The sequence below is a fragment of the Shewanella sp. MF05913 genome (genome assembly GCF_059758095.1).
Genome location: NZ_JCAYNT010000017.1, coordinates 57,672 through 103,062, shown reverse-complemented (window position 1 = coordinate 103,062; position 45,391 = coordinate 57,672). Strand labels below are relative to the sequence as shown.

Here is a 45,391-nt window from a genome sequence, read left to right as displayed (position 1 = left end):
AGTTTAAATTTTTTGATTGCCTACATTCCGAAGAACAAGAAGACAATTTCGAATAACTCAATACCTGTGAATGTCCACACAGATTTCTTGTTTAGATTGTTAAAGAGCGTACTAATACCAAAAGAATTAATCTTTCGCTTAGTGGCCGTTGACGCTAGGTCCTTGGCTTGGGCTGCGTATTCTACGCTTTCCCGTCTCGGCGTCAAGTGTTTTTTCAAACTTTCTTTTCGCCTTGAAGGTTTCAATTTGAATCCTTCAAACTGACTCGTCATTGGCGTGAGCCGCTTGCCGTGTCAGTGGTTGCGCATTATAGGGAGCTTAAAATATTGTGCAAGCGTAAAAAGCAGAAATATGACAAAAACATGACTGAGAGGTGTTTTTTCAATCGAAAAGAACAAAAAAAGGACTATTCGTCCCTTTTTTGGCTATTTTGCTCGGTTCTAGCCACCAAAGAATCGTGTTTCCTGTTTGATTTCTATTGGACTACCGTCTATTTGTGCATTGATCTTAATGTCTATCTTGGTAATGGTTCTTTTTAGCTCAATAGGATCAACCGCAATACTAATAGGTAGGGTTAACACTTCACCCGCTTCAATCGCAACATGTTGTGGGCCAATCCACTGAGCGTTTGCTAGACCTTCTACACTTAAGTCATATTCTTGTGGTTGTTCTGTCTTGTTAAGGATTTTAATGGTGAAGGTATTTTCAGTATTCCCTTGGCTGTTTTCACGGAATAATGAATTACGATCACGAATCACATCCATACGTACCGGTGCAATGGTCGCACTAGCATAAATAAAGACGAGAATCATGACGGTGAGTACCACGCCATAACCGACCAGTTTAGGTCTTAATACTTTCTCTTCTATATTGTCGAGTTTGTTTTCGGTGGTATAACTAATTAAGCCTTTGTCGTAGCCCATGCGCTCCATTGTGTTGTCGCACGCATCGATACACGCACCACAGTTAATACATTCGTATTGCAAACCATTACGAATATCAATACCTGTTGGGCATACCTGCACACACAAGTCACAGTCGATACAGTCACCTAAGCCCATCTCTTTAGGATCTTGCTTGCGTGTTCTTGGACCTCGAGTTTCACCGCGTTTTGTGTCGTAACCTACTATATAGGTATTTTTATCAAACATTGCAGCTTGGAAGCGAGCATACGGGCACATGTGAATACACATGATTTCACGCATCCAACCAGCATTACCGTATGTAGCGAAGGTAAAGAAGATTACCCAGAAATAGATGCCGCCACTGGCATTAAGGGTAATAAAGTCGATGTAGAGTTCTCGACTCGGAACAAAGTAGGATACGAATGTGGTGGCGGTGAGTAATGAAATTAATAACCACGATGTGTGCTTAGCGGCTTTGCGCCATAATTTATTAACACTCCATGGCATTTGATCGAGTTTGATGCGCTTATTACGTGCGCCTTCGAACTTCTCTTCAAACCAGATGAAGATAAATGTCCATACGGTTTGTGGACAGGTATAACCGCACCAAACTCGACCTAGGTAGGTTGTGACAAAAAACAGCCCAAATGCGGCGATAGTAAAGAGTGCTGCGAGCAAGGTAAGATCTTGTGGCCAAATCGTTAAGCCAAACACGTGAAACTTTTGCTCGGCTAGATTAAACCATACCGCTTGGCGATCTCCCCAAGGTAACCAAGGTAGTAATAAAAAGAATAACATGGCTATCCATCCCATCTGACGACGTAATGTCGTCCACATGCCATCAATAGCGCGTACGTAAATACGGTTGCGCGGATTGAAACGGTCTGCTTTACTGGCATCAGGTTGGTGGATTTTAATACGTTGTTGTTTAGAGAAATCCTTGGGGTTAGATTCTTTCGTCATTTTACAGCCTTACTGCTTTAATATTGAACGATAACTAGCTTATTATATAGGTAATAACACATTATTGGATAAAAAGATGAGAGGCTGGATAGGTTTAGCAATAATCGCGGGCGTTATTTATTATTTCGCGACAGAAACAGACAAACTTGATAAGCCAATTAATGACATCAAGAGTATGTTCACTAAGGCTGACAATAAGCTAGATTCGATGACAGGCACAAAAATCATCCGCGTCGACAAGCATATTCCACAAGTTAAAGCAGAAATTTACGAGCGATTATCGACGATAGAAATTCGCGAGCTAGATGGTATATTTGTGAGCAATGAAAGTATTGCTGAGTTTAAAAATCAATACTGCAATAGCAGTGCCCGTCACCCGGTTTTTAGCAAAGAGAATCTACAATTTATTTGCGATAAAATCTGAGTGAGTTAACGCTTTTACGGTAACAAATTGACCTAAGTATCAAATAAGCCTAGCCTTTGTGTAATATTTACAATAGGGGCTAGGTTTTTTTATGACACAATCACAACCTGAATCAGTATCAGACATCTTTGACCCAGCCTTATGGGATGTTGTCGAAGGATTCAACTTTGAAGACATCACTTATCATCGCGCAAAATCCCAGGGGACTGTGCGTATCGCAATCGACCGTCCAGATTGCCTTAACTCATTTCGTCCTAAAACCGTAGACGAACTCTTTTTGGCTTTAGACCATGCCAGGCAATGGTCTGATGTGGGTTGCGTACTCTTAACCGGTAATGGTCCTTCGGCAAAAGGGCAGTATTCATTTTGTGCGGGCGGAGATCAACGCATACGCGGAAAAGATGGCTATAAATACGAAGGCGCTGAAGAAGGTCAACCCGATGTTGCGCGTATGGGCCGCTTACATATATTAGAAGTGCAACGGATGATCCGCTTTATGCCTAAAGTGGTCATTGCGGTTGTGCCTGGTTGGGCTGTTGGCGGCGGCCACAGTTTGCATGTAGTGTGTGATTTAACGTTAGCATCTAAAGAACATGCTGTATTTAAGCAAACCGACCCTGATGTAGGCAGTTTTGACTCTGGATACGGCAGTGCTTACTTAGCCAAGATGATTGGTCAAAAACGCGCTCGTGAAATTTTCTTCCTTGGCTTTAATTACACCGCCGAAGAAGCCTTCAATATGGGCATGGTTAACCGAGCGATACCACATGCTGAACTGGAAACAGAAGCATTAGCTTGGGCCAAAGAGATTAACTCAAAATCGCCGACAGCAATGCGCATGCTTAAATATGGCTTTAACATGACGGACGATGGTTTAGTGGGCCAGCAACTGTTTGCAGGTGAGGCAACTCGTTTGGCTTATGCGAGCGAAGAGGCTCAGGAAGGTCGGGATGCATTTTTAGAAAAACGAGATCAGGATTTTTCGCGTTTTCCTTGGCACTACTAAGGCAGAGCTTATCTGCTAAGCGGGAAAATAGAACACTGCAACCTCATCGATAATAAAGGCCCTTTAAAGGGCTTTTATTTATTTTCGGTTAAAAGCCTTAACCCTAATCGAAATTACCACTTAAAACAATCGAATCAACCCTCTTTACATGATAATGAGAACTGTTATCATTAAATTAAATCAAACGGGGGTCTTCATCATGAAAAAAACAATCAGCTTTGCCATTTTACACTTCAGCGTTGCATTTACGATTACTTACTTATTAACAGGAAGTATTATTATTGGCGGTACGATTGCCCTACTTGAACCAGCGGTAAATACTGTTGTGTTTTATTTCCATGACAAAGTATGGAAGAACATTGAGTCCAAGCAAGCCAATGCGATAGAGATATCAGCTGAGCAGGCTCAGCTTGCGAGCTAGTAACACCATGGCAGCTCGAATAACCATGATGTTACCAAAGTAAAACTATACGCGTTTAACGATTGCGACGTCATAAGCCGCAAGGTTTGCACTGCCTAGCACATATTGACCTTGTAACTCACTCGGTACGGTTTGTGAGTAGCCTGCATAGTTAAATAAATAAGCATAATTACCACGTTGCACAAGACGCATGTCTTTTGGTAGTGCAATGGTTACTAGCCCTAATTCAGCCGCCAACACAGTAAAATACTCGAGTAAAAACGCATCACATGTCAGCGTTGCCACATAACTGGTATTTTGATGACGCGCGACCGCTGGGTTACCGTCATGATAAGTCGCGACAACACTAACACCCTCAGCAACCTCTAGCTCTTCACGCCAACACTGACTTTCAAATTTAGCCCCGTTAAAATGCAATACTTCACTGCAATCTGGACGAATGGTTTCGGTTGATAGCACTTTTACAGGCACTAATGCTTGCAACACGCCAGGCGCTAGCGTCGGTACTAATGACAATTCATCGGTTTTACTGCCTGAGCGCGGACCTATCACCAGGTGTACGTTAGCTTGCTGACATTTATCAACAAATGCTTGTGGCACGATGGGTAAACATGGTGCAACGACGAGAGCATACTGAGTTAAGTCGTGGTCTACTGATACAAAATCAACGGCTAACCCTAATTGGCGTAACGCTGAGTAATAAGCGAATTCAACCCGTTGATGATTATAACTGTCACCCTGACGTTCAATTTCGGTCACCCACTGGCTATTTGCCCCCGTTACAATCGCCACTTTAGCTTGTACAGGATCGCTAATGGTAAAATCAACTTTGGCCAATTCATCACGCATTTGTTCCACTTCAGACCAGGCTGCAGCTTTTGAATTGTCGTTACGCTTAATACCTGCATGCATCTGCTCTTGAGCAAAAGGCACTTGGCGCCAGCGGAAATAACATACGCAGTCAGCGCCATGAGCAAAGGCTTGCCACGACCATAGTCTGACCATGCCTTTTTCTGGACGCGGATTATGGTGCGCCCAGTTTACTGGACCAGGTTGCTGCTCCATCACCCAAAAGTTTTTATTGCTGACGCCACGGCTTTGGTCAAACGAATAGCTTGAAAAGTCAGGGTGACCGGTACGCATGTAGGGTTTAAATTGTTCCGCAGGCATGTGCTTAAAGAACATGTCTGAACGACCTAGCGGATAATTATCATAACTCACAAAATCAAGATTTTTGGCTAATGCAAAGTTATCTGCCTGCGTGTCTACCAGTGGAATAAAGTTGTGGGTGACAAAACGGTTAGGGGCATGGGCACGAATGATTTCAATCATCGCATCATGAAACTTAACCACTTGGTCAGAACTAAAACGACGATACGCCAATTGATGTGCAGGATTGGTTTCGGTCACGGCTAAGATAGGTAATTCGATTTGCTCAAAGTCTTGGTATTCCATCGACCAAAACACATTACCCCATGCTGTGTTAAGCTTTTCAACATCATGCTGGTAATAGCTTTTACACCACTGTTGAAACGCTAACTTAGCGACTAACGAACCGCTATGTGTTGTGTCATGACACGCTATTTCATTGTCGGTTTGCCAACCACAAACGCTTGGGTGCTTACCGTAACGCTCTGCTATCACCGTTGAAATACGCATGGCTTCACGGAAATAATTTTGGCTAGAAAAATCATAATGACGGCGCGAACCAAAACCACGAGTGGTGCCGGTATTAATGTCGACAGGTAAAATGTCTGGGTATTTATCGATTAGCCATTTAGGAGGCGTTGCCGTTGGGGTGCACATGATCACCTGCAGCCCTTCATTAGCAAGCGTTTCAATCGCACGGTCTAACCACTCAAAAGAATACTCTCCGTCGCGAGCCTCAATTCTAGACCACGCAAACTCACCAATTCGCACATACTGTAATCCGAGCTGACGCATTTCTTTCGCGTCTTGTTGCCACATAGATTCAGGCCAATGCTCTGGGTAATAGCAAACTCCTAACATGTTACTCTCCAATAAATTGTGCTTAAAACCTCAGGTGAACACTAGAATCACAGTTATTTTGTTCTAATGTTATAGCCCGAACAATGGTTATTTGACGAAATTTTAATGACAGATAATATACTAACTTAGTATTTATATGATATATAGTATTTTAAATAACGGGTTCTTTGTTGCCGCGAATATTAGTGGCTCAATCCATGGCATTACGCTTTAATTATGTAGCACAGAACCGTTAAACGAGACTCTCAATCAAGGAATGTTTACTCATGTCGGATCACCCACAATTCGTTTTGCTAAATGGCCAGCACACCAGCTTGGTTGTTGATTGCAGCAATAAAACCCCAGCAATCTTATATTTTGGCAAAAAGCTATCGTCAAAAACCACCTACGACATGATGAAACAACTTAGCACAAGGCAAGAAGCTAAGTGTTCTGTTGTGATTGAGGCACCGATTTCGCTGTCGCCTTTAATGGGTGAAGGCTTTACTGGTGCACCTGGTATTGAAGTGTTTGATAACAACATTGCTTGGTCTATTGGCGGCGCACTAACCTCGGTTATCCAACCCTCTGCCAACGAAGCGATTTTTGAGTCTATCGACAGTTTACGTCACTTAAGCGTAAAACATCATTTAACGCTAGACCCCCACTCTGACGTACTCAGTGCCACCACCGAATTAACCAACTTAGGTAATAGCACTGTTAATGTGAACTGGTGTGCAGCGCCTACTATTCCAATGCCATTGCATATCGACCAAATTATGTCTTTTGAAGGCCGTTGGTCTAATGAGTTTCAACGTAAATCGTTCGATATGTTCTTAGGCAGCTTTGTGCGTGAAAACCGTAAAGGTAAAACGTCGCACGACAACTTCCCAGGCATGGTAATGCACAACAAACTGACCCACGAACAAAGTGGTGAATGTTATGGCTTCCACTTAGGTTGGAGTGGTAACCACAAAATGCGCGCAGAACTATTGGCTGAAGGTCGCAGTTATGCGCAATTAGGCGAGTTATTAATGCCAGGAGAACTCGCCCTAGCACCTAATGAGTCTTACACCAGCCCGACACTTTATACCGCATACTCAAACCAAGGTTTTAGTGGGTTGTCGCATCATTTTCACCAGTTTGTACGTCAATCATTAATCACCGACAAAGTGCGCCAAAAACCACGCCCAGTGCATTACAACACCTGGGAAGGGATTTATTTTGACCATGATGTCGCGGTTTTACAGTCACTCGCCACTCAAGCGGCAGACATTGGTGCAGAGCGCTTTGTACTTGATGACGGTTGGTTTAAAGGGCGTCGTGGTGACTTTGCCGGTTTAGGTGATTGGACTGTTGACCGTGAAATCTACCCAGACGGTTTGCAGCCATTAATTGATCATGTCAATAACGTCGGCATGGAGTTTGGTTTATGGTTTGAACCAGAAATGGTTAACCCAGACAGTGACTTGTATCGTAACCATCCAGAATGGGCACTGCAAACTGCAGGCAACGATCAACTTCAATTTAGAAAACAGTTGGTGCTAGACATGACCAACCCTGCGGTAACAGATTATTTATTTAATGCGATTAACGACATTTTGGTTGAGTACCCGCAAATCGTTTACATAAAGTGGGACATGAACCGCGACTTAAACCACGCGGGTAACCTAGCTGGCAAGCCAGCAGTACACCAACAAACACTGGCGGCTTATGCCTTGATTGAACGCTTAAAACAAGCAAACGCGCATGTTGAAATAGAAAGCTGTTCGTCTGGTGGTGCTCGTGTTGATTATGGCGTACTGCGTTATACCGATCGAGTTTGGACGTCAGATTCAAATGACGCACTAGACCGACTTACCATTCAACGTGGTTGTTCATTCTTTTTCCCAGCAGAAGTGATGGGCGCTCACGTAGGTCCACGCGATTGTCATATTACAGGCCGCAATATTAGTATTGCCATGCGCGCCGCGGTAGCGTTCTTTGGTCACATGGGGATTGAAATGGACCCGCGTGAATTAACCGACGACGAACGTCAGCAATTACAACAAATCATTAAACTGCACAAAAAGCATCGTCAATTGATCCACAGCGGCAAGCTAGTACGCTTAAATTCCGATGGAGACTCAATTAATTTTGGTATTGTTAACGATAACCAGTCACAAGGCTTATTTGCTTATAACAGCGTAAAAGAAACCCAACGTACTAATCCGCCTAAGTATCATTTTGCCGGATTAGATGCAGACAAAGATTACACTTTGTCATTGGTGTGGCCGGCTGGGTTCTCGTTCTATTCGCAATCAATATTGAGCGTAATAGAAAACCAAACCTTTAGCGGTGAAGCATTGATGACCTTTGGTATGCAATTGCCGATTACCTTCCCGCAGACTTCATTGATTTTTGAGTTAAACCAAGTCAAATAAAAGGTTTTACCCATTCAACTTATCCCCATAAGCAAAAGAGCATCTAGATTAGATGCTCTTTTTATTATAGACAGATGCTCTTTTTATTATCGGCTTATCGACTTACGATTATAACTTCGACTCAATCAACTCAAGCGCTTCTTCTAAAATCATCGACACCGCTGCACGTGTTTGTTGTGGATTGCGTGCTTTTATCGCTTCAAAAATCTCAGCGTGTTTTTGTACGTCTGCGCCCGGTACACCTTTAATTTTATTGGTGTAGCGAATACTGACTCTAAGCGCAGTGCTGATAAACTCAGTCAACTGCACAAAAAACCGATTACCACTGGCAATCAAAATACTGGTATGAAAAGCAATGTCGGCTTCTAACGGATCATCTAATCCTTGCTCTGCTTCTACCATGCGTTCTAGGGCTTTTTCGATTGAGGCTATTTGCTCGTCAGACGCATTCATGGCGGCAAGTGCCGCAGCTTGTGGCTCTAACGCAACACGTACTTGAGTAAATTCTTTTAATAACGCTAATGACGGCTTGCTGCTCAAAATCCACTTTAATACGTCGGTATCAAACATGTTCCAATGGCTTTCTGGCAACACTCGAATACCTTGCTTAGGCCGCGATGATATCAACCCTTTAGCAGACAACATCTTAACCGCTTCACGAGTAGAACTGCGGCTTACATTATATTCAATACATAAATCAGCTTCTGACGGCAAACCTTCACCAACAGGGTAAACCCCTTTAACAATGGCGATACCTAAATCATGGGTGAGTTGGTGGGTTAAATTTTGACGCGGTGAAGTGCTCATGCCTTTTACTGTCCAATACTTAGTACATAAATCTGTTATATCATATTTAAATGCAATAACGATATAACTTTGTTTTACTCGTTGTTAATGTTAAAAATAACTAAAAATAAATAGTATTTATCGGATTAAGTTGTTAATCCAAAGTACCGCTAGTTAACCATAATCAAAAATAATAGGTTTGGAGCGTTATCTGTGAGTCAGTCCACTCAGTACCAAGACTTAACAAACAAAGTCATCTTTATTACCGGCGGAGCCAGTGGTATTGGTGCGGCAATGGTTGAAGCCTTTGCCCGCCAACATGCCAAAGTGGCCTTTATCGATATAGACCAGCAAGCGGCTGATGCGCTTAAACAAAAACTGGCACAAAATGAACTCACCTCTATTTGGTTTCGCGCTGTCGATGCCACCGATTCTGAGTCGCTGCAGTTAGCCATTAGAGACGTTGCTGAGCATTTTGGTCGCTTTGATGTGTTAATCAATAATGTCGCCAATGATGCACGCCAAGATGTTGAAACGATTTCGGCACACGACTGGCACAAATGCATGCAAATCAACCTAGACCCAGCCTTTTTTGCCTCCCAAGCAGCGTACACCCAAATGAAACTCCAGCATTCGGGCAGCATTATTAACTTCAGCTCAATTACGGCATTATTAGGTTCACAACAAATGACCGGCTATGTGACGGCAAAAGCGGGCTTAATTGGGATGACACGCTCATTGTCTCGTGAATTTGGTGAGGCTGGGATCCGCGTCAATGCCATTTTACCGGGATGGGTGGCCACAGAAAAACAACTCGCGAGTTGGCTTACTGAACAAGAAGAACAAAAATGGACCGATGCTATGGCATTAAAACGTCGTATCACCCCAGAGGACGTCGCTAAGTTAGCACTATTTTTAGCATCCGATAACAGTGAACTCATCACCGGACAGTGTATTAATATTGACGGTGGGAGAGCCTAGTTTGTTTACTGAACATCAACACTTTATTGCCGTAGATTGGGGAACAAGCCATTTACGCGCTTACCTGTGTTTGGCCGAAGCCAATAAACCGCTTACCGTACTTGAGCAAGGCAACAATGTCGGCGTAAAGAAAATCATTACCGATTTTCAAACAACGTTAATGGACAGTATCGCGCCTTGGGCTGCACACTTTGGTAAATTACCCATATTGATGATAGGTCAAATAGGTTCCAGTATCGGCTGGAAAGAAACCCAATACCTAGCCTGTCCGATTTCGCCGACAGAAGTCATTAGCGCAGGCACCCGCTTTAATTGCCAGGGCCACCAAGTGACTATTTATCCAGGTTTGCGCTGTCAATTACACAACCATCTGCATGATTCTATGCGCGGCGAAGAGTTCCATTTGCTTGGTTGGTTAGCCATGGCACCACAGCACTTACAAGGTAGACATTTAGTGTGCTTACCGGGTACTCATACTAAATGGGTATTAATTGAAGATGGTAAAGTGGTGTTATTCAAAACGGCACTAACGGGTGAGTTATATGACTTATTGTCTTCTAATAGTGTCCTTATTCAAGAAAGAGTCTCTGATTTAGAGTTTGATTTTGACGCCTTTATTCAAGGGGCAGACTTTAGCTTATCTTCTGCGACCGACAATTTTGCTCATGGATTATTCAGTGTCCGCAGCAAACAATTGTTTGAGGGATACACCACCAAACAAGCCCACGCGTATTTGTCTGGTTTATTAATTGGTGGTGATGTGCGCGCCGCAAAATATGCCACGGAGTGGCAATTAACCCAATTAAGCTCGGTGGCCATTATTGGCCCGGCCCATCTTAATCAATGCTTTGCTAAGACACTTAATTTTTGCAATATCAACACTACATTATGGGATGTCACCGAAGCCACACTCGCGGGGTTCAATGTGGTGTACCAGCAAGCGATAAAAGCCAGTAATGATTAGTCTCTCATCTTGTATTGGCGAGCTTATTCAGGTTATTCCCTCACAAAACCAATTGGGGGAAAATGCCTTATGGCACCCGCAGCATCGGGCAATTTATTGGATAGATATTATGGCGGGCGACATCCATAAATACACTATCGATGACCAAACTCACCAACAATATCATTTACCTTACCGTATCGGCAGTTTTGCATTTTTAGCAGACCAGGATGCACATCAAGTGATTGTGGCATTTGAGCAAGGTTTCGCGCTGTATCATCTTGAAACACACGCAATGACCTGGCTTAGCCAACCCGAAGTCACGCTACTTGGTAATCGTTTTAATGATGGTCGCACCGACCGATGCGGCCATTTTTGGGCTGGTACCATGGTTGAAACACGCCACACGCCTGAGCAACGAGGTAGCCTTTATCGAGTTGATAGCCAAGGGCAACACCATAAAACCTTTAGCGATATAATGATATCGAACGGCTTATGTTGGAGCCCTGATGGCAGTATCATGTATCACGCTGACTCTGAGCGCCATTGTATTTATCAGTACAATTATTGCCAGCAAAGCCATGCATTAAGCCAAAAGCAACTCTTTGCCACAACAAAAAATCATGTATTCCCTGATGGTTCTACCGTGGATACCGACGGTTTTATGTGGAATGCGCAATGGGGCGATCACAGCGTAGTGCGCTATAACCCTGATGGTGAAATAGTTGAAAAACTGGTTGTTCCTGCGGTGCAGCCATCAAGTGTGGCAATAGGTGGGCCTAACTTAGATTGGCTAATTGTCACCACATCTCGTATCGAATTATCACCACAACAATTACTAGACTTCCCGTTGTCTGGCAATGTGTTTATTTACCAATTACATAATGTCACAGGTATTGTCGACACCCCTTGTGGCCTGCTAAAAGCCTAAATTAAAACGCCAATATCAACAGTGATATTGGCGTGTAATATGATTTAACTTAACCTCAGCTCGGGCCAATACGGCTTACCTAGCCCGCCTGCTGCGAAGCCTCAACCACGTTAGCCTGAGCCGCCTGCATATAGTTGCTCAGTTGCTGTTGTTGCTCTGCAGAAAAATGTAATCCGAGTTTCGTTCGACGCCACAGCACATCATGGCTAGTGCAAGCCCATTCGTTTGCCATCACATAATCAACTTCAGCTTGATAAAGCCCATAGCCAAAATCGATGCCTAATACTTCAGCCGAACTTGCATCATTTAGAATATATTGGGTTCTCGAGCCGTATGTCCGTAATAAACGACCGAGGCTCTTAGGTGTTAGCCACTGATATTGCTGCTGATAAATACGGGTTAACTCGGCTAAATGACTAAAATCACCGCCGGGTAATACTTGCTGCGCAGTCCAAGCCTTGCCCATGTTAGGGTGAAACGGCTTAAGTCGATTCACTGCCGCTTCGGCCAGTTTACGATATGTGGTAATTTTACCGCCAAATACCGACAACAATGCCGCTTTGCCTTTAGGGGCATCAACAATAAAGGTGTAATCACGCGTAACAGATTGAGCCGATTCTGACTCATCATCCATCAAGGGTCTCACCCCAGAAAAGGTATGCACAATGTCTTGTTCACTAATCGTAGTTTTAAAATAATGATTAGTAATATTAACCAGATAATCAATTTCTTGCTGATCAATTTTCACATCTTTGGGATCACCAACAAAATCAACATCCGTGGTGCCAATCAATGAAAAATCATCTTCAAATGGGATCACAAACACAATTCGCTGATCTTCATTTTGTAAAATATAAGCGTGGGGTTGCTGGTGGATTTTAGGCACCACAATATGGCTACCTTTTACTAAACGAATTTTTTGCGGTGAAGGTTGCTTGATAACATGACTAAATAAACTCGACACCCAGGGACCAGAAGCATTCACCACGGTTTTAGCCAGCACATCGCGCACCGATTGATCAGCATGGTTTTGTAAGCTTAAACGCCAAAACTCGCCCTGACGCTCAGCATTAATACATCGCGTTTGGGTACAAATTTGCGCACCTAACTCTTTAGCCGCTAGCGCATTTAACACCACTAAGCGAGAGTCATCTACCCAGGCATCTGAATATTCAAAACCTTGAACAAAGCTTGGTTTTAAAGGACTATCAGCACTAAACGCAATTTTTCTTGAACCGCTTAACGTAGCGCGTGAGGCCAAATTATCATATAAAAATAATCCAAGGCGGATCATCCATGCTGGGCGTAAATGCGCTTGATGCGGGAGTCTGAACGTTAATGGGGTAATTAAATGCGGCGCTTTTTTCAATAGCACTTCTCGCTCAGCCAAGGCTTCTTTAACTAAGCGAAACTCATAATGTTCTAAATAACGTAATCCGCCATGAATTAACTTACTGCTATTAGACGAAGTCGCCGAGGCTAAATCGTTTTGTTCACAGAGCAATACACTCAGTCCACGCCCTACTGCATCGGCCGCTATTCCAACACCGTTAATGCCACCGCCAATCACGACAACATCGACTATTTCTATATCGGCTTCCATTTACTTACCCATCCGCTCAAATAAATATGATAAATAATATATATTAGCCACATCATAGAGTGACTCAAGGCTCATTGACAAGCAGAATTAGAAAGATCTTGTCGAAATTGATTACATCTTGTTAAATAAAATACTTAATAGTAGTATTTATCATATAAATTGAATTTGTATAATTTATCGTCGCATGAATGTTGCCCAACAAAACGGTAAAGCAACAGCATCAACATAGATAAAAGGATTGCCATGAGCCAGTTTGAATTTACCCACAGACGAAAAAACCCGTTAACGGGTAATTGGGTGCTAGTGTCGCCGCACAGAAATAACCGCCCATGGTTAGGTGCGACTGAGAAAAATGCCCCTTCAAACCTACCAGAACACGATGAGACATGCCCATTGTGCCCAGGTAATCAACGCGCTAATGATGTCCATAATCCTCAATATGAAAAAACATTTGTGTTCACCAATGACTTTGGTGCACTCACTCCACAGGTCGCGGAGCAAGCAGCACTACTTGAAACAAACCCATTATTTGAAATAGAAGCCGCTACGGGTGAGTGCCGGGTGATTTGCTTTTCACCTAAACACAATAAAACCTTACCCGAGCTGCCTGTTAATGAGATTAAAGACGTTGTCGACACCTGGAAGCAGCACTATATAGAATTGTCTGTTCAGTATGCTTGTGTGCATATTTTTGAAAATAAAGGCGCTGTAATGGGCTGTTCACAACCGCACCCACATGGGCAGGTTTGGGCGCACAACCATTTATCGACAGAAATCCAATTAGAACAAGCCAGCCAACATCAATATCAACAAACACACGGCAGCAATTTACTCGCCGATTATGTTAAGCGTGAAATAGCCGATGGTGAACGCGTGGTATACCAAAATGACCACTGGCTAGTTGTTGTACCATTTTGGGCGGCATGGCCATTTGAAACGTTATTAGTGAGTAAAGATGACGTACGTCATTTTGGCCAATTAACTGAAGCGCAATCAACCGCTCTCGCTGACGCCATAAAAGTGCTCACTACTCGTTATGACAACGTGTTTAATTGCAGTTTCCCATACTCAATGGGTTGGCACTGTGCCCCAAGTGACTTAGACGATGATAGCCACTGGCGCATGCATGCACACTTTTATCCACCGTTATTGCGCTCTGCTACGGTAAAAAAACACATGGTCGGCTATGAGATGTTAGCCGAAAGCCAACGCGACTTAAGCCCTGAAACCGCTGCGAAAATATTAAAAAATGCCAGCGACGTACACTACACCGAAGGAAATCAACATGACTAACAACGCGCTGCAGGCATTGTTTACCCAGCAATATGGATCAGATGCGCAAGGTGTGGTCAGCGCACCGGGTCGTGTTAATTTAATAGGTGAATTTACCGATTACAACCAGGGGTATGTTTTACCTTGCGCCTTAACATTTCGCACTCAAGTGCTTTTTCGTTTACGCGACGACAATAACGTTAGTGTTATCTCGACCATGTATCCTAATGAGCAAGAAGGCTTTGAGGTTAATCAAACGATTACTCAAGGTAGCTCGCAATGGGGTAACTACATTCGTGCAGTCGCTTTTGTACTAAACCGTGCGGGCCACCAGCTAAATGGCGTTGATTTACTGATTGAAAGCAACGTCCCTCAAGGCAGTGGTTTGTCATCATCTGCAGCCCTTGAAGTGGCAATTGCAGGTATGTTTAATCACGTGTGTGGTTTGAATCTTAGCGAAGAGCAAATTGCGTTATTTGGCCAAGAAGCCGAAAACGACTTTATGGATTGCCAATGCGGCATTATGGATCAGCTTATTTCAGCTAAAGGTCAACAAGACCAAGCCTTATTGATTGACTGCCAAAACCTACACACTCAAGCGGTAACCATTCCTACCGACTTATCGATTGTAATTGTTAATTCAAACTATCCACGTAAATTAGTCGACAGTGAATACAACCAACGCCGCATAGACTGTGAACAAGCCGCAAGCAAAATGGGCTTAACCACATTACGCGACGCTAATTTAACATTACTAGCACAAACAAAACCACAAATGAGCGCAGACGAATTTGCCCGCGCCCATCATGTTATTACTGAAAACGACCGCGTGATTGCCGCCACCAAAGCACTAGCCAACAACGACATTGATCAACTGCGAATATTGATGACCGCATCACATCAATCGCTTAAGCATGATTTTGAAGTCACGGTGCCAGCAACCGACGGTTTAGTGCAAATTTGCCAACAAGCTCTGGGCGATCGTGGTGCAGTACGCATGACAGGAGGTGGTTTTGGCGGTGCGATTGTTTGTTTATGTCGTCATGAAGATGTGGCGGTCATTCAGCAAGCGGTTGAACAGCATTACTTTGCCAAGTTTAACCTGCAAGCCGACATCTATGTGTGTACCGCAGGTAACGGACTGACAGTACAGCCATTCTAAATCGACCATCATTAATCAAACAGTCATCTATGCGGGCATGAACTAGCGCCCGCTATGCATCAGCCTTATTGATGCTTATGGAAATGAACTACCGAAAAGGACAGCATTGATATGTTCAAAAAAACACTCATTTGTGCAGCACTTATATGCCTAGGTACGACCTCAGTAGTGACCGCAAAAACACTTAGCACTGACGTAAAACCTGCACCGCAACCAGAACAGCTTTACCCAACACAGTTGCCCAAAGAAGCTTTACCAGAATTAGCTCAAGTTGGCCAATATCCAGTTGGCGTAAAAACGGTTCAGCTGGTGAATAAACAGCAATTTAACCCGAGCAGCCAAACCCTTGAAGACCGCAAGCTAACCGTAGAAGTCTGGTACCCAACCAATAAAACCCCAACGACCACAACCAAAGCAGTTTACCGTGACGAAACGCGCTTAGACTTACCCTTTGCATTACAAGGCAATGCCACTCGCGACGCTGAAGTGGTTAACTTAACAGGCCAGCCATTCCCATTAGTGGTGTTATCGCACGGCTATACCGGTTATCGCACCATTATGTTTTATTTGGCAGAGCATTTAGCCTCACACGGTTATGTGGTGGCAGCACTTGATCATACCGACTCGACCAATGCCGACGTCGACATGGTTAATGCACCGTTTAGTGGTTTTTTTAGTACGCTACTGAATCGCTCTCGCGATCAGCAATTTACTCTTGATTATTTTACTAACACAGACAATTTTGTTAGCAGCATAATCGACACTCAACGTGCTGGATTAATTGGTTATTCAATGGGCGGCTATGGTGCGGTAAATACCGTTGGTGGTTGTTATCAATTTAATCAACAAACTGCTGCCACGTTTACCGGCAGTAAAGATGTGAATGTGATTAATGGTGCGATTGCATTGCTCAATACCTGTGCTGGTGGTCAATCTGCACCAGCAAAAGTCGACCCTAAATGGAAAGCCATGATAGCCATGGCACCTTGGGGCGGTAACTATCAACTGTTTAATCCTGAGTCACTTGCCAAAATCACTACGCCAACGTTATATGTTTCTGGCGATCTTGATGATATTTCAGGATACAAAGGCATCCAATCGCTATACCAACAAACTGGTGGCGACAGCACTTATATGCTTACCTATCACAACGCACGCCACAACATAGCACCTCATCCTGCACCACAAGTTGCTTACCAAAATGAAATAGACCTTGGCCATTACTTTGAGCCAGCATGGAGCAACACTCAACTCAACACCATCAATAAACACTTCGCATTAGCCATGATGGATTGTCATGTTAAAAATCAACAAGATAAATGTACATTCTTACAACTCAATGGCCAATCAAACGAACAAGATGCCCAAGGCAACCCAACACCCGCATGGAAAGGATTTGCCCATCGCTACGCGACAGGCATGTCATGGGATATGAAAACGCCTAAGTCTTAGTCATTTTGCGATTACCATTCTGAAAATAAACTGTCGACATTTGACGGTTTATTTTTAAGGAATCACCGTTCTGAATTAACAAGCCATCAACATATATTGAACCTAGCTACGTTGAGCTCGCTAAAAACAGATCGCATCAAGCACTTGAAAGATAAGCAAAAATAACCAAATAAAATAAAGTGACCTGCAATACTGATGCAATTAACGCTCAACAATGAGTAAAAAAAGTCAAAAAATGCTAAGAGATCAGCATCACATTGTTAAGAAAAGGTTGATATTTAACCTCAATTACTATATTTATAAGATAAATAAGCTTTAATTAAAAAATCAAGATTTATAAAAAAGCAATAACATCAACTGGGGGAAGAAAAATGTCTACAAAAGGAATCGCTACTTTTGGCAAGAGAACGACGTTAGCACTTGCTATTGCTGGGGCAATAGGCAGTGTTCACGGAGTAACAGCAGCAGAAGCTGACACTCAAGCCAATGAGCAAATTGAAGTCATTGCTGTAAAAGGGATCCGCAGCAGTTTAAAAAACTCTATGGCCGACAAGAAATCCGCATCCGTGGTTTCAGATGGTATTTCGGCAGAAGATCTGGGTAAATTTCCAGACTTAAACGTTGCTGAGTCATTACAACGTATTACAGGTGTCTCTATTGACCGTAGCGGCGGCGAAGGTCAAGCCGTTACCGTTCGTGGTTTTGGCCCACAATTTAACACGGTACTGGTTAACGGCCGCCAAATGGCAACCGACAGTGCGGGTCGTGAGTTTAACTTCGACATCTTAGCGGCTGAGCAAATCACCGGCGCCAACGTATACAAAACCACTAATGCTAGCATGCAAGAAGGCGGTATTGGCGGTACTATCGACCTAACAACTGCACGTCCATTTGATTACAGCGGCTTGCAAATTGTAGGGTCAGTAAAAGGCATGTACGAAAGCCTTTCAGAAGACGTATCGCCTGCGTTTTCAGGCTTAATCAGTAACACCTTTAATGACGAAACCATGGGTGTGTTATTGGCAGTAAGCCACCAAGAACGCAGTGTTCAAGTTAACCAAATCAATACAGCTGGCTGGCGCGGTGGTCAAACGATTTCTAACGCACGTGATGGCGTATTATTCACTAATGCCTATATCCCACGTAACTGGGACCAAATCGTTGATGAGCAAGACCGTACTCGTACCAACGCCAGTTTAGTTTTTCAATATGCACCCTCTGACGATGTCAGCATTACTTTAGACGGCTTTATCTCTAAGTTTGAAGTCGACTCACAAGTGACCGATTTAGCCTCATGGTTTGAACCCGATCGTGTCGGCAGTGCCACGATTGACCCTTCTACTGGGACGCTATTAACCTTTAGCCAGGATGTTGGCTTACATCAAGGCAGTGGCGATCCTGCAACCGACTTTGTATCGCACACACGTAACTCTCGCGATGTCACTAACAGCGGTGTTGGCTTAAATGTTAAATGGGATGTTACTGAGCAGTTAGTCGCTAAATTTGACGTATCAAACTCAAATGCAGAAAACGATCGCGCTGGCCGTGACCGCTTTAACGTTGTGGGGATGACCAACAGCTATTCATTTGACGGTACTGGCGGCGTGCCAACGGTATTACACGATGGATTTACAAATGGCAGCTTGCCAGATGCTAATCTAGCGCGCTTACATTACAATGAAAAAGGTAATCAATTCACTGATGAAGATGAAATCACTGAATTCAAAGCTGATTTTGAGTACACCCCAGATTCGTTAGTTTTCACTAAAGCTAAATTTGGTGTTTATCGTCAAGAACGTGAAAAGTCGAGCTATCAAATCTTTGGTAGTCAGTGTCAGTTCTGTGGCTACGGCACAGATGCTCCAATCGACGCGATTGACTTTAGACCTTACACAGCCAATAACTATTTCTCTGGCTTAATCGACACCTTCTACACCTATGATGGCGATGCGATGGTGGATTATTTAGCTGCTGAAGGCTATCCCATTACGCCAACATTACAAAACAACCGTTATACCATTAATGAAGATGTCACCAGCCTATACATGAACTTCACGTTTATGTATGACGTTGGCGATATGCCATTAACCGTTGATTTTGGTGCGCGTTACTCAAACACAGATGTGGATGTGAGTGCAGTACAAAGCTATATCTCTGACGTAGTTCCTACCAGCGATGCAACCTTATTTGCTAACGTGTATGGCCCTGCTAATGACATCGCTCAAGGTACGTCTTACTCTAACTTATTACCAAGTTTAAACATTAAGTTAGATCTGCAAGATGATATGGTTTTACGCTTTGCAGTGTATGACTCATTAACTCGCCCAACCATGTCTCAGCTTTCGCCTGCGACAAACTTTAATGAGCCACGCCGTCAAAACTTAACCGCAAGTGGTGGTAACCCTGCGCTAGAGCCGTTCCGTTCTGAAAACTGGGACGTGTCTTACGAGTGGTATTACGACGATGCAAGCTTATTTAGCTTTGCATTCTTCAGCAAAGAAGTTGACGATTTTATCGTGAGCTTAACTGGTGATGAAACGTACCAAATGACCGACCGTAGTGGTCCTGATTTCAACTGTAGCACCACTAACTCAGACCTATGTACTAGCGACGTTGTGGCAACCACAGAAGAGCTAAATGGTCAGTCTGAAGTGTATACAGTGACACGCCCACGCAATGGTGAATCAGCACGTATTACCGGTTACGAAATTGCGTTAACTCACGTATTCGACAACGGTTTTGGTGTAACAGCTAACGCGACCGTAGTAGATAGCAACGTTAAAGTGGATGCTAACTCTACCCAAAGCTTCGCACTTGAAGGTTTAGGTGACTCACAAAACTTAATCGTGTTCTACGAGCAAGATAACTGGCAAGCACGTGTTGCATTTAACAACCGTGAAGGCTTTTTACGTCAGCTAGATAACGGTTTTAACGGTGAGCCAATTAAAACTGAAACCTTCGGACAGTGGGATATTAGCGCGAGCTACGATATCAACGAAAATGTATCTGTTTTTGTTGAAGGCATTAACATCACTGAAGAAGAGCTAGTGCAAACAGGTCGTTTCGCCAACCAGGTTTACTCGGTTGAAGACAACGGTTCACGCTACGCAGTAGGGTTAAGAGGCAAGTTCTAAGTTATAAGCCTTAAAAAGACAGGTGCAAGCGCACCTGTCTTTTTGTTTATAACAAGACCGACAAACTTCACCTTGTGATAGTGTTTAAGCACTCAATTGCAAACAGGATGTTAACCCAATGGCAAAAGCAGTAAAAAAAATAATCATTGTGGGCGGCGGAACAGCGGGCTGGTTAACGGCAGCAATCATTGCATCGCATCATAAAAACCAAACAGGCCAGACACAGACAATAGACATAAGCTTAATCGAATCGTCAGATATTCCGACTGTGGGGGTGGGAGAAGGTACCTGGCCAACCATGAAAAACACCCTACAACAGATAGGGTTGAACGAAAGTGACGTTTTTAGAAAGTGTCATGCGACGTTTAAACAAGGCGGTAAATTTGTCAGCTGGGTGCATGGCAATGGCGACTTTTATTATCATCCTTTTACCGTACCATTGGGCTACGGCCGCCTCGATTTGGCGCCATATATTGATAATATTAAAGATTACGCCGAACAAACCAATTTTCAACATGCTATTTGCGAGTCAGGCCTTGCACCGCGCAGCATGGCAGAGGGTGACTATCAAGGCACATGCAACTATGCCTACCACCTCGACGCTGGCGCCTTTGCCGACTTGCTCAAACAACACTGTAAAACCCATCTCAACGTTAATCACATTATTGGTACGGTCGACCATGCTAGCGTCGACAGCCAGGGCAATATCAGCAATGTAACACTTATCGATCAAGCTCCAATCGAAGGTGATTTATTTATCGACTGCACCGGGTTTGCATCGTTATTGCTCGGAAAAACCTTAAACGTTCCTTTTATTAAGCTCGACCATGTACTGTTTAATGACCGCGCAATCGCCATGCAAGTGCCTTACGACAATGCAGACAGCCCCATTGCTTCACACACTATCGCCACCGCACAAGATTCTGGTTGGATTTGGGATATCGGCTTAACGCACCGCCGCGGCGTAGGTCATGTTTACTCAAGTCGCTTTATGAGTGATGAGCAAGCAGAAGCCAATTTACGTCGTTATATTGGCCCTAAAGCAGACGGATTACCCGTAAAGCATATTCGTTACCAAAGCGGCCACCGAGAACGTTTTTGGCAAAATAACTGTGTCGCTGTAGGTATGGCGGCAGGATTTGTAGAGCCACTTGAAGCAACCGCCATTATGCTGATAGAAATATCAGCCCGCTACATTGCTGAGAATTTACCGGTTAACGACAACGTCATGGCATTAACGGCCAAGCGCTTTAACCAACAAATGGATTATCGCTGGGGTCGTATCGTCGACTTTTTAAAACTGCATTACATGTTAACCAAACGTCCAGAACCTTATTGGCAGGCGCACTGTAATCCAGACTCTATCCCGCAAAGCCTACAAGACGACCTTAGCATGTGGGCATTTAGAGGCCCCACCAGCAAAGACTTTAATGGGCCAAATGAACTATTTCCTGCGGCCAGTTATCAGTATGTTCTTTATGGTATGGAATTTACGCCAGACTATTCGCAACACGCCCACTTGTACCAACAACACGCGCAAGCGTCGCAAATATTAAATCGCAATGTTCAGCTCACGCAGCAGATGCTCAATACTCTGCCGCCTCATCGTGACTTTATTGAACAATGGTTAACTCACTCTCAACAGTAGAATAATAATATGAAAACACTGACAGAATTAACCCCACAACAACATCAAGACTTACGCATAACAGACGACTGTGCCATTCAATTTGCCCAGCAGCAAAACATTATGAACCTGCGAGTCACCGAAGTGAGTCAAGCAGCGTGTTGTATGCCGATTTTTTATGTGCGTAATAGTCAAAACGGCCAATGGGTATTAACCGGCTTTACCAGTTTTGAGCAAGGGAGCAACTTGTTTATTGAACAAGGTCAATGGACTGCATTACACACGCCAGCAAACATGCAAACCTTTCCATTTTTCTTAATGAAGTCGCCAGAAAACCCACAGCAATACACCATTGGTGTTGATCAAACGCACTCCGCGTTTTCAACCACCAGCGGCAAGAGTATTTTTGAAGCCAATGGCAAAGCATCACTGCATTTGTCCAGAGTTAAAACGTTACTCGAAGCCGATATCAAAAACGATATTCGCACCCAAGAATTTAACCAATACATCAGCCAACTTGGCTTATTACGTCCGATAAATATTTTAGTGCAACACCAAGATGGCAGCACACCCAGTTTATCTGGCTTGTACACCATCGACGAAGACAAACTGCAATCACTCGACAAAGATGCCTTATTTGAACTGCATCACAAGGGGTATTTGGCGCCGTTACAAGCCATGTTGATGTCGTTATTTCAGCTTAACAGCCTGATAAAACGCCATAATAAGGTTGCAACATTATCGCCAATTAAAAATATAAAACTAGAAGTTAGTAAAAAAACGGCAGCATAACAATACCCAACACACGATTGGGAAAGGAAAAACAATGTCTGAAAACATGATCCAATTATCGGTATTTGCCTTTGTCACGGCAATTATTGGTTTATTAACTTACATGAAATGTCGCGGCGCCAACCGCCAACAGAGCACACAAAACAAAGAATACTTCTTAGCAGGGGGAGGCCTAAGTTGGGTATTTGTTGCGGGCTCAATTACGTTAACCAATTTGAGTACCGATCAGCTGGTGGGGATGAACGGTAACCAAATGGCATTACTGGCTTGGTGGGAGTTTTCTGCGGTTATCGGGTTAATCATTTTAGCTAAATTGTTTTTGCCTGTTTATTACAAATACAACTGTACAACGACAACCGAACTGCTAGAAAAACGATATAACAACAAACATATACGTGCCGTTATCGGCGCTATTTTCTTTTTAGGTAATGCATTTATCTACATGCCTGCGGTGATTTATTCTGGGGCGCTGTTTATGCAAACCATGTTTAACGTCGACATTCCGTTAATGTATATTGCAGTTGCTTTTGCCACATTAGGTGCGGTTTATGCCTTCTTTGGGGGCTTACGTGCAGTTGCAGTATCAGACACTTATTCAGGCGTATTGCTTTTAGGTATGGCCATTTTTGTGGTGTTTTTAGCCTTAAATGCCATTAACTATGATTTCTCTGACATTCCAGCTGAACGGTTAACCTTTATTGGTGACAATGATTCACCTTTGCCTTGGCATACTCTGCTTACCGGTATGATCTTTATTCAAATGTTTTACTGGGGCACCAACCAAACGATCACCCAACGAGCAATGGCGGCTCCCACCCTTAAAGAGGCACAAAAAGGGGTCTTTGCCGCTGCCGGTATTCGTATTTTAATTGTCCCTGCGATTGTGGTTATCCCAGGTATTGTGTCGTACAAATTGTATGGCGATATCGGCGATGCAGCCTACGGGCGCATTGTTGGCGACTTAATGCCGACATGGTTAACTGGTGTATTTGCTGCCGCTATGGCAGCTGCGGTTTTGTCGACCTACAACAGCTTGCTAAACTCAGCAACTGCGCTGTATGTATGTGATATTCATGAAGCCTATATTAAGAAAGACCCTAACGTTGTGCGCTTGAGTGGTTGGGTAACTTTGTTACTGAGTATCCTGACATTAACGCTGGTACCAATTTATCAACAAGCTGAAAGTATTATTAACTTACTACAACAGCTAAACGGTTTACTCAGCATGCCTATTTTATCGATATTCATTGTCGGCTTGGTATTCAAAAATATTGATGCTCGTGCAGGTATTGGCGCAGTTATCTTTGGCGTGTTGCTGTATGCCTCATTAACGTTTGAGTTTTCACCATTCTATTCAAGCTGGCACTACATTCATTTAATGCCAGTAACGTTAGCAGCTTGCGTATCTTTCGCATTACTCGCTAACCGATTCGTGTTTGGTAAAAAAATCCAATTTGCCTCACGTGATGATATCGAAGTGGCTTAAACCTCGCAGATGTCATCAATAAAAATGAGCACCCATTGTGGTGCTCATTTTTTTAGCTTAAAGAAGTCATCAATCATGCCGATAAATAATATTAAGCCTTAATGAGCTAATATAATAAAACTGAACAAAAAGTGACGTTTATCCGGTCTTAATTTTTAGACAATAATACTAAGGTACTTACTATGCTTAATGCTTTTAACACTATCAAAGCGCGTATTTTATTAGGTTACGCTGCGACGGTGCTTATGACCTTAGTCGCCGCGGGATTACTCAGTAGCAGTAACCAAACGGTTAAACAAGAGGTTGCTGGGTTTGTAGATGGTACTTTACCCGCATTAAAAAGCATTACGAAAGTTCAAAGCCATGCTAAAGAGTTAGTATTAATCGGCTATTCGCTTTACGGAACCACAATAAGTGTCAGTGAGTTTAGTGAACAAAAAAACTTACTGTCACAAAACCTAAATCAACAATATCAGCTGCTCAATTCCGTAACATCAGCACAACTCATGCCGCAAATTGACGCCCTCTATGCAGCGTTATCATCATTAGAAAACATCATGAGCAAGCAATCTGTTGATTGGGACACTGCGCGCGAACAACTGAGTAAGCTCAATAATAGTGCCAACGACTTAAAAGACCGCCTTGATACACTTGCACAAGATATCTCTGGCCAAGCCAATCAAAATGCGATGAACATCCAAAAAGAATTGGGTAACAATACATTGCTGATATATGTGCTGGTGGGCCTTATGGTATTGGTGGCTGTAGGTGCATATTTAGCGGCGCAAAAACAAATTGCCAGTCCAATCCAACAGCTGTCAAACGACCTGACTCGTATTGCTCAAAACCGTAATCTAAAAGCTCAGCTCTCTGATGAATGCATTGTTGAAATCAGTAATGTGGCCACCAGCGTCAATGGATTAATCAAGGTATTCCGCTTAGGCATGAATGATGTACATGATGCTATCGCCAGTATCAGCCAAACAGTGGCACAGCTGAGTAACACTACCGGAAAGTCATCCGCTTCAGTTGATGAGCTGCAATACACTATTGTCAGTTTAGTGGATGTGATGTCGCAGCTTGAACAACAAATGGAACAGAGTGTTGAGCATTCACAAAGTGCTGCAGACTCAGCTCAACAAGGTGCACAAAGCATGGTTGAAGGGCAAAAAGAAGTGAAGCAAACGGCAGACAGCATTAGCGTACTTGCTCAAGACATAGAAACAACTGCCAGTATGTTACTAACACTGCAAAATTCAGGTAAACAAGTAGCAACTGTGGTTAAAACCATTGCCGATATTGCCTCACAAACAAATTTATTATCATTGAATGCTGCCATTGAAGCCGCGAGAGCGGGCGAAACAGGCAGAGGATTTGCAGTAGTGGCAGATGAAGTGCGCACCTTAGCGTTGCGCACACATAACTCAACGGTGGAAATCAATTCAATGTTGGCTAATATCGTCGAATCGATTCAATCTGCGGTTGACAACATGGCGTCAAATCAACAAAAAGCACAGCAGTCTGTATCATTAGCAAACCAATTAGTGTTAACACTTGAACAAAGCCGCCAGCTCATTCTCTCTCTAGCTACTGTTAGCCAAGAATCAGCCATGCTAGCGCAAGCATCCCAACAACAAGCACACACAGTTAAGCTTAAGGTGCAGGACTTCACACTGTTAGGGGAGTCGGTATCGACTGGAAATCAGCAAATTAGTGAAGCGGGTAATAAGTTGAGTAATTTAGCCGATAAGCTAACCAACACTGTCGATCAGTTTGAACGTTAAATCGTAGAATAAAATCGTTTATCTTGGCGGTTTTTGTTTTAACCAAATCCAAAAACCGCTCAACGACACCATCAATAATGCGAGGGCAAACAAGTCCCATAGCCATATCGTTAAATGACCAAACAAGCGCCCACTGTGTAAATCAAGCATGACTCGTTGCCAGCTTAAGTTGGCGCTGCGGGCTCGATTAATAATGGTCTTGTCTATCTCATCATTGGCGCTTACCCAGGCATTAAACCCATTCGGTAACGACGCCAATTTCCAGTCAATAAGTTGCTCATCGGCCTGGTAAATACCATTAGCCGTATTAAGCCATACTCGATTATCAACAAACGCTAGCCCAAGCAAATCCGCAGGCAGCCCCGTGCTGTTACTTTGGGTTTCTTGTAACTGGCCTTGTTTATCAAATAAATATAACTGCTGCGCATCTATCGCTACGATCATATTACTGGCATACGTGGCACTTATTAGGGTGTCAGCCGCCTCTAAAATCATCTGTTGATTTTGCCACAGCAAGTTGTCGGTAATGTATAAAGCAGAAGAAGTCTGGCCAAATTGAGCAACATGCTTAGGCGCAGCAATGCCGTAATAATCTAATAACCATGCTTGAGTCACACCGGTTTTATCTAAACCTAAGTCGTCACTGTGGTTAATGGCCACACCCGTTAAGGTTAACAGTAGAATAAACAACGCGCTCGCCAAGCCTAAGCGACGATGCCAAGGGCGAAGTACACGTAAAAATTGAATTCGTAGACTGTTTCTTGAGGGTTTTGTCACGCTAACCTGCTTAAAAATGGCTTATTTATTGATATGGGCATCAAGCAACAATGCGATGCGCGAGAGTTTTGTCAATGCTCTCACCGACAAGGTAGCCCCGGTAATGCCGTCAATGTGTTTGTCGAGCTGATGTTGCTCAGTTAATTTTGCCGCTTTAAATTGGTCGGTAAAAAAATCATGGCGTACTTCATCACCACGGCTTTCTCGGTATACTAATACTTTAGTTTGAGCAATTTGCTGATTTTTTACGTGAATACCCACCGTAATCGGCGACTCTTTACCAATCTCATCCATAATCCACACGGTTTCATTATTATGTAACCAATAACGCACGCGCATTTTAGTAAATCGATGGGCTAAAATTGCCTCTATCGCTTGTTTTAAATCATCATCGAGCCATAACACTTTGGCATCACCGCTATTGCCGTTAAATGCCTGGCTTATAAATGCATCATTTGACTGGTATTGGGTGGCAGCCTGCGCGCTATGCGTTGGCACATACCCTACAAACAACAGTATAAAAAACACTAACACCGAACGAAACATTGGCACATACCATCCATAAGCAATCATAAAAAATACGGGTGCCGACAATATACACTGTTGGCACCCATTTTTATCGATAATCGGTTTTACCGAAAATAACGTTAAGACTTGTCAGTACTTAGAACTGATAACCAACGCCTAGGTTAAAGCCGTCTGAATCAGCTGCACCGCTGATTTTTTCAAAGTCAGCTTTAAACACTACATTTTCGTGTAACCAGTAGTTCACACCCACGTTAGTTTGCTTTTTCTTGGTGTCCGCGCTGTCACCGGCATTGTTGTCCCACTCGTTGTAACGAGCAAACACACCAAACTGGTCATTAATACGGTAAGCAGGCTCAATATAGAAACCATTTTGCTTATCACGACCTAACGCTTCAGCTTCTTGACCGTCGATGTCCCACTGAGCAAATAATGCTTTAACGGTAAAGTTTTCGATGCTGTAAATAGCATGTGCAGTTACCAAGGTTGCAGAGGCAGTATCAACACCCGCTTCACCTTGCGTTAAATCTGATTGATATTGTACTGTGGCAGCAAGCTCTAAACCTGGTACAGCAGTGTACTTAACACGGCCGGTATAGGCTAAATCTTCACCTTTGGCTTCAGATACTTTTTGACGACCATTACGGATCTTGTAACCCGAGCTTTGGTCTAAATACAAACCAGAAGTCACTGCTGTATCAAATGCTAAACCAGGAGCTGCTTTAACGTTAAGCGTTAAACCACCTTCCCACCACGTCGCTGGGATAATGTCTTTTTCTACCGGGTTACGCTCAACACCGTAAAACGTGTTCGGTTCATGAGTTTCGTTAATAATACCCACTGGCATTAAAAATAGACCCGCTTTACCCGTAAGCATTTCATTGAAGTCATGCTCGATATAAGCTTGCTCTAACTCCACTTCGCCTTTTTTACCTTCACCAGCGATGGAGTGCTCAACTTCTAGTTCAGAGAAAAAACGAGTTGAGCTGTTAAATTCATGGCCAACAAATAACACAAAACGGTGGAAATCGAATTCTTTTTTATCGTTACCCGTTTTGTTGTCAGTAATGTTGTTGTAATGCAATTCGCCATAACCACCAATGGTGGTTGCTGACTTGCTAGACGCTGTTGCTTCAACAACATCGGCAGTGGTTTCTACACGCTGTTCAGTTTGTTCTAGACGCTTCTCAAGATCTTTTAACACTTTTTGTTGCTGTTCAATGATTTGGCGTAATTCAGTTGTTTCGTCAGACGCAGTAGCATAGTGGCTAGCAAACAGGCTTAATAAAGTAGCCGCGATTAACGTTTTTTTCATTTGGTTATCCTGATGGGTCAAAGTGAACACTATAAGCTTGTGTAAAGCTATGTAAATTTACGCGGATTATACATAACACACACACTAATGCAAACCATTATCATTAAGGTTATTAACCAACTAAGCACTATGTCACAACACTTACCAGACAATTGCAACAAACCGGAATAGACGAATTAGTTGCAAAAAAAACGGCTTACCCGTTGAAGGTAAGCCATTTTATATCTATTTTATCAGTGTAGTAAATCGAACGCCCTCACCTGTTATTTACCAATATGCGTTTTATGATGAGTATTTATTTTTGCCGTTCAGATTGTTAACACTAACTTGCCCACATACTGTTTTTGTAAAAAGACTTCTTGCGCAGCATTAATGTCTTGTAAGGGAAAAGTCTTCGCAATAATAGGGTTCACTTTGCCTTGCTCTATACAATTAACCAGATTTTGAAAGACTTGTGGCTCAAGTACAGTACAACCAAAAAAGCTTAAATCTTTTAAGTATAATGTTCTGATATCCAGCTCAACTAATGCACCACCAATTGCGCCAGATACAGCATAACGGCCACCTGGTTTTAACACCGACAAAAACTGCGACCATTGTTTTCCCGCCACAAGATCAATCACCACACTAACGCTGTTATCACCTAAAACATCAACCAAATCTGCATCTCTGGCAATAATCTTATCGACACCTAAATCGAGCAATTGTTGGTTTTTACTTGGGCTCGTTATCGCAATAACATAAGCGCCGCGAGCCTTAGCTAACTGCACCGCTGCAGAGCCCACACCGCCAGAGGCACCTGAAATAAGCACACGATCGTTAGCGGTTACATTTGCTCGGGTTAACATGTTTTCTGCAGTTGAATAAGAACAAGGAAATGAAGCGAGTTCTGCGTCGGTCAACTTGCTGTTAATAGCATAAGCATGCTTGGCATCAACAACAGTATATTCAGCAAACCCTCCGTCACATTCAGAACCAAAATACCAAGGCAGATCCAGTGACACCCCTTTTACCTGCCTTATGCAAGGTTCAATTAACACACGCTCACCAATGCGTTGTTGATTAACATTCTTGCCGACTGCAACAATCACACCGCAGACATCCGCCCCTTGAATACGTGGAAAGGTTAACGGATTACCAGACCAACTCGCATCAGCGCTATCACCTTCGGCTTTGGAATACCACGCGATACGCGTATTAATGTCAGTATTATTCATCCCTGCGGCTAACACTTGGATTAACACTTCATCAGCATGTGGAGTCGGAACCGCAATATCATCACGGTATTGCAGCATTTCAGGACCACCATGCCCGAGTAATTGCACGCCCTTCATAACACTTGGAATAGTATTCATTATGAGTTTATCTCCATAAGTTGTTTAACAGTTTGGTGAGCCGACACAATTGCCTCCTCCCCCAATAAAGGCCATGCACTAGAAATGCCTTCATGGAGTAAAAATAACTGCGTGGCTAAGTCGGCTCGCAGGCTTTGTTGAGCTAAAAACTGGCGAACATCTTGTTTATGTTGTTTAACGGCTAGGGTTATTTCAGCATTATCAGGAAAAGCCGCAATGGCGTTCATCGACATACACCCATGTGGCGCATATTGCTGCATCCACTGTTTGAGTTGGGCAAAAATATGATTAATAGCATCAATTCCAGCAGCCGGTGAGTCTTGTTGTAAAAAATCCAAATAACGTTGATGACGGTAAGCAAGCGCACCAATGATCATCGCCTCTTTCGACGGATAATGTTTATATAAGGTACGTAAACTCACCTCACTGGCTGTTTTTAATTGCGCCACACTGGGTTCAGCAAAGCCATATAGGCTAAATGCTTGTTCCAATCGCGCTGCAATTTGTTGCTTTAACATCTTACCCACTTGGTAGAGCGTTTATTCTACATGCAGAGTAGAATACTCACTCTACCCTGTCAAGTGTCGATGCTTAAACACTCATTTAGTGCAGCCCTTTGTATGCTTAATAACCACACCACGATTTATAATTGCCGCAACAGCAAACAATTCCCTTCGTGGGGAGCTTATTTGTCAGGTTTTTAAACCCAAAACACGCTATGATCTGCACTCGTCGCAATTGGCTGACCTCATCAATATGAATTGCCTAATCACAATGGCTAAGATGAGTCGCATCGCGAAATTTTTATTCACTTTTTATCGATATTGGGCAATACCATGGCTATTAGAATCAAACTTAAACCTGGCCGCGAACGTTCACTAGACCGTCGCCACCCTTGGGTATTTTCCAACGGCATTCACAACGTCAATGGCGGCAAACCTCAAGCCGGAGACACGGTTGACGTAGTCGCACACGACGGACGTTGGTTAGGTCGTGGCGCCTGGTCACCCGAGTCGCAGATTCAAGTCAGGGTATGGACTTTCGATAAACAAGAAGAAATTGATAGCGACTTTTTTGCAAGACGCATTAAACGCGCTCAAGAGGGACGTGATGATCTGATTATTGAGCAAGGGCTTACGGGATACCGTTTAATTGCAGCCGAGTCAGACGGGTTACCCGGTATCACCATTGACCGCTACGCCAATGTACTTGTATGTCAGTTATTAAGTACCGGCGCTGAAAAATGGCGCGACACCATTGTTGAGCAACTAGTGCTGCAATATCCAGATTGCGCAGTGTATGAACGTTCTGATGTTGATTCACGTAAAAAAGAAGGCTTAGCGCCTGTAATGGGGTTACTGCACGGTGAATTGCCACCAATGCCAGTCATCATTGAAGAAAACGGTATTAAAATCGCAGTCGATGTGGTTAAAGGCCATAAGACCGGTTTTTACTTAGACCAACGTGACAACCGCGCTATGGCGGCTCGTTTCGTTAAAGGTAAATCTGTACTCAACTGTTTTTGCTACACAGGCACTTTTGGTTTGTACGCAGCTAAAGCGGGCGCGGCCAGTATTGAAAACGTCGATGTATCGGGTTTAGCACTGCAAACTGCGCGCGACAACATGGCAATTAATAACCTAAATGATGACCACGTTAACTACAACGAAGCTGATGTATTCAAGCTATTGCGCCAATATCGCGATGAAGGAAAAACCTTTGATGTCATCGTACTTGACCCGCCTAAGTTTGCTGATAATAAATCACAGTTAGATGGCGCATGTCGTGGTTATAAAGACATCAATATGATTGCCATGCAGTTAATGAACCCTGGTGGCATCTTGCTCACCTTCTCTTGTTCAGGCTTAATGCAGTCAGACTTATTCCAAAAAGTAGTGGCCGATGCGGCATTAGATGCCAAGCGTGAAGTGCAGTTCATTGAACGCATGCACCAAGCAAGCGACCACCCAATTAGCAGCGCATTTCCAGAAGGTTATTACCTCAAAGGGCTTGTCGCTCGTGTTTGGTAATCGTTAAATAGAGCTAATCAAAAAGGGAACAGTATCTGTTCCCTTTTTTGTTTAATGTAACTCAAGATACTTAACGACTGACTTTTAATGAGGCATAACACAGAACGAATAATTTTCGATAAAAGCTCACTAATACCTATCAACACTAATCAATAAATAACCATTTACCAGACACAATATTGATATAAACCCCAACAACAATAACCGCCAACATTGATGCAAAAAAGCGACTACTCAATGAGTCAGTCGCTTGTTATCAAGCTTTAGCAGTTAAATACTCACCATTTTGTGGTGCTAAACTAAAAGAGTAAATTATTCATAGTATGTTGTTGTTTGTAATAATATCTCACTAAAATCAAAGATTTGATCTATAGTCTCTATCGGATGCCGAGTTTCATTTTTATCGACATCGAACAACCCAAGATATTTTTGTTTGGCATTAAAGTGCAAACGGCATAAAGGTTTGCGATTATTGTCATCTAATAACACACCAAAATAACTTTGGGTATCTCTTGCAATAATCCTAGTAGCATCAACCTTTTGCCTTAAAATAGCTTTAACAATATTAAAACCTTCAACTTCATCATTGGTAGTAATAATTTTAGGCTTATCATCATCTTGTGCATGTTGAACGTCTTCATCAACTTTAGACGTTTGTTCACCACCTATTGCTGATTTCAACCTGTCATTAATACTATCACTTAAAAATTGTCTTAAGGCTTTTTTAGTAATTTCAGTAAATTGCTGTTTAACTTTAGGTGTAAGTACGCCGTCATATGCTCTTGCAGCGAAAAATTTAATAAACTCTTCTTCTGGTTCTTTAAATTGCTCATTTAACAATTTTTTTATTTGATTTAAATATTTAAGTTCACCAGCCGCACTCACGATAGACTCAACATCAAATGAAGATTTAGTGAGTTTCTTAAGCTCTGGAACCAAATGCTCATCAATATTTAATAAATCTAAGGTTAAAAATGGTTTTTCATCCATCTTATTAGGGGCATCAAGATCGGTAAAAAATTGGTATTCTGTGCCGTTTGTTAAAATGGCCAAACGAGAGTTTGTAACCGAAAAATACCTAAAAAGTTGTCCTGCATGTTTAATGGATAGCTTTTCACCATATTTTTTGCATTCGATAAGAATTTGTACCTCGCCATCCTTAACTAATGCGTAGTCTACTTTCTCACCTTTTTTCGTGGCTATATCGGCAGTAAACTCAGGGATTACCTCGTTGGGATTAAAAACATCATAACCTAATACTGTATGTAAAAATGGCATGATCAACGCATTTTTAGTGGCTTCTTCAGTTTGCAAACTGGCTGCTATTTGAGGAATCCTTTTTGATAAAACATCTATTCGTTCAATAAAATCCATCTCATCGACCTCGTGTTAATGATTAATGTCACTCCAATTTCAAGTTAGCAGATAAAAACCAAATACCATAATAATTTTTTGAGCATTTTTCAGACAATAAAAAAGGCTTCCACAAGAAGCCTTTTTTTAATTAAATCATAACCTTATTCAACCGTTACGCTTTTTGCGAGGTTGCGAGGTTGGTCTACATCGGTACCTTTAATCAAGGCCACATGGTATGACAATAATTGCAGTGGAATGGTGTAAATCAGTGGTGCCATAAACTCATCACAATGTGGTACCTGGATGACTTTCATGGTGTCGTCTGATTCAAACTCAGCATCGACATCGGCAAATACATACATTAACCCGCCACGAGCACGTACTTCTTCAACGTTAGATTTAAGCTTCTCGAGTAACTCATTGTTGGGTGCGACAACGATCACTGGCATATCGGCATCAATAAGCGCTAATGGGCCGTGCTTTAACTCACCTGATGCATAAGCTTCTGCGTGAATGTATGAAATTTCTTTAAGCTTTAGTGCGCCTTCCATTGCGATTGGATATTGATCACCACGGCCTAAGAATAGTGCATGTTGTTTGTCGGCAAAGTCTTCTGCTAATTCTGCAATGGCATCATTTAAGCCAAGCGCTTGTTCCACTTTAGCTGGCATTGATAACAAGCTTTGAGTAATAGCGGCTTCCATGTCGCTAGACATGCCATTATGACGACCGATAGCCGTAGTTAACATTAATAAGCCAGCAAGTTGTACGGTAAAAGCTTTAGTTGATGCGACACCAATTTCTACACCGGCTTTCATCATGTAAGCCATGTCAGATTCACGCACTAATGATGAACCGGCTGAATTACAAATGGTTAAAGTGGCTTTGTAGCCCATTTCTTTAGCAAGACGCATTGCCGCTAATGTGTCGGCAGTTTCACCAGACTGCGAGATAGTCACTAATAAGCTATTTGGGAATAAGTGCGACTTGCGATAACGGAACTCTGATGCAATTTCAACGTTACACGATACGCCAGCCCAGTCTTCTAACCAGTAACGCGCAGCCATACCCGCATGATAACTGGTACCACAGGCAATAATTTGCACGTGTTTAATGTCTTTTAATAACTCTGCGGCATTTTCACCAAAAGCAGAATCTAATACTTTACCACCAGCAATACGACCTTCTAATGTATGGGCAATAGCCGTTGGCTGCTCATAAATCTCTTTGAGCATATAGTGACGATATTCGCCTTTATCACCGGCATCATGGGTTACTTCTGACTCTTTCATTTCACGCTGAACTGCGTTGCCGTCAAGATCAAAAATGTTAACGTCACGACGGGTAATTTCCGCTACGTCACCTTCTTCTAAAAAGGCAAATGAACGGGTAACAGGTAGTAAAGCGAGTTGGTCAGAAGCAACAAAGTTTTCGCCTAAACCATAACCAATCACTAACGGGCTACCACTACGAGCAACAACCATACGTTCGCTATCACGACGGTCGATAACCACGGTACCGTAAGCGCCTTCAAGTTGTTTAACTGTGGCTTGAACTGCAGCTAATAACGTACCAGCGGTTTTAAGTTCGTGGTGCACAAGGTGGCAAATAACTTCAGTGTCGGTGTCTGATGAAAACACATAACCTAAGCCTTTAAGCATCTCGCGTAGTTTGTTGTGGTTTTCAATAATACCGTTGTGAACAACTGCAATATCGCCCTCAGATAAATGTGGGTGTGCATTACGTTCACTTGGTTCGCCATGTGTTGCCCAGCGAGTGTGAGCAATACCGGTTCCGCCAGCCAGTGGCGCGGCGTCTAACGCTGATGACAACTCTTGTACTTTGCCTAAACGACGGGTACGGCTTAATTCACCTTGATGAATAACAGCAACACCTGCTGAGTCATAACCGCGGTATTCAAGGCGACGAAGGCCTTCTACTAAAATTTCTGCAACATCCCTTTGCGCAACAGCGCCTACGATTCCACACATGTTAGTTGTTTCCTTTACTGTTTAAATTTAATTTTGTTTACTGAGCATATGGCGCGAGTAAGACTCTAACGCCATGTGCTGAAATAATGTCTACTGCTTGTGGGCTAATGTTGTCGTCGGTGACTAATACATTGACCACATCCCACGGCAGTTCTAGGTTAGGGATCCGTCGACCAATTTTGGTCGACTCTAATAACACCACTACTTCACGTGACATTTCGGCCATCACTTTGCTTAAGCCGGTGAGTTCGTTAAATGTAGTCGTGCCACGATCCAGGTCGATACCATCGGCACCGATAAATAGTTGATCGAAATTATATGAACGTAATACTTGCTCTGCCACTTGGCCCTGAAAAGACTCTGAATGTGGGTCCCAGGTGCCACCGGTCATCAATAATGTCGGCTCATTTTCAAGTTCATGAATTGCGTTTGCCAGTTGCAATGAATTCGTCATCACCACGAGGCCACGCTTATCATTAAGTTGCTGCACAATCCCTGACGTGGTGCTGCCACTGTCAATAATGATTCGGTTATGATCGCGAATAAGCTCAGCCGCTTTGGCGGCAATAGCTTGCTTATTTAACGATAACGTTTCATTGGCTAATTGCGTCATTTCCTGAGGTACAGATACCGCACCGCCATAGCGACGTAACAATAATCCGTGCGTTTCTAGCATGGCCAAATCTTTGCGGATCGTGACTTCTGAGGTAGCGAACAAACTGGCCAGCTCATCGACACTGACTTCACCTTGGTCGTTGACCAATTTAATGATCGAATGGCGACGTTGTTGAGTATTACGTTTGGTCATTTGATTAAAAATCTTTCACATAAGTTTCGAATCGAAAGATATTTTAGCAGTAAATGAAACTTTATCTAGATCTGAATCGTTAAAATTGAAATAAAAGTACAAAAAAACCTCTGTGGTAAGCAGAGGTTTTAGGGGGATACGGAATATAATCAGAAATATGCGCAGCTTAAAACTTAATTTCTGCCGCTAAACTGATATTACGCTCCTGGCCGACAGTGACCATGTTGTACTCACCACCTTCGATATAATCGGTATCAAATACATTTTTAACATTGGCACGAACGCTAACATCTTTGTTCATAATATTCATGGTATATGCTGCGCCCAAGTCAAAGCGAATATAATCATCTTTACTGATAGTGTTGTCAGTATTGGCGAAACGATCGCCAACATACACAGCACCAAAGTTCATTGCAAAGTTGTCGGTTATTTCGTAACGCGTCCAAATATTAGCGGACCATTCTGGCGCATCTATCGGTGTATTGCCTTCAAGCTCATCACCGGTTTGATATTCAGCATCTAAATACATCATTGATGAAGTAACAAACCAATTCTGACTTATTTGACCTTGAGCACCTAATTCAAATCCACGATGTTTTTGCTCACCACCTTGTGTGGTGATATAGGTAAATGAGCCTGTTGGTACCGCTAATGTTTCCGAAATAGTAATATTTTCTAAGGTGATATCAAATACTGCTGCCGTCATTAATAAACGGTCGTCAAACAACTCCCACTTAGTTCCGATTTCATACTGAATACCGTATTCAGGTTTTAAATCCAGTTCATCGTTAACGTCAAATTGATTATTAACAGCACCTTGTGGAGTAAAACTTTTTGAATAGTTAACGTAAATACTGCCATTTTCTTTTGGTGAATAAATTACACCAAACTTAGGTGATACAGCATAGCTATTCTCACCTAAACCGTCTTTCTTTTGCTCGTCATAACGTACACCAGCAAGCAACTTCCACTGCTCATTGAATGTTATTAAATCTTGTAAATAGAAACCGTAATAGTTGTATTCAGTCGGTGTCTTTTTAGCAGACAAATGATGATCAAGATCTTGTTGAATGGCAGCCTGTCCAGGCACAATTTTTTGAGTGACGCCACTTTGAATTTGCTGCTGGTAGAAATAGTCTAAATAGTTAGCACCTATTAATAACTGATGTTCAACATCTGCAACATTTAAGTTTGCAGTAAAGTCGACAAAAGCGGTTTTATGTTGCCAGTCATCATAGCGATCAAATGGTTTAATGCTGTAACCGTTGTTAAAAGGATCAGGCTCATATTGTGGCGAAGAGTCGAAACGTTGACGATTAAACTGCTGATCGTTATAACCTGCTTTTACTTTCCACACATCATTTATATGCCATGTAATATCAGCACCTAAATTTGAAACCGTATTATCGGTAAAGGCCCAAGGAGCATCCCAAATAGTTTTATTATCACCAATCAAATTACCGTCATTATCTAACCAACCACCAGCATCTATTCCCGCTTTATCTTGAGTATGATCATACTTAACAGATAACAAAATATCATCGCTAAGGTCGAACTCCATGTTGATATAGCCTAACCAACGATCACGTTCCTGTGCTTCGTCAGTGGTTGAATATTCACGCCAGTACTCCGTATCTTGTTTAACCAAAACAGCACGATAACGAACACTTTGTGCTTCGTTCAAACTGCCACCCGCATCAAGCTGAACACGAGTAGAACCATTTTCATCTGTATCAAAACCAATATCGAGCATTGAGTCATATGTTGGTTTTTTGGTGACCATATTCACTAAGCCACCAGGGCCAGATTGGCCATATAACATACTAGAAGGCCCTTTAAGCACCTCTACTTGTTGGAGAGTTTCAATAGGCTGTATGTAGTGAGACCATTGCTGGTGGCCATTAATTAAATAGCCATTGCCAGAATCTAATTCGAAACCACGAATACTAAAAACTTGGCGGTTCCAGCGTGTAGTCCCTGCCGTTACACTTGAATCATTCACTAATACTTCAGCAAGGTTAGTTGCCAATTGTTCATCGGTTACAAAATCAGGGATAACATTGACTGATTGTGGAGTATCCATTAGGTCGATATCACCGCGCATAGCACCAGATGCTGTACCGACTTTATAATCGTTAAAAGTTCGACCCATGACATTAATACGTTCCATGTTTGTATCACTAGATACTTCAGCCATTACTGGCATCATCATTAATGCTAAACCAACGGCTAAACCTATAACTGAATATTTAAATACCATTTATAACTCCTCAATGAAATCTCTACTCCAATAAACGAGAGTAATATAAATGAGAAGCGTTTCTATTTATACTTTTTTTAAAATCTTTACAATTGAATGTGATATAGATCGTAATCATATATAAACCAACGAGTTGAGCTAGCACGCTAAAATGAATTTAAGCTTAATTCATCTCTTTTTTGTGATTTTATTTGGTGAGTTTAATATTGATAATCTTTAAGACAATAAAAAAGCGACCAATGGCCGCTTTAGAATAATTAGTATAAACATCTACTTTTTAATTTTAATCGGTCGTTGCCAACCCGTAATATGGCGCTGTTTTACACGGGTAATAACTAATTCATTTTCTGCTACATCTTTAGTGATAGTAGAGCCGGCACCCAAGGTGGCGTTTTTGCCAATAGTCACTGGGGCAACTAATTGAGTGTCGCTTCCTACGAAGACGCCATCTTCGATGGTGGTAATAAACTTATTAGCTCCATCGTAGTTACAGGTAATGGTACCAGCACCAATATTCACACCAGCACCAATAACAGCATCACCTATGTAACTCAAGTGGCCCGCTTTAGAGCCAACACCTAACACTGATTTTTTTATTTCAACAAAATTACCAATGTGCGCATCTTGCTTCAGTTCCGCCCCTGGGCGTAAACGAGCAAAAGGTCCAGCACTGGCTGCTTGCCCAAGCTTTGCGCCTTCAACGATGGTATAAGGTTTAATTTCAGCGTTATCTGCAATGTCACAATTAATCAGAATCGCACCAGCACCAATCGTGACATTATTACCTAATACCACTTTACCTTGGAATATGACATTGATATCAATCATCACATCCATACCCACGGTAACATCACCACGAATATCGATACGTGCAGGGTCGCGTAAATTGGCACCTTCTAACATGAGTTTTTCAGCAGCGCGAGCTTGGTAAGCACGTTCTAACTGTGCTAATTGCACACGATTATTTGCGCCTTCAACTTCAATGGCTGACTGGGGTTGTGACGTGGTAATAGCGACACCATCAGCATGAGCCATGGCAATGATGTCTGTTAAATAATATTCGCCTTGAGCATTGTTGTTAGATAACCGATTCAACCACGCTTTTAATTGCTTGCCGGGTACCGCCATGATGCCGGTATTCACTTCAGTGATTTTTAATTGGTCCGCGTTCGCATCTTTTTGCTCAACGATACCAACAACCTTACCAAACTCTCTCACTATGCGGCCATAGCCTGTTGGATTAGTCAGATTGACAGTCAAAATAGCGAGGCCATTTTTCTCACGCGCGGCAAGCAAGCTTTCGAGTGTTGATTGTTGGATAAGCGGAACGTCACCATAAAGAATGAGTACGGTATCATCGTCGTTAATGTTTGGATTGGCTTGTGCTACAGCATGGCCAGTACCAAGCTGCTCGGCTTGCAATACCCAGTTTAATGTTTGCTCACCTAATGCCGCTTGTAGCTTATCTGCACCATAGCCATACACTAATTGAATCGCTTGTGATCCTAATGAGTTAGCTGTGTCGATAACATGCTGAACCATACTTTTATGAGCAATTGGATGCAGAACTTTAGGCAAATCAGAGCGCATGCGAGTTCCTTTGCCTGCAGCTAAGATGACAACATTTAACGACATAATTAATCCCTTCAAACAACATAAATTCTAATTGGCGCTATTTTAGCTTAATCTCAATACAAATGGAAAAACTCACGATGTGGTATTTCAGTATTATACCATTCCGCGTTAGTAAGTGATCTCTCAGCGAGAATTTAAAAGGGCTTAAACAAGGCGAATGACTGAATGAATAGTTATTCTCTTTCGAAGTCATGCAACGCAGTGTAAGCCCTTTTAAAACTCGCCTGAAAGGAATGCCCCAGCGGCTTTTGCTCTGCGTTCTCGCTATTTGAAAGGGAACAACCATTACTACATAGCGACGCCTTAATCAAAAACCGCTGGATACATTCTGAGTGGTCACTTATTAATGCAGAATGGTATTAAACGGCAATAAAAAAGGCGACTCATAATGAGTCGCCTTTTCAGCGTCAAATAATCAGATTATCTGGTGATATTTCGCTTGATGGTTTCAACTACTTTCAATTGAGCCAAAGACTTGGCTAATTCGATAGCTGCAGCTTCGTAATTGAAGTCGGCGCCAGCATTAGCAATAGCTTGCTCTGCACGTTCCTTCGCTTGTAAAGCGGCTTTTTCATCAATATCATCGGCACGTAATGCTACATCAGCAAGTACTGAGATTGCAGTAGGTTGTACTTCCAGTAAACCACCTGAAAGGTACAACACTTCTTCACTACCATCTTGCTTGATAAAGCGCGCCATACCAGGCTTGATTGTTGTTAGTAGAGCAACGTGGTTAGGCATAATACCTAACTCACCTTCAGCGCCGTTCACTTCAAAAAAGCTCACTTCGCCGTGGTAGATGCTGTCTTCTGCACTAACAATATCAAGTTGGACTGTTTTGGCTGCCATCAAGTTCTCCTTAAAGAACTAAGCTTTACGGCCTAGTTATTTCTTTTTGTTCGCTTTTTCGATAGCTTCATCGATTGAGCCAACCATGTAGAACGCTTGCTCTGGAATGTGATCGAACTCACCTTCCAAAATACCCTTAAAGCCACGGATAGTGTCTTTTAGAGAAACGTACTTACCAGGAGAACCTGTAAACACTTCTGCTACGAAGAAAGGTTGAGATAAGAAACGCTCAATCTTACGTGCTCTGAATACCATGGTTTTGTCATCATCTGACAATTCATCCATACCCAAAATAGCAATAATGTCTTTCAGCTCTTTATAACGCTGTAATACAGTTTGTACACCGTTTGCAACATCATAATGCTCTTGACCAACAACCTGTGGATCTAACTGACGTGAAGTCGAGTCCAACGGGTCAACGGCTGGGTAAATACCCAAAGAAGCAATTTGACGAGACAATACAACTGTCGCATCTAAGTGAGCGAAGGTTGTAGCGGGTGACGGATCGGTTAAATCGTCCGCAGGTACATATACAGCTTGAACAGAAGTAATCGAACCAGACTTAGTTGAAGTGATACGTTCTTGAAGAACACCCATCTCTTCAGCTAGTGTTGGCTGATAACCTACTGCTGACGGCATACGACCTAATAGTGCAGATACTTCAGTACCAGCAAGGGTGTAACGATAAATGTTGTCCACGAACAACAATACGTCACGACCTTCGTCACGGAACTTTTCAGCGATACTCAGGCCCGATAACGCTACGCGTAAACGGTTTCCTGGAGGCTCGTTCATCTGACCATAAACCATGGCTACTTTGTCTAATACGCCTGAATCTTTCATTTCGTAGTAGAAGTCGTTACCCTCACGAGTACGCTCACCAACACCAGCGAAAACAGAAAGACCTGAGTGAGCTTTAGCGATGTTGTTAATCAGTTCCATCATGTTAACTGTTTTACCAACACCAGCACCACCGAACAGACCAACTTTACCACCTTTAGCGAAAGGACAAACAAGGTCGATAACCTTGATACCCGTCTCTAAAAGTTCAGTTGAGTTTGACTGTTCTTCGTATGAAGGAGCTGCACGGTGAATTTCATAACGCTCTTCTTCACCGATAGGACCCGCTTCATCAATTGGCTCACCTAGTACGTTCATAATACGGCCAAGGGTTGCAGCCCCTACCGGAACAGAAATTGGTGAACCTGAGTTTACTACCTCTAGACCACGACGCAGACCATCAGAAGAACCCATAGCGATGGTACGAACTACACCACCACCTAGCTGCTGCTGAACTTCCAGCACCAAACCATTGCAGGCGCCTTCGCCAGTGATCTTCAGAGCGTCATATACTCGAGGTACAGAATCTTGTGGAAACTCTACGTCCACAACCGCGCCAATTACTTGGACAACAGTACCTGTGCTCATGATTAATCCTCTAAACTTGATTTCGTTACCTAACCTAAACCGCTGCAGCGCCTGATACAATTTCCGACAGTTCTTGCGTAATCGCAGCCTGACGGGCCTTGTTATAGACGAGTTGCAAATCATCGATCATTTCACCAGCGTTATCTGTTGCCGCCTTCATTGCTACCATACGGGCAGCCTGTTCAGAGGCAATATTTTCAACAACGCCTTGATATACCTGAGACTCTATATAACGAGTTAATAATACATCCAAAATTTCTTTTGGATCTGGCTCGTAAATATAATCCCAAGGATAACTAGCTACTTCTTCATCTGATTTAGGTAAAGGTAGCAGCTGTTCGATCACAGGAGTCTGGGACATTGTATTAACAAATTTGTTAAACACAATATACAGACGATCCAGTTTACCTTCGTTGTAAGCTTTTAACATGACACGTACTGTGCCAATCAAATCAGCAAGTTTTGGCGCATCGCCTAAACCTGATGCATGGGCAGATATTTCACCACCAAAGCTTTTAAAAAACTGAACAGAACGGGCACCAATTGGGCAAAACTCAACATCTGCACCTTGTTCTTTCCATTTTTTAACGTCTGACACAACCTTTTTGAAAAGGTTGACGTTCAAACCACCACAAAGACCACGGTCGGTTGCTACTACTATGTAACCAACCCGCTTGGCATCTCTCACCTCTAAATAGGGGTGTTTATATTCGAGAGTACCTTGCGCTACGTGACCGATCACCTTACGCATATTTTCTGCATATGGACGGCTTGCTGCCATGCGTTCTTGCGCTTTACGCATTTTGCTGGCTGCTACCATTTCCATAGCGGAAGTGATCTTCTGAGTATTTTTAACACTCGCGATCTTGGTTTTAATCTCTTTAGCGCTGGCCATCTCTACTCTCCAATCTGGGACCTGAGGTGCCTAATGACACCCCGTGTTCATTATTACCAGGTTTGGGTTTCAATGAACTTGTCCATGCCTGCCTTTAACTCACCTTCGATATCAGCGTTATAATCGCCAGTAGCGTTGATGGTGTTCATTAGGTCAGCATGTTGACTGTTCATGTATGAAAGCAGAGCGGCTTCGAAGCGACCGATTTCATTTAAAGCAACACCTTTCAGGAAGCCTTTTTCAGCTGCGAAAATAGACACAGACTGAGCAGCAACACTCATAGGAGCATATTGTTTTTGCTTCATTAATTCGGTTACACGCTCACCATGCTCAAGCTGAGCACGAGTTGCATCATCTAAATCAGATGCAAACTGTGAGAACGCTGCAAGCTCTCGATACTGTGCTAGTGCAGTACGAATACCGCCAGACAGTTTCTTGATGATCTTAGTCTGCGCTGCACCACCAACACGAGAAACAGAAATACCTGGGTTAACTGCTGGACGTAAGCCCGAGTTAAACAAGTCAGTCTCAAGGAAGATCTGACCATCTGTAATAGAAATTACGTTGGTCGGTACGAACGCTGATACGTCACCAGCTTGGGTTTCAATAATAGGTAACGCGGTTAACGAACCGGTTTGGCCTGTTACTGCACCATTTGTGAACTTTTCTACATAGTTCACGTTTACACGTGAAGCACGCTCTAATAAACGCGAGTGTAGATAGAATACGTCACCTGGGTACGCTTCACGTCCTGGTGGACGCTTCAATAGCAATGAAATTTGACGGTAAGCAACTGCTTGCTTAGACAAATCATCATATACAATTAAAGAATCTTCACCGCGGTCACGGAAGTATTCACCCATAGAACAACCAGAATATGGAGCTAAGTATTGCAGTGCGGCAGCTTCAGAAGCTGATGCAACTACAACGATAGTGTTAGCTAGTGCGCCATGTTCTTCAAGTTTACGTACTACGTTAGCGATGGTAGAAGCTTTCTGACCAACAGCAACATAGACACACTTAATACCTGAATCTTTCTGGTTGATAATTGCATCGATAGCCATCGCTGTTTTACCAGTCTGACGGTCACCAATAATCAATTCACGTTGACCACGACCGATTGGGATCATGGCATCAACGGCTTTATAACCAGTTTGGATTGGTTGGTCTACTGACTTACGCTCAATAACACCTGGAGCAATCACTTCAACAGGAGAGAAACCGTCGTTGTCGACAGGTCCTTTACCATCAATTGGCTCACCAAGCGTGTTAAGAACACGGCCAAGTAGTCCACGACCAACAGGTACTTCAAGAATACGACCAGTTGTTCTTACTTTTGCGCCTTCTGCTAAATTAGCATAAGGGCCCATTACTACGGCACCGACAGAATCACGTTCTAAGTTCAACGCGATTGCAAAACGGCCACCAGGCAGTTCGATCATTTCACCTTGCATTACATCGGCTAGGCCGTTAATGCGAATGATTCCGTCGCTTACTGCAACAATAGTACCTTCGTTGCGAGCTTCACTAACGACGTTGAACTGCTCGATCCGCTGCTTAATCAGATCGCTGATTTCAGTGGAATTCAGTTGCATGCTTAAACTCCCAATTACGACTGCAGCTTGTCAGACAAACGCGATAACTTACCGCTTACCGAGCCATTAATGACTAGGTCGCCTGATTTAATAATCACACCGCCAATGAGCGATGCGTCGATGCTGCAATTCAGCTTAACTTTGCGTGCGAGACGTTTCTCTAGAGAAACACTAATTTGCTGTTGTTGCTCAGAAGTCAACTCAAAAGCAGAAACCACATCGGCTTCAACTTCTTTCGCCCACTCATTACGGTATTCAGCAAAAAGTAGCGATACTGCTGACAGTATCCCTAAACGACCGTTTTCAGCCATTACCTTTATCAGGTTTTGACCTTGCTCATTGACTTGCTCACCGCATACGTTAATAAACAGTGTGGCAAGTTGTGTACTCGCAAGAGTACCATTAAGCAATGGCTTGATTGATTCGTTTTCACTCACCAATGAAGCGAAAGTTAACATTTCTGTCCAACTTTCTACTGCTTTATGCTC

At 42.8% G+C, this 45,391-nt stretch carries 35 protein-coding genes (1 of these 35 running past the window's edge); 16 read left to right on the top strand and 19 right to left on the bottom strand.

Annotated features, from left to right (window positions below; all coding sequences use genetic code 11):
• Positions 1 to 440: 440 nt before the first annotated feature.
• A complete protein-coding gene (gene ccoG, locus AC19MV_RS17655) occupies positions 441 to 1,868 on the bottom strand; it encodes a cytochrome c oxidase accessory protein CcoG (protein WP_498309193.1) in 1,428 nt (475 codons plus the stop codon).
• Positions 1,869 to 1,944: 76 nt separating this feature from the next.
• On the opposite strand from ccoG, the gene AC19MV_RS17650 reads away from it, so the two are divergent.
• The 3 genes from AC19MV_RS17650 (at position 1,945) to AC19MV_RS17640 (ending at position 3,719) form a co-directional block, all read left to right on the top strand.
• Positions 1,945 to 2,292 carry a hypothetical protein gene (locus AC19MV_RS17650; RefSeq protein WP_432403440.1) on the top strand — a complete coding sequence of 116 codons (348 nt, stop codon included), beginning with the start codon at positions 1,945 to 1,947 and terminating at the stop codon, positions 2,290 to 2,292.
• Positions 2,293 to 2,383: 91 nt separating this feature from the next.
• The gene (locus tag AC19MV_RS17645) at positions 2,384 to 3,298 is read left to right on the top strand and encodes a 1,4-dihydroxy-2-naphthoyl-CoA synthase (RefSeq protein ID WP_432403438.1); all 915 of its coding nucleotides are present in this window, start codon (positions 2,384 to 2,386) and stop codon (positions 3,296 to 3,298) included.
• A 199-nt stretch (positions 3,299 to 3,497) separates the two neighbouring features.
• Positions 3,498 to 3,719: a DUF2061 domain-containing protein gene (locus tag AC19MV_RS17640; protein ID WP_498299259.1), complete on the top strand. Its 222-nt coding sequence runs from the start codon at positions 3,498 to 3,500 to the stop codon at positions 3,717 to 3,719.
• Between the two features lie 45 nt (positions 3,720 to 3,764).
• Here the strand turns inward: AC19MV_RS17640 and AC19MV_RS17635 are convergent, their stop codons facing one another.
• Complete coding sequence (locus tag AC19MV_RS17635) at positions 3,765 to 5,729, bottom strand: beta-galactosidase (protein WP_498309191.1); 1,965 nt, start codon at positions 5,727 to 5,729, stop codon at positions 3,765 to 3,767.
• Positions 5,730 to 5,995: 266 nt separating this feature from the next.
• On the opposite strand from AC19MV_RS17635, the gene AC19MV_RS17630 reads away from it, so the two are divergent.
• Entirely contained in the window at positions 5,996 to 8,131 is a 2,136-nt protein-coding gene (locus AC19MV_RS17630; protein WP_498309189.1) for an alpha-galactosidase, read from the top strand.
• A gap of 108 nt (positions 8,132 to 8,239) precedes the next feature.
• Here AC19MV_RS17630 and AC19MV_RS17625 read toward each other — a convergent pair whose 3' ends face one another.
• Positions 8,240 to 8,938, bottom strand: a complete 699-nt coding sequence (locus AC19MV_RS17625) for a FadR/GntR family transcriptional regulator (RefSeq protein WP_432403429.1) — start codon at positions 8,936 to 8,938, stop codon at positions 8,240 to 8,242.
• A gap of 192 nt (positions 8,939 to 9,130) precedes the next feature.
• On the opposite strand from AC19MV_RS17625, the gene AC19MV_RS17620 reads away from it, so the two are divergent.
• Genes AC19MV_RS17620 through AC19MV_RS17610 form a run of 3 tightly spaced genes read left to right on the top strand, consistent with a single transcriptional unit; the run spans position 9,131 to position 11,772 of the window.
• Positions 9,131 to 9,898: an SDR family NAD(P)-dependent oxidoreductase gene (locus tag AC19MV_RS17620; protein ID WP_498309187.1), complete on the top strand. Its 768-nt coding sequence runs from the start codon at positions 9,131 to 9,133 to the stop codon at positions 9,896 to 9,898.
• 1 nt (position 9,899) lies between these two features.
• On the top strand, positions 9,900 to 10,862 hold the full coding sequence (locus AC19MV_RS17615; RefSeq protein ID WP_432403425.1) for a 2-dehydro-3-deoxygalactonokinase: 963 nt from the start codon (positions 9,900 to 9,902) through the stop codon (positions 10,860 to 10,862).
• Positions 10,855 to 11,772, top strand: coding sequence for an SMP-30/gluconolactonase/LRE family protein (locus tag AC19MV_RS17610; RefSeq protein ID WP_498309185.1), 918 nt, complete (start codon positions 10,855 to 10,857; stop codon positions 11,770 to 11,772). Before AC19MV_RS17615 ends, AC19MV_RS17610 begins: the two co-directional genes overlap by 8 nt.
• 79 nt (positions 11,773 to 11,851) lie before the next feature.
• On the opposite strand, the gene glpD is transcribed toward AC19MV_RS17610, so the two are convergent.
• Positions 11,852 to 13,375, bottom strand: coding sequence for a glycerol-3-phosphate dehydrogenase (gene glpD, locus AC19MV_RS17605; RefSeq protein ID WP_498309183.1), 1,524 nt, complete (start codon positions 13,373 to 13,375; stop codon positions 11,852 to 11,854).
• Positions 13,376 to 13,618: 243 nt separating this feature from the next.
• On the opposite strand from glpD, the gene AC19MV_RS17600 reads away from it, so the two are divergent.
• From AC19MV_RS17600 to AC19MV_RS17565, 8 genes are all read left to right on the top strand, one after another.
• Complete coding sequence (locus AC19MV_RS17600) at positions 13,619 to 14,668, top strand: UDP-glucose--hexose-1-phosphate uridylyltransferase (protein WP_498309181.1); 1,050 nt, start codon at positions 13,619 to 13,621, stop codon at positions 14,666 to 14,668.
• Positions 14,661 to 15,809, top strand: coding sequence for a galactokinase (galK, locus tag AC19MV_RS17595; RefSeq protein WP_498309179.1), 1,149 nt, complete (start codon positions 14,661 to 14,663; stop codon positions 15,807 to 15,809). The genes AC19MV_RS17600 and galK overlap by 8 nt, the downstream gene beginning before the upstream one ends.
• Before the next feature lie 111 nt (positions 15,810 to 15,920).
• A complete protein-coding gene (locus tag AC19MV_RS17590) occupies positions 15,921 to 17,261 on the top strand; it encodes an alpha/beta hydrolase family protein (RefSeq protein ID WP_498309178.1) in 1,341 nt (446 codons plus the stop codon).
• 371 nt (positions 17,262 to 17,632) lie between these two features.
• Entirely contained in the window at positions 17,633 to 20,395 is a 2,763-nt protein-coding gene (locus AC19MV_RS17585) for a TonB-dependent receptor (protein ID WP_498309176.1), read from the top strand.
• Positions 20,396 to 20,513: 118 nt separating this feature from the next.
• A complete protein-coding gene (locus AC19MV_RS17580) occupies positions 20,514 to 22,043 on the top strand; it encodes a tryptophan halogenase family protein (protein WP_498309175.1) in 1,530 nt (509 codons plus the stop codon).
• A gap of 9 nt (positions 22,044 to 22,052) precedes the next feature.
• On the top strand, positions 22,053 to 22,814 hold the full coding sequence (locus AC19MV_RS17575; RefSeq protein ID WP_432403409.1) for a SapC family protein: 762 nt from the start codon (positions 22,053 to 22,055) through the stop codon (positions 22,812 to 22,814).
• A gap of 34 nt (positions 22,815 to 22,848) precedes the next feature.
• Positions 22,849 to 24,300: an SLC5 family protein gene (locus AC19MV_RS17570; RefSeq protein WP_432403407.1), complete on the top strand. Its 1,452-nt coding sequence runs from the start codon at positions 22,849 to 22,851 to the stop codon at positions 24,298 to 24,300.
• 182 nt (positions 24,301 to 24,482) lie between these two features.
• Positions 24,483 to 26,084, top strand: a complete 1,602-nt coding sequence (locus AC19MV_RS17565) for a methyl-accepting chemotaxis protein (RefSeq protein ID WP_498309173.1) — start codon at positions 24,483 to 24,485, stop codon at positions 26,082 to 26,084.
• 18 nt (positions 26,085 to 26,102) lie between these two features.
• On the opposite strand, the gene AC19MV_RS17560 is transcribed toward AC19MV_RS17565, so the two are convergent.
• The 5 genes from AC19MV_RS17560 to AC19MV_RS17540 form a co-directional block, all read right to left on the bottom strand.
• On the bottom strand, positions 26,103 to 26,861 hold the full coding sequence (locus AC19MV_RS17560; protein ID WP_498309172.1) for a PepSY-associated TM helix domain-containing protein: 759 nt from the start codon (positions 26,859 to 26,861) through the stop codon (positions 26,103 to 26,105).
• A 21-nt stretch (positions 26,862 to 26,882) separates the two neighbouring features.
• Entirely contained in the window at positions 26,883 to 27,407 is a 525-nt protein-coding gene (locus AC19MV_RS17555; RefSeq protein ID WP_498309195.1) for an FMN-binding protein, read from the bottom strand.
• Between the two features lie 118 nt (positions 27,408 to 27,525).
• Entirely contained in the window at positions 27,526 to 28,701 is a 1,176-nt protein-coding gene (locus AC19MV_RS17550; RefSeq protein WP_498299274.1) for a porin, read from the bottom strand.
• A gap of 308 nt (positions 28,702 to 29,009) precedes the next feature.
• Positions 29,010 to 30,056: an alcohol dehydrogenase family protein gene (locus AC19MV_RS17545; RefSeq protein ID WP_498309170.1), complete on the bottom strand. Its 1,047-nt coding sequence runs from the start codon at positions 30,054 to 30,056 to the stop codon at positions 29,010 to 29,012.
• Positions 30,056 to 30,574: a TetR/AcrR family transcriptional regulator gene (locus AC19MV_RS17540; protein WP_432403397.1), complete on the bottom strand. Its 519-nt coding sequence runs from the start codon at positions 30,572 to 30,574 to the stop codon at positions 30,056 to 30,058. Before AC19MV_RS17540 ends, AC19MV_RS17545 begins: the two co-directional genes overlap by 1 nt.
• A 318-nt stretch (positions 30,575 to 30,892) precedes the next feature.
• On the opposite strand from AC19MV_RS17540, the gene AC19MV_RS17535 reads away from it, so the two are divergent.
• Positions 30,893 to 32,086: a class I SAM-dependent rRNA methyltransferase gene (locus AC19MV_RS17535; RefSeq protein WP_498309168.1), complete on the top strand. Its 1,194-nt coding sequence runs from the start codon at positions 30,893 to 30,895 to the stop codon at positions 32,084 to 32,086.
• A gap of 312 nt (positions 32,087 to 32,398) precedes the next feature.
• Here the strand turns inward: AC19MV_RS17535 and AC19MV_RS17530 are convergent, their stop codons facing one another.
• From AC19MV_RS17530 to atpH, 10 genes are all read right to left on the bottom strand, one after another.
• Positions 32,399 to 33,460, bottom strand: coding sequence for a type I restriction endonuclease (locus AC19MV_RS17530; protein ID WP_188958529.1), 1,062 nt, complete (start codon positions 33,458 to 33,460; stop codon positions 32,399 to 32,401).
• Positions 33,461 to 33,603: 143 nt separating this feature from the next.
• On the bottom strand, positions 33,604 to 35,433 hold the full coding sequence (glmS, locus tag AC19MV_RS17525; RefSeq protein WP_498309166.1) for a glutamine--fructose-6-phosphate transaminase (isomerizing): 1,830 nt from the start codon (positions 35,431 to 35,433) through the stop codon (positions 33,604 to 33,606).
• A gap of 37 nt (positions 35,434 to 35,470) precedes the next feature.
• Positions 35,471 to 36,241 (bottom strand): DeoR/GlpR family DNA-binding transcription regulator, encoded by a 771-nt coding sequence (locus tag AC19MV_RS17520; RefSeq protein ID WP_498299279.1) that lies wholly within the window; start codon positions 36,239 to 36,241, stop codon positions 35,471 to 35,473.
• 166 nt (positions 36,242 to 36,407) lie between these two features.
• Complete coding sequence (locus AC19MV_RS17515; RefSeq protein WP_498309164.1) at positions 36,408 to 38,501, bottom strand: TonB-dependent receptor; 2,094 nt, start codon at positions 38,499 to 38,501, stop codon at positions 36,408 to 36,410.
• Positions 38,502 to 38,771: 270 nt separating this feature from the next.
• Positions 38,772 to 40,136, bottom strand: a complete 1,365-nt coding sequence (glmU, locus tag AC19MV_RS17510) for a bifunctional UDP-N-acetylglucosamine diphosphorylase/glucosamine-1-phosphate N-acetyltransferase GlmU (protein WP_498309162.1) — start codon at positions 40,134 to 40,136, stop codon at positions 38,772 to 38,774.
• A 420-nt stretch (positions 40,137 to 40,556) separates the two neighbouring features.
• Positions 40,557 to 40,985 (bottom strand): F0F1 ATP synthase subunit epsilon, encoded by a 429-nt coding sequence (locus AC19MV_RS17505; RefSeq protein WP_432403385.1) that lies wholly within the window; start codon positions 40,983 to 40,985, stop codon positions 40,557 to 40,559.
• A 36-nt stretch (positions 40,986 to 41,021) separates the two neighbouring features.
• Positions 41,022 to 42,413: a F0F1 ATP synthase subunit beta gene (atpD, locus tag AC19MV_RS17500; RefSeq protein ID WP_160055766.1), complete on the bottom strand. Its 1,392-nt coding sequence runs from the start codon at positions 42,411 to 42,413 to the stop codon at positions 41,022 to 41,024.
• Positions 42,414 to 42,447: 34 nt separating this feature from the next.
• Positions 42,448 to 43,308 carry a F0F1 ATP synthase subunit gamma gene (gene atpG / locus AC19MV_RS17495; protein WP_432403383.1) on the bottom strand — a complete coding sequence of 287 codons (861 nt, stop codon included), beginning with the start codon at positions 43,306 to 43,308 and terminating at the stop codon, positions 42,448 to 42,450.
• 53 nt (positions 43,309 to 43,361) lie between these two features.
• The gene (gene atpA, locus AC19MV_RS17490) at positions 43,362 to 44,903 is read right to left on the bottom strand and encodes a F0F1 ATP synthase subunit alpha (protein WP_498299281.1); all 1,542 of its coding nucleotides are present in this window, start codon (positions 44,901 to 44,903) and stop codon (positions 43,362 to 43,364) included.
• A 14-nt stretch (positions 44,904 to 44,917) separates the two neighbouring features.
• On the bottom strand, positions 44,918 to 45,391 hold the 3' portion of the coding sequence (atpH, locus tag AC19MV_RS17485) for a F0F1 ATP synthase subunit delta (protein ID WP_432403379.1). 60 nt of this gene lie beyond the right edge of the window; only the last 474 of its 534 coding nucleotides appear in the window; its start codon lies off the right edge, out of view; its stop codon occupies positions 44,918 to 44,920.

What these genes read in the sequence shown, in the direction of transcription:
- ccoG (WP_498309193.1), bottom strand. Translation starts at nt 1,868, where the DNA reads ATGACGAAAGAATCTAACCCCAAGGATTTCTCTAAACAACAACGTATT.
- AC19MV_RS17650 (WP_432403440.1), top strand. Translation starts at nt 1,945, where the DNA reads ATGAGAGGCTGGATAGGTTTAGCAATAATCGCGGGCGTTATTTATTAT.
- AC19MV_RS17645 (WP_432403438.1), top strand. Translation starts at nt 2,384, where the DNA reads ATGACACAATCACAACCTGAATCAGTATCAGACATCTTTGACCCAGCC.
- AC19MV_RS17640 (WP_498299259.1), top strand. Translation starts at nt 3,498, where the DNA reads ATGAAAAAAACAATCAGCTTTGCCATTTTACACTTCAGCGTTGCATTT.
- AC19MV_RS17635 (WP_498309191.1), bottom strand. Translation starts at nt 5,729, where the DNA reads ATGTTAGGAGTTTGCTATTACCCAGAGCATTGGCCTGAATCTATGTGG.
- AC19MV_RS17630 (WP_498309189.1), top strand. Translation starts at nt 5,996, where the DNA reads ATGTCGGATCACCCACAATTCGTTTTGCTAAATGGCCAGCACACCAGC.
- AC19MV_RS17625 (WP_432403429.1), bottom strand. Translation starts at nt 8,938, where the DNA reads ATGAGCACTTCACCGCGTCAAAATTTAACCCACCAACTCACCCATGAT.
- AC19MV_RS17610 (WP_498309185.1), top strand. Translation starts at nt 10,855, where the DNA reads ATGATTAGTCTCTCATCTTGTATTGGCGAGCTTATTCAGGTTATTCCC.
- glpD (WP_498309183.1), bottom strand. Translation starts at nt 13,375, where the DNA reads ATGGAAGCCGATATAGAAATAGTCGATGTTGTCGTGATTGGCGGTGGC.
- AC19MV_RS17600 (WP_498309181.1), top strand. Translation starts at nt 13,619, where the DNA reads ATGAGCCAGTTTGAATTTACCCACAGACGAAAAAACCCGTTAACGGGT.
- galK (WP_498309179.1), top strand. Translation starts at nt 14,661, where the DNA reads ATGACTAACAACGCGCTGCAGGCATTGTTTACCCAGCAATATGGATCA.
- AC19MV_RS17590 (WP_498309178.1), top strand. Translation starts at nt 15,921, where the DNA reads ATGTTCAAAAAAACACTCATTTGTGCAGCACTTATATGCCTAGGTACG.
- AC19MV_RS17585 (WP_498309176.1), top strand. Translation starts at nt 17,633, where the DNA reads ATGTCTACAAAAGGAATCGCTACTTTTGGCAAGAGAACGACGTTAGCA.
- AC19MV_RS17580 (WP_498309175.1), top strand. Translation starts at nt 20,514, where the DNA reads ATGGCAAAAGCAGTAAAAAAAATAATCATTGTGGGCGGCGGAACAGCG.
- AC19MV_RS17575 (WP_432403409.1), top strand. Translation starts at nt 22,053, where the DNA reads ATGAAAACACTGACAGAATTAACCCCACAACAACATCAAGACTTACGC.
- AC19MV_RS17570 (WP_432403407.1), top strand. Translation starts at nt 22,849, where the DNA reads ATGTCTGAAAACATGATCCAATTATCGGTATTTGCCTTTGTCACGGCA.
- AC19MV_RS17565 (WP_498309173.1), top strand. Translation starts at nt 24,483, where the DNA reads ATGCTTAATGCTTTTAACACTATCAAAGCGCGTATTTTATTAGGTTAC.
- AC19MV_RS17555 (WP_498309195.1), bottom strand. Translation starts at nt 27,407, where the DNA reads ATGTTTCGTTCGGTGTTAGTGTTTTTTATACTGTTGTTTGTAGGGTAT.
- AC19MV_RS17550 (WP_498299274.1), bottom strand. Translation starts at nt 28,701, where the DNA reads ATGAAAAAAACGTTAATCGCGGCTACTTTATTAAGCCTGTTTGCTAGC.
- AC19MV_RS17545 (WP_498309170.1), bottom strand. Translation starts at nt 30,056, where the DNA reads ATGAATACTATTCCAAGTGTTATGAAGGGCGTGCAATTACTCGGGCAT.
- AC19MV_RS17540 (WP_432403397.1), bottom strand. Translation starts at nt 30,574, where the DNA reads ATGTTAAAGCAACAAATTGCAGCGCGATTGGAACAAGCATTTAGCCTA.
- AC19MV_RS17535 (WP_498309168.1), top strand. Translation starts at nt 30,893, where the DNA reads ATGGCTATTAGAATCAAACTTAAACCTGGCCGCGAACGTTCACTAGAC.
- AC19MV_RS17530 (WP_188958529.1), bottom strand. Translation starts at nt 33,460, where the DNA reads ATGGATTTTATTGAACGAATAGATGTTTTATCAAAAAGGATTCCTCAA.
- glmS (WP_498309166.1), bottom strand. Translation starts at nt 35,433, where the DNA reads ATGTGTGGAATCGTAGGCGCTGTTGCGCAAAGGGATGTTGCAGAAATT.
- AC19MV_RS17520 (WP_498299279.1), bottom strand. Translation starts at nt 36,241, where the DNA reads ATGACCAAACGTAATACTCAACAACGTCGCCATTCGATCATTAAATTG.
- AC19MV_RS17515 (WP_498309164.1), bottom strand. Translation starts at nt 38,501, where the DNA reads ATGGTATTTAAATATTCAGTTATAGGTTTAGCCGTTGGTTTAGCATTA.
- glmU (WP_498309162.1), bottom strand. Translation starts at nt 40,136, where the DNA reads ATGTCGTTAAATGTTGTCATCTTAGCTGCAGGCAAAGGAACTCGCATG.
- AC19MV_RS17505 (WP_432403385.1), bottom strand. Translation starts at nt 40,985, where the DNA reads ATGGCAGCCAAAACAGTCCAACTTGATATTGTTAGTGCAGAAGACAGC.
- atpD (WP_160055766.1), bottom strand. Translation starts at nt 42,413, where the DNA reads ATGAGCACAGGTACTGTTGTCCAAGTAATTGGCGCGGTTGTGGACGTA.
- atpG (WP_432403383.1), bottom strand. Translation starts at nt 43,308, where the DNA reads ATGGCCAGCGCTAAAGAGATTAAAACCAAGATCGCGAGTGTTAAAAAT.
- atpA (WP_498299281.1), bottom strand. Translation starts at nt 44,903, where the DNA reads ATGCAACTGAATTCCACTGAAATCAGCGATCTGATTAAGCAGCGGATC.